Source organism: Xanthomonas fragariae, assembly GCF_900183975.1.
In the GTDB taxonomy this organism is placed as follows: Bacteria; Pseudomonadota; Gammaproteobacteria; order Xanthomonadales; family Xanthomonadaceae; genus Xanthomonas; species Xanthomonas fragariae.
Genome location: NZ_LT853882.1, coordinates 1 through 57,671 on the forward strand (window position 1 = coordinate 1; position 57,671 = coordinate 57,671).

Here is a 57,671-nt window from a genome sequence, read left to right on the forward strand (position 1 = left end):
ATGGATGCTTGGCCCCGCTGTCTGGAACGTCTCGAAGCTGAATTTCCGCCCGAAGATGTCCACACTTGGTTGAAACCCCTGCAAGCCGAAGACCGCGGCGACAGCATCGTGCTGTACGCCCCGAACGCCTTCATCGTCGACCAGGTCCGTGAACGCTACCTGGCGCGCATCCGCGAATTGCTGACGTACTTCGCCGGCAATGGCGACGTGGCGCTGGCGGTCGGCTCGCGCCCACGTGCGCCCGATCCGTTACCCGCACCGATGACCGCGCCCTGTGCGCCGGTTGCCGTGCCAATCGTGCCGTTCGCCGGCAATCTGGATTCGCACTACACCTTCGCCAACTTCGTGGAAGGGCGCAGTAACCAGCTCGGTCTGGCCGCCGCGATCCAGGCTGCGCAGAAACCCGGCGACCGCGCGCATAACCCGCTACTGCTGTACGGCAGCACTGGCCTGGGCAAGACCCACCTGATGTTTGCCGCCGGGAACGCGCTACGCCGGGCCAATCCGGCCTCCAAGGTGATGTATCTGCGCTCGGAACAGTTCTTCAGCGCCATGATCCGGGCGCTGCAGGACAAGGCGATGGACCAGTTCAAGCGCCAGTTCCAGCAGATCGATGCGTTGCTGATCGACGACATCCAGTTCTTCGCCGGCAAGGACCGCACGCAGGAAGAGTTCTTCCACACCTTCAACGCGCTGTTCGATGGCCGCCAGCAGATCATCCTGACCTGCGACCGCTATCCGCGCGAAGTCGAAGGCCTGGAGCCGCGACTGAAGTCGCGCCTGGCCTGGGGCCTGTCGGTGGCGATCGATCCGCCGGATTTCGAGACCCGTGCCGCTATCGTGCTGGCCAAGGCCCGCGAACGCGGCGCAGAGATTCCGGACGACGTGGCGTTTTTGATCGCCAAAAAAATGCGTTCCAATGTGCGCGACCTGGAAGGCGCGCTCAACACACTGGTGGCGCGCGCCAACTTCACCGGCCGCTCGATCACCGTGGAATTCGCCCAGGAGACGCTGCGCGACTTGCTGCGCGCCCAGCAACAGGCGATCGGCATCCCCAACATCCAGAAGACCGTGGCGGACTACTACGGGCTGCAGATGAAGGATTTGCTCTCCAAGCGGCGCACGCGCTCGCTGGCGCGCCCGCGCCAGGTGGCGATGGCGCTGACCAAGGAGCTGACCGAGCACAGCCTGCCGGAGATAGGCGATGCCTTTGCCGGCCGCGACCACACCACCGTGCTGCATGCCTGCAGGCAGATACGCACGTTGATGGAAGCCGACGGCAAGCTTCGGGAAGATTGGGAAAAGCTGATTCGCAAGCTCAGCGAGTAAGCAATTGACGCCCAACTGCGCCCGCTTGGAGAAAAGCGTGGAAACGTTGGGGTCAAATGCGGGAGAATCTGTGGATAACGTTGCGCAGTGGTCCGGCTTGAAAACTATCCACAGGTTTTCCCACCAGACCAGGCAGACTAGTCCAACGGCTTTCAAGCGTTGAAATACCTTTGGGAACAGATAGTTACGGTGGTTATCCGCAAAAAACGGCCCTACCATCACCACCAAGCTTTTTATTTATTCCATATCTTTTAAAGCATAGGGGCACGGAACCACATGCGTTTTACACTGCAGCGCGAAGCCTTCCTCAAACCATTGGCACAGGTGGTCAATGTGGTCGAACGCCGTCAAACTCTGCCTGTTTTGGCCAACTTGCTGGTACACGTCAAGGACGGAGAGGTCTCGTTGACCGGCACGGACCTGGAAGTAGAAATGATCTCGCGCACGATGGTGGAAGATGCGCAGGACGGCGAAACTACGATTCCGGCTCGCAAGTTGTTCGACATTGTGCGGGCCCTTCCCGACGGAAGCCGCGTCACCATCTTGCAGACCGGTGACAAGGTCACTGTGCAGGCTGGACGCAGCCGCTTCACCCTGGCGACGCTACCTGCGACAGATTTCCCTTCAGTGGACGAAGTCGAAGCGACCGAACGTGTGGTAGTGCCGGAAGCTGGTTTGAAGGAACTGATCGAGCGCACTGCGTTTGCGATGGCGCAGCAGGACGTACGCTACTACCTCAACGGCCTACTGTTCGACCTGCGCGACGGCTTGTTGCGCTGTGTTGCCACTGATGGCCACCGTCTGGCGTTGTGTGAGATGGATCTGGAGAAAGCCGGCGGCGCCAAGCGCCAGATCATCGTGCCGCGCAAGGGTGTGACAGAGTTGCAGCGGCTGTTGGAGGGTACAGACCGCGACGTCGAGCTGGAAGTCGGCCGCAGCCATATCCGCGTTAAGCGTGGCGATGTGACCTTCACCTCCAAACTGATCGATGGCCGCTTCCCCGATTACGAAACGGTAATTCCGATTGGCGCTGACCATGAGGTCAAGGTCGACCGCGAAGCGCTGCGTTCTTCACTGCAGCGTGCCGCGATTCTGTCAAACGAAAAGTACCGTGGTGTGCGCGTGGAAATTTCGCCCGGTCAGTTGAAGATCAGCGCCCATAATCCCGAGCAAGAAGAAGCGCAGGAAGAAATCGAGGCGGACACCAAAGTTGACGACCTGGCGATTGGCTTCAACGTCAATTACTTGCTCGACGCATTGTCTGCACTGCGCGATGAGCACGTAGTGATCCAGCTTCGCGATGCGAACTCCTCTGCGCTGGTGCGCGAAGCGAGTAGCGAAAAGTCGCGCCATGTGGTGATGCCGCTACGCCTGTGACATTCAGTTCCACGTGGAACACAAAAACACCGGCGAATGCCTCAATGCTGTTCACTTAAGCAATTGAGTCACCGAAAATCCGATACCAGACCTCTGGTATCGGATTTTTTTGTGTCCCTTCACCAGCAGCTGTTCGACCTTGGCGACCTGTTCAACTTCTGTGACCTGAGCACCTTTACGCATGATATTCCGGTGGAGTGGGTAGCCAGCGCGCTGGAACTGTCTTCTCAGGCCAGTATCCGACGTCGGCGCCTTCCCAGTGATCAGGTGTTGTGGCTTGTCCTGGGCATAGCGTTGTTCCGTGACGAACCGGTGCACGAGGTCGCACGTCGTTTGAACATCTGCGCACAATCGCTGGCCTCAGAAGATCTGTTGGCGCGCAGCGGCGTTCGACAAAGGGTTCTGGAGCGCTGATTTGTTGCTGTCGCTCGCCACTGCACGCCACTGGCTGACACCAGCACGCAAGGGCTTGGTGGCTGAGCAAATCATGCGTTATGGCACTGATGATCGATTACTGCGCATGCGTGTCTCGCCACAGGCCAGAAAACCCAATCCAGCGCTTCCCACGCACTGGGACGTGCGTGAAGTGAGCTATCTGCATCAGGGGAAGAGAAAGGCGGTACTGACCTTGTTGCCTGCCACCACTTACAGCGCCAAGTCTGTCGCAACGCTTTACCAGGAGCGATAGGAAATCGAACTGGGTTTGCGCGACATCAAAAGCTCGATGCAGCACAACGCGACAACGTTGCGTAGCAAAAAGATCGACTTGGTGTACCAGCAAGTCTGGGGGTTGCTGCTGGCTTAACAGCATTCGGCGTGAAGCCAGCCAGGCAGCTGTGGCGTTTGGCAGAACGCCTTCGGACATCCGATTCAAACCGGTCTGCCAGTACATCGCAGTGCAACTCATCGTGATGGCCGCAGCCAATCCGGCTTCCGCCACAGGAAGACGCCTATCCCAGCTTCGCTCAGGCATCGCGAGCCTGTTCCTCTATCACCGGCCGAGGCCTACGCGGCCAAGGACGGTGAAGATCTCGAAGACCCGCTATCCGGTAGATCCAAAGGCTGCTCCGCTTAAGTGAACAGCATTACCGAATTGCGGGGGTTTTTCATGTTGGCTATGAGATTTGCAGCCGCCTTGCGGTATGTGACTTGGGGAAAGCAGCGCTAAGTCGTGGGTCGAATGTGCAACGCTGTGAGCCCCGGGTTGGCAATGTTGTTAGTAGCACAAGAAACAAATTACCGCACATTTTGAGAAAAGGTCTGCCTGGTTCTTGCATTGAGTGGCTGTAGCCGCAGCTGCACTACAGGCGGATTCTCTTTCAGTCCTGAATTCATTTACTAAATGATGGCCAAAGGCAGTCTCAGCGGCACCGCGTGTCCCGAAGGTGTCGACGTCCTGGACTAACGCTTTGGGAAATCTTTTTTGACTTATGCACAGCTAATTGTGCTTTTAAATCTAGAAATAACTTAAGAGCTTGGTGATGGTGGTAGGGCCAGATTTCGCGGAAAACTATGTTAACTTGTTGTTTTTAAATGTTTTTTAGCCTTGAAACCCTGTGTTTATTACCCTGTTTTCGGCCCGACAACCTGTGGATAAGCGAAAACGCATCTGCGAGACTTGAAATTATCCACAAGTTACCCCCAACCTATCCTGGTGCGTCTTCCCGTACGCTTGCGCAGGATTCATGCCGATCGCGTATTCTCCGCTCCGGCCGATAAGCCGGATTACAGCTCAGAGCAGACCGATCGATGCACGTAGTGCGGTTGTCCATCCATCGACTTCGGCGTTTCGAGACCGTCGAGCTTTGCCCCGCCAGTTCCTTGAACCTGCTAACCGGAGACAATGGCGCAGGCAAGACCAGCGTGCTTGAAGCGCTGCATGTGATGGCGTACGGGCGTAGCTTCCGAGGGAGGGTGCGCGATGGGTTGATCCAGCAAGGCGCAAGCGATCTGGAAGTGTTCGTGGAGTGGCGCGAGCGGAGCGGGGAAGCTGGGCAACGGTCGCGTCGAGCCGGCCTGCGCCACAGCGGTCGTGAATGGACCGGTCGCCTCGATGGTGAGGATGTTACGCAACTAGGCGCACTCTGCGCGGCATTGGCGGTAGTGACTTTCGAACCCGGCAGTCATGTGCTGATCAGCGGTGGTGGTGAACCGCGTAGACGCTTCCTTGATTGGGGTTTGTTCCACGTGGAACCCGACTTTCTTGCGCTGTGGCGGCGTTACGCGCGGGCACTCAAGCAACGCAACGTCTTGCTGAAGCAGGGCGCGCAGCCGCGCATGCTGGACGCCTGGGATCATGAGCTTGCTGAATCCGGCGAAACACTGACCTCCCGACGCCTTCGTTACCTAGAGCGCCTGCAAGACCGGCTGATTCCGATGGCAAACGCCATCGCTCCCTCGCTCAATTTGTCGGTACTGAGCTTCGCACCAGGCTGGAAACACCACGAAGTCTCGCTCGCCGACGCACTGTTTTTGGCGCGGGAGCGCGATTGCCAAAATGGCTATACTTCGCAAGGCCCGCACCGCGCCGATTGGGTTCCCGTTTTTGATGTCTTGCCCGGCAAGGACGCACTATCGCGAGGCCAAGCCAAGCTAACCGCCCTAGCCTGCTTGCTCGCGCAAGCTGAAGACTTCGCATATGAACGCGGCGAATGGCCTGTGATCGCGCTGGATGATCTGGGCTCGGAGTTGGATAGGCACCACCAAGCGCGCGTGCTGCAGCGGCTCGCCTCTGCGCCAGCGCAAGTGTTGATTACTGCCACCGAAATTCCGCCAGGGCTTGCAGATGCAGGCGCATTGCTGCACCGGTTCCACGTGGAACACGGCCAAGTGATTATCCACACCTCTTCCGACTGAGCCGGCACGGCCACTGCTGGCCGACTGGTATAATTTGTCCGCTATCCCCCTTTTCCCACGGTGCAAAGCGGCTCCTGCCGTTTGCGCCCGTGTTGTGGAGCCAACGGCACGCGCATGACCGACGAACGAAACACCCCCGCAACACCCAACGGCACCTACGACTCCAGCAAGATCACCGTGCTGCGTGGCCTGGAAGCGGTCCGCAAGCGCCCCGGCATGTACATCGGCGACGTCCATGACGGTACCGGCCTGCATCACATGGTGTTCGAGGTGGTCGACAACTCAGTCGATGAAGCCCTGGCCGGCCACGCCGACGACATCGTTGTGAAAATCTTGGTCGATGGCTCAGTGGCGGTGTCCGACAACGGGCGCGGCGTACCGGTCGATATCCATAAGGAAGAGGGCGTCTCGGCGGCGGAGGTGATCCTTACCGTGCTGCACGCCGGCGGCAAGTTTGACGACAACAGCTACAAGGTGTCCGGCGGGCTGCACGGCGTGGGCGTGTCGGTGGTCAATGCGCTGTCCGAGCACCTGTGGCTGGACATCTGGCGCGACGGTTTCCATTACCAGCAGGAATACGCGCTGGGCGAGCCGCAGTACCCGCTCAAGCAGTTGGAAGCCTCGACCAAGCGCGGCACCACGCTACGCTTCAAGCCGGCCGTGGCCATCTTCAGCGATGTCGAGTTCCACTACGAGATCCTGGCGCGCCGCCTGCGCGAGCTGTCTTTCCTCAATTCGGGCGTCAAGATCGCGCTGATCGACGAGCGCGGCGAAGGCCGTCGCGATGATTTCCACTACGAAGGCGGCATCCGTAGTTTCGTCGAGCATCTGGCGCAACTGAAGTCGCCGCTGCATCCGAATGTGATCTCGGTGACCGGTGAGCACAATGGCATCGTGGTGGATGTCGCCCTGCAATGGACCGACGCCTACCAGGAAACTATGTACTGCTTCACCAACAACATCCCGCAGAAGGACGGCGGCACCCACTTGGCCGGCTTCCGCGCGGCGCTGACGCGCGTGCTCAGCAACTACATCGAACAGAACGGCATCGCCAAGCAGGCCAAGGTCGCCCTCACCGGCGACGACATGCGCGAGGGCATGATTGCGGTGCTTTCGGTGAAGGTGCCCGACCCCAGCTTTTCCTCTCAGACCAAGGAAAAGCTTGTCAGCTCGGACGTGCGTCCGGCGGTGGAAAACGCCTTCGGTGCGCGCCTGCAGGAGTTCCTGCAGGAGAACCCGAACGAAGCCAAAGCCATCACTGGCAAGATCGTCGATGCCGCGCGTGCGCGCGAAGCCGCCCGCAAGGCGCGCGATCTGACCCGCCGCAAGGGCGCGCTTGATATCGCCGGCCTGCCTGGCAAACTGGCCGACTGCCAAGAAAAAGACCCGGCGTTGTCGGAACTGTTTATCGTCGAGGGTGACTCGGCAGGTGGCTCGGCCAAGCAGGGCCGTAACCGCAAAAATCAGGCGGTGCTGCCACTGCGTGGCAAGATCCTTAACGTCGAACGCGCGCGTTTCGACCGCATGCTCGCCTCCGACCAGGTCGGTACGCTGATCACCGCGCTCGGCACAGGCATCGGCCGCGACGAGTACAACCCTGACAAGCTGCGCTACCACCGCATCATCCTGATGACCGACGCAGACGTCGACGGCTCGCACATCCGCACCCTGCTGCTGACGTTCTTCTATCGTCAGATGCCAGAGCTGATCGAGCGCGGCTACATCTACATCGGCCTGCCGCCGCTGTACAAGCTCAAGCAGGGCAAGAGCGAGCTGTATCTGAAGGATGACGCGGCACTCAATGCCTATCTGGCCAGCAACGCAGTCGAAGGTGCGGCGCTCATCCCCGCCACTGGCGAGCCGCCGATCACCGGCGAAGCACTGGAAAAGCTGCTAATGCTTTTCACCAGCGCCAACGAGGCGATCGCACGCAACGCGCACCGCTACGACCCCGCCCTGTTGACCGCCTTGATCGACCTGCCGCCGCTGGATGTGGAGAAGCTGCAGGCCGAAGGCGACCAGCATCCGACCCTGGATGCGCTGCAGGCGGTACTCAACCGCGGCACCCTTGGCACCGCGCGCTACCAGCTGCGCTTCGACCCGGCCACGGAGAATACCGCAGCGACGCTGATCGCCATCCGCAGGCACATGGGCGAAGAATTCACTCAAGTGTTGCCAATGGGCGTGTTCGAAAGCGGCGAGCTACGTCCGTTGCGCGACGTCTCGCTGGCCTTGCATGACCTGGTCCGTGAAGGTGCGCAGATCGTGCGTGGCAACAAGACCCACCCGATCACCAGTTTTGCGCAGGCACATGCCTGGCTGCTGGAAGAAGCCAAGAAGGGGCGCCAGGTGCAGCGCTTCAAGGGCCTGGGCGAAATGAACGCCGAGCAGCTGTGGGAAACTACGGTCAACCCGGACACGCGTCGCCTGTTGCAGGTGCGCATCGAGGACGCCGTAGCCGCCGACCAGATCTTCAGCACGTTGATGGGCGATGTGGTCGAACCACGCCGCGAATTCATCGAGGACAACGCGCTGAAGGTGTCCAACCTGGATATCTGAGCCGCTCTCGCCCGTCGGTGCGTCGCTAAGGCGATGCGCTGGCGGGCGAAGTGTACGCAGGACGATGATGAGCACAGATTTCCCACCGCTTCCGGCACCGCATACCGCTTCCGGCAAGCTCCCGCTGCTGCCCGTGCTTGTCGGCTTCAGCATCGACGTACTAATCGCCACCGGCCTGCTGCTGACGCTCAGCGTGGCCGGTTTTGCGCTGTGGGGCGGGGTGCGCGGCTTCAGCCACGTGCAAGCGGCCAAAGCGCAGGGTTTGACGCTCTCCTCGCCCGAGATCATGGCCGCCATCGGCCAGCCCGGCGTGGCGGTGCAATTGCTCAGCGCGTTGGTTAGCACGGCCACACCGGCGGTGCTGCTGTACTACTGGCGTCGCCGCGCGACACCCGTCGAACATGCCGCCTCGCGGGCCGCCATAAGGCGCGCATCCACCTGGGGCTGCACCGGCCTGATCGCTGCGGCTGTGTTTCTGCTCAGCAATCTGGTCGGCGCCACCGCTTCGGCGCTGGGCATCAAGCCGGCGCCGACCAATCTGCCATTGATGGAAGAAGCCATCAAACAATGGCCGGTGGCATTGGTGTTGTTTGCGGTGGTGATCGCCCCAGCTTACGAAGAACTGCTGTTCCGACGCGTGTTGTTCGGACGCCTACTCAGCGCCGGTCGCCCATGGCTGGGCATTGCGCTGAGCAGCGCGATCTTTGCCCTGGTGCACGAAGTACCTGGCATCAGCGGAAACGGCCCGGCCGCCATCGCGCAACTATGGTTGGTCTACGGCAGCATGGGCGCGGCGTTTGCGTGGCTGTATTGGCGCACCGGCACACTGTGGGCACCCATCGCCGCACACGGCATCAACAACGCCACCGCCTTGGCGGCGCTTTACTTTTTTGGGCTCGGCTGAGCCGCTTGACGAAAAGTTAAGCCGAGCCTGCCAGAATGCCCCTAGGGTTCTAGGGGGATCGAATGAAAGCTAGGCTGTTGATCGTTGTTGCTGTCCTTGCGTTGACGGCATGTGCCACCACCACTTCGCCAACCGGCCGCCGACAGGTGGCGGGAGGCGTGTCGCAACAACAGCTCGACCAGCTCGGCGCGCAGTCGTTTGCGCAGACCAAGGCCAAGGAAAAAGTCAGTACCGACGGCAGGCAAAATGCCTATGTGCAGTGCGTGGTCAACGCGCTGGTTGCTCAGTTGCAGCCGCAATGGCGCCAAACCCGCTGGGAAACGGCGCTGTTCGTGGATGACGAAGCCAATGCATTCGCTCTGCCCGGCGGCAAGATGGGCGTGAACACCGGCATTTTCACCGTTGCCAAGACCCAGGATCAGTTGGCCGCCGTGCTTGGGCACGAGATCGGGCATGTGATCTCGCGACACCATGAAGAACGCATCACCCGTCAGCTCGGCGCACAGACCGGCCTGGACATCATCGGCGCGCTTGCCGGTACGGCCTATGGAGATGGCGCCGCTAGCGCGGTCAATCAGGTCGGCGGTATGACCGCGCAGACAGTGTTTTTGCTACCCGGCTCGCGCACGCAAGAGAGCGAGGCCGATGTGGTCGGTCAGCGTCTGATCGCCCAGGCAGGCTTCGATCCTGCCCAGGCAGTGACGTTCTGGCAGAACATGATGTCTGCCAGCGGCAACCGTCAGCCGCAGTGGCTGTCCACCCACCCCGCCCCCGCTAACCGGATTCGCGAACTGCAGGCCGACGTCAATCAGCTCGAACCGGTCTACCAGCAGGCGCTACAAGACGGCCGTGAGCCGCGTTGTGGCTAGAGCGGCTAACAAAACGTTATGCCTGCCATCACCCAGGCGCTGGTGATGCCCTGAATCGACCCGTAGCCAAGTACACTTCGGTCCCGAGCGCATCAACCACCCCATCTGTTGTTAGCTGCTCTAAGACTTCCTCTCACGTACCAATCGTCGCAATACCGCATGGAAACCGTTTTCGGGAAGTGAGACTTTCTGCTAAGTTTGCCGGCTAAGATTTTCGTACAGCGTCTATTCCGCTTTTCGTACCGCCCGACGGCGGCTCGTCCGAGGTAAAACATGAAACTGCTCAACCGCAAGCAAGCCCTGTTGTCCCTGTTCATCGCTGCGTCCCTGGGCGGGGCTGTGGTTGCTGACGCGGTCGCGCAGTCGGACCATTCGTCCGAGCGTGCCAGCCGCAAGTCCAAGAGCAGCGGTAAGGCCGCAGACCTATACCCGCAGTCCACGCGCGCGGCACCGACCATCAAGCCCTCGTCCAAGCTGAGCAGTAAGCTGCAGAAGCTGATCGAAATCTTCAACAAGGGCGAAGACTATCCAGGCGTGCGCACCCAGGCCGATGAGATCCTGGCCAACAGTGCTGCCAACGAGGCCGACAAGGCGCTCGCCGCCCAGCTCGCTGCGCAAGCGGCCTACAATCTGGACGACGTCGCCGCTGCCAAGAAGTACTTGCAGCAGGCGATCGGCCTGAATGCGCTGGATAACAACGGCCAGTTCCAGTCGATGCTGATGCTGGCCCAGTTGCAGTTGCAGGATAACCAGCATGCTGAGGGTTTGGTCATGTTGGACAAATATCTGGATGAGAGCAAGTCGCAGCGTCCGGAAGATCTGATTCTCAAGGGCCAAGCGCTGTATCAGGCCGAGCGCTACAAGGAAGCGATTCCGGTGTTGAAGCAGGCCATCGCCGCTTCGCCCGAGCCGAAGGACACCTGGAACCAGTTGCTGATGTCGTCCTACGCCGAAGCCGGTCAGACCGGTGAAGCCGTCGCCGCTGCCGAGGCGCTCGCCGTCAAAAGCCCGGGCGACAAGAAGGCACAGCTCAACCTCGCCAGTATGTATATGCAGGCCGATCAGATGGACAAGGCCGCCGCGGTGATGGACAAGCTGCGTGCCGCCGGGCAGTTGACCGAAGAAAAGGAATACAAGCAGCTGTATTCCATCTACGCCAACACCGAGAAAAAAGAAAAGGACGTCATCGCTGTTATCAATGAAGGTATGCAAAAAGGCATCCTCAAGCCTGATTATCAGACATACCTCGCTTTGGCGCAGTCCTACTACTACAGCGAGGATGTGCCGAAGGCGATCGAGAACTGGCAAAAAGCCGCACCGCTTTCCAAGGACGGTGAGACCTATTTGAATCTGGCCAAGGTGCTGCATTCGGAAGGTCGCATCCCGGAGGCCAGGCAGGCCGCACAGCAGGCGATCGCCAAGGGAGTCAAAAAACCTGATGACGCAAAGAAGATCATTAACTTGAAGTAAAAAAGAAAATAAACCCCCGAAGTCCCTGTGTTTTTTAGTGGTGACAGGACTCGGGATTGGTATAAGCTTGGGAGTTCCTGCGGCGTCAAAGCCGTCCGAAAACCTGGGGATCATTACAGTGATCCGGGCCCCTACTGAAAGAGCCATTGGCGCATGACGGAACAACTCGTTATCCACAGGCATGACTATGATGCCGGGAACCAGGGTCTGAGCTGGGCCCGCATTATCGGCATTGCTTTCGTAATTGCCTTGCACCTCACTGCATTGATGATGTTGCTGATCCCTGCAGTGGCGCCAAAGGCTCCGGCAGAGAAGGAGCGCACCACCACAGTTACTTTGGTGGATGCACCGCCTCCTCCTCCTCCCCCCCCGCCGCCGCCGCCGCCGGAAGACAAGCCTCCGCCGCCGGTCAGGAATCTGTCGCCGCCGAAGCCCTCACCGGTTCCGCCGCCGCCAGAAGCTCCGGTGGTTGACGTTCCCGAACCGCGTCCTAGCGATATCGTCACGCCGCCGAGCCCGCCGTCTCAGCCGCAGCCGCCAAGTGACATCGGCGCCAGTGTCGATATCTCGTCCAAGAACATGAACCCGCCGAAGTACCCACCGGCTGCATTCCGTGCCGGTATACAAGGTGAGGTCGTCTTGATCGTGGATGTGGATGCCAGCGGCAACGTGACCAATGTGTCGGTCGAAAAGTCCAGCCGCAACCGCGACCTTGACCGTGCCGCGATGGATGCAGCACGCAAGTGGAAATTCAACGCCTCGACTGTTAACGGGCAGAAATCCGCCGGACGTGTTCGTGTCCCGGTCAACTTTGCCCTGAACTGATCCCACGGGCCGGCTACGGCCGGCCCAGGATCCTGTCTTCCTTTCGCTCCACCCTTCATCACCACACACAACTAAAGGTAAGCGTCATGCTGCAGGAATTCTTTATCGCCGCCGCTGCAGGGGGCTCCAATCCGTCGGCCGCTCTGTCGCAGATGGGCTTTGAGCACTTGATCACCGAGATGACCTCCAACCCAGGCGATTTCGCCGTGTCCTGGGTCGTTCTGATCACACTGATCGCCATGTCTGCTTCTTCCTGGTACTGGACGGTCATCAACATTTTCCGCGCCACCCGTCTGAAGAGTGCGGCTGACCGCGTCACCACCGCGTTCTGGGATGCCCCGAATGCACAGGACGCCATCCGCGCTATGGAAGCGCAGTCGGCTTCCGAGCCGTTCTCGAAGATCGCGCTGGACGCAGCCCAGGCTGCTGCTCACCACCAGCGCGCCGAAGGCAGCACCGGCGGTCTGGGCGAGAGCCTGAGCCGCTCGGAGTTTGTCGATCGCGCCCTGCGTCAGGCCGTGACCCGCGAAAGCACCAAGCTGCAGTCCGGCATGACCCTGCTCGCCACCGTCGGTGCGACCGCACCGTTCGTCGGTCTGCTGGGTACTGTCTGGGGCATCTATGGCGCGCTGATCAAGATCGGTGCAACTGGTTCGGCCTCCATCGACGCCGTTGCCGGCCCGGTGGGCGAAGCGCTGATCATGACCGCGATCGGCCTGTTCGTCGCTATCCCGGCGGTGTTCGCGTTCAACTTCTTCTCCAAGGTCAACAGCTCGGTGATCGCCAAGTTCGACACCTTTGCCCATGACCTACACGACTTCTTCGCCACCGGTTCGCGCGTCCGCTAATCCGGTCTTAAAGAACGCCTTCGCAACGATTTAGACGGAGCCCGTTATGGCCTTCAGTAGTGGAAACAGCGGCGGCCCGATGGCCGACATCAATGTGACGCCCCTCGTGGACGTTATGTTGGTGCTGCTGATCATATTCATCATTACGGCGCCGCTGATGTCCCATAAGGTCAAGGTGGAGCTGCCACAGGCCAACTTGATCCAGAAGGAAGATGCGGAAAAACGCGCCGCACCGATCACTCTGGCCGTCAAGGAAGACGGGTCGCTGTACTGGAACGACGAGCCGATTTCCAAGGAAGCCTTGGAATCGCGCCTGTCCACCGCAGCACAGCAGACTCCGCAACCGCCGCTCAATTTGCGCGGCGACCGCACGACCAAGATGCGTACGATCAACGAGATCACCAAGATCGCGCAGGGTCAGGGCATGCTGGACGTCGGCTTCGTTGCAACCAAAGAGAAGGGGCAGTAAGCCATGGCATTCAGTACCAGTGGAAACCGAGGCCCAATGGCCGACATTAACGTCACGCCCCTCGTGGACGTGATGTTGGTGCTGCTGATCATCTTCATCGTGACCGCGCCGATCATGACGTACCCGATTGCCGTGGATCTGCCGCAGCGGGTGCTCAATCCGCCACCGCAGACGACCGAACCGCCGCCGCCGATCGAGTTGCGTATAGACGCCAGCAACCAGGTGTTCTGGAACAATAGCCCCACTCCGGTTGCGCAGTTGCAACAGAAGATGGAAGAAGTGGTTCAGGCCGATCCGACCAATCAGCCGGAACTGCGCATCGACGCCAATGAAGATGCGGAGTATGAGGTGATGGCCAAGGTCCTCGCCGCGGCGAAAAACTCACAGATGAAAAAAATCGGCTTCATGCAGTAAGACATCGCAAGATCGTAGTACACAGTCATGAAACGACTGCAACGCCACCGGAAACGGTGGCGTTTTTTATGCTCGATCGAACATGGCCGTTGTCAGACACTGGTATTAGGTGGGCAGAATCAGCACTTGCTACATCGCCTGCGTTGAGTTTTTTTGGTGGCGATACGTCGAGATACCTGCGCGCCGATTCGCACGCAGGTTGTCAGCAGGTTTGGAGCGGTGTGACATTGGACGTCAAGCACAATGGTTTAGTTTGTCGTCCCTGAAACATTGCTCTCAAGTACAAATCGCCAGCAGTCACAGCCGCGCGATGCGCGATGGATGGAGCACGCCCATCTGGTTTCCTAGCCGCGAAGAAAACAAGGGCACCTCTAAAAACTTCGACTCCCATAAATCGCGCGCTATGCGCATCAAAGACTTGCGAGCGCCTTGGTCGAGTATTAAAGGTGCCTTAGAGCGAGAACCCGTACTCCTCTCGCCGCGTTTAAACAGACCCCTGTTCTTGAGATGTCGACACTCTTCTCCACCAAACAGTCTTAACGAAAAGCCAGCTGCGTACGGGCGTCTTGATCACTAGCAAAAGAAATCCGATCGAAAGCAAGCACCAAACGGCCGGGAATTCATTCGGATTGTTCGTGGTCAGTCTGGCCAGAATTGGCCCCAACAAAAGATGGAAAATCGTAAACCTCCACGAACCATAGGCTAGCGGAACGATGAAGGCGGCAAAGATATAGGGTGCCCAGACGACCTTGAAGCCAAAGATGGTGACGCTGAGAATGTCGTTGACGGGTAGCTCCCAGGCTATATGCCAGTTTCCACTGACCGAACAAAGGCGATCAGAGCAGAGAGCCGTTCCTTTGGGTACGTGACTTGCCCATTCGAAGGGGTAGATTTTGAGGATCATCAGGATGAGACAGATGAAGCAAGCGAAATACGCATAATTCTTCACCTTATTTTTCGCCGCTTCTGGGATGAAATAAAGTGATATCGCATTTATGAAGAAAGGCTGTATTGCGATATGAAGGAAACCGAGTAACGTGGCAACTTGGTTCATCGGGTTGCTGCAGGAGTTGATTACGGTGTAGGTGAAAGCCTGTAGGATTTCCATAAGCGAAAAGAATGCAAGGCATCCCCACAATTCGAACGGTTCTTTTTTGTAGGCCGAGTATGCGCATCCTAAGAAGCCGCAAGCAGCTACCGCCGTGGAAGCTTGTCCATTCCAGCACATAATGAATGTAGGTAGTTAGAAGGTAACCTTCAGAGTATGTGAAGTGGGAAGGATTTAAGTTTCATTTTCGGAAGCTATCACGCCAAAAGCGAGCCTTCTAAAGTTATCGTTGCTGATTCGCGGCAGTGGTCGAGCCGTACACATTGCTTAGAGCCGCTAACATAGCGTGGCGGGCAGTGGCGAGGTAAGTACGGCCGGCGCACATTAACCGAAATTTAAGGGTGGTTAATGCCGATTTCGAGAACTGGCCGCTCCCGCCTGGCGGCAACGCAGTAGCTTTGTTAGCCGCTCTAAGTCGGCCCTGAAAATCCCTCCTTGGGCAGCAGGCGCCTCGGCTGACAGCCGCAATTGGCTCAGGGATGGCCTTGTCATTGCCCGGATCCATTTGTGCAAAAATGCGATCCAGGTAATCTCAAACGCGTTTTCAGCCCGCCGCACAGCTGAGTATGTGCAGCACATTGCCGTGACGCCTTTCAGCCTGCAGTCTTCTTCAGATGTTCGATCACCGGTTCGACCTATTGTCGTCTTTTGATCCAGCTCCACTGCCGTCGCGTTAAAGTTTTGGCTTGCCGCGATGCAGGACCTGCACCATCGATCTCGCACCTACGATAGCCCAGGTCGTTGTTCAACGCTCACATCTTGTAGCCCATGCATTTACTCCAGTTGCATCGGGTACGGGTTGTCTGGAAAACTGCGCGCACCCACAATAAATAGTCGCACCTGAAAAACCCCAACCACCCAACGACCGCAAGGCCTTGATGTCTGCACCGGCGTGCCAGAACTACCGGTGTTCGCTACGCTGAAGGCTGGTTTCTGGCAATTTCCGCCCATGCGTACACGCCGTCCTGCTGCCGAAGACAGACCCGCCGACGAGTTGTTTCGTTCGCGGCTGGAGAACCAGATCGATCTGCGTCATCCGCTGGCGCGGCTGAGCCAACAGATGCCGTGGACGGCGTTGGAGCAAGCACTTTCATCGCGCTTGCCGGCCACCCAGGCCGGTGGCGGTCGGCCGGCATTGCCGGTGCGGCTGATTGCCGGTTTGCTCTACCTCAAACACGCCTACGACCTGTCCGATGAAGCGGTGTGCGAGCGCTGGCTGGAGAATCCGTACTGGCAGTTCTTCACCGGTGAGGTCGTGTTCCAGACGCGCTTGCCGAGCGATGCCAGCTCGCTGACGCGCTGGCGGCAGCGCCTGGGTGAGGCCGGGATGGAAGAGCTGCTGGCGCACACCATCAACGCCGCGCATGCGATGCAGGCGGTGGACGCACGCGAGTTGTCGCGGGTGATCGTGGACACCACGGTGCAGGAAAAGGCGATCGCCTATCCGACCGACAGCCGTTTGCTGGAGGTGGCACGCAAGAAGCTGGTGTTACTGGCCAAGCGGCACGGCATCGGATTGCGGCAGAGCTACGCGCGGCAAGGCCCGGCCCTGAGCCGCAAGGCAGGTCGGTATGCGCATGCGCGCCAGTTCAAGCGGATGCGGCGCATCTTGCGACGTCAACGCACAGTGCTGGAACGGCTCGTGCGCGACATCCAACGCAAACTCGATCAGGTAAACACCGGCGTGCGCGAGCGCATCGCTGTCTGGCTGGAACGTGCGCAACGGCTGTACACGCAGCGTCCGAAGGACAAACAAAAACTGTACGCATTGCATGCCCCGGAAGTGGAATGCATCGGCAAGGGCAAGGCGCGTCAAGCGTACGAATTCGGCGTCAAGGTCGGCATTGCGGTCACCGCCTGCAAGGGATTGGTCGTGGGTGCGCGCAGCTTCCCGGGCAACCCGTACGACGGCGATACCTTGGCCGAGCAGCTGGAGCAGACACGCGGGTTGCTGCAGGATGTGAGCGTAGAACCGACGGTGGCGATCGCGGGCGCGAAGTCGATGGCGTGCAGGTCCTGCATCGCGGCAAGGCCAAGACGCTGACGCGACGGCAATGGCGCTGGATCAAGCGACGGCAGGCGGTGGAGCCGGTGATCGGACATCTGAAAGACGACTGCCGGTTGCGTCGCTGCAGGCTGAAAGGTGCCCAAGGCGATGCGCTGCACGTGCTCGGCTGCGCGGCCGGCTACAACCTGCGCTGGCTGCTGCGCTGGATCGCGTTTTTGCGTGCCTGGATGCGGGCGATGGGATGGTCATCCTTGAGCGCCGTGCCGCTGTCACCGACGGCACCTGGCGCTTGAAGGGGATTTTTCAGGGACGACTAATAAGGCAGTAAATAGTGCATCGGGGCAGAAAAACTCTGACGGCCATGTCGACGGTGATACTCGAGGCATCTCCTTGCCTTATGCGACTAAATGTCTCAAACCTTAATTGACGCGCTTCGCAGTATCTGCAGATACGCACGCACCGTCGCATCAAGTCCTTGATACAACGCCTCGCTGGTCAACGCATGGCCGATCGACACTTCCAATACGCCTGGGACAGCGGCCAGAAAATCGCCCAGGTTGGTCTGCGACAAATCATGCCCTGCATTGATGCCCAGGCTTGCATCACTGGCGCCTCGGGCAGCATCGGCAAACAACCGGAATGCGGCATCCGGCTTTCCGCTCGCATGTGCCTGCGCATACGGGCCGGTGTATAACTCGACGCGGTCTGCACCAAGTGCAGCTGCCCGAGCGACGTCGGGATTGCCGGCGTCGACGAACAGGCTGACGCGGCTGCCAAGTGTCTTGAACGCACCGATCAACTCGCCGAGCGGCGCGGTGTTCTGCGCAAAATCGAAGCCGTGATCCGAGGTGAGTTGCCCATCCTCATCGGGCACCAGCGTGACCTGTTCCGGACGTGTGGCGCGACACAGTTCCAACAGTCCCGGATAGCCATCGCGCGGCGGGGCGAACGGGTTGCCCTCGATATTGAATTCGACTGAGTGCGCGCGCGTCAGCACACTCAGCGCCAGCACGTCGTCGGCGCGAATATGCCGCTGGTCCGGGCGTGGATGCACGGTGATGCCGTGCGCGCCAGCGGCGATGCAGGTGCGCGCGGCGTGCACCACATCCGGAACGTGTCCGCCGCGCGAATTACGCAGCGCAGCGATCTTGTTGACGTTGACGCTGAGCCGGGTCGTCACGATGTCGTTTCTCAGGCCTGCGGCTCGCCGCTGTGCGTGGGGGCAACGGTAGCAGACTTGCGTGCCTCCGCCAGTTCGCGCAGGTGGCGCAGTTCTGCCGGGTCGATCATGCTGCTGGCGTCGCGCTGGGTGTCGCCCATGCGCGAGGCGAACCAACCGCGCGTCCACAGCAGCAGGAGTAGCAATGCCACCAGCAGCGAGACCACCAGCAACCACACGTGCGGTGTGCTGAAGGCCAGCACCAGCGCACCAAGTGCCATAAGCAGAAACAGCCAGTGCATGACGAACTCCCCGTTGAGTGGCGGCAGTGTAGCGCCGTGCTAGGCACGGTTCCACGTGGTAAGAGAGGCCCGCGTCAGAGCAGCGGCGACAGCAGCCGTGCGAAGGCTTCGGGAAGCCGCGAGCGCCACAGTGGCCGATGGCGCGCAAAGCGCACTTCCTGCGCGCGCTGCAGGTCGGTGCCGATCAGCCCGGCCAGTTCGGCGGCCACCGCCTGGTTGCGGAACAGCATCGATAACTCGAAGTTGAGACGGAAGCTGCGGCTGTCGAAATTGGCGCTGCCGACGATGCAGACCTCGTCGTCGGCGAGCAGCGCCTTCGTGTGCAACATGCGCGGGCCGTACTCGTAGATGCGCACGCCGGCTTCGAGCAATTCGTCGAAATACGAGCGCGCCGCGTACGTCACCAGGCGCGAGTCGCTGACGCGCGGTACCAGCAGGCGCACGTCCAGGCCGCCCAGCGCGGCGGAGGTCAGCGCCATGCGGGCAGCCTCGCCGGGGACGAAGTACGGCGTGACCAGCCAGATGCGATGCTTGGCCTCGTGGATGGCGGCGACCATCAGGCGGTGGATCGCTTCCCAAGACGAATCCGGCCCGGATACCAGCACCTGCGCATCGACCGTGCCTTGCGCGCGCGTCGGTACGTCTTCCGGCCACAGCTTCTGGCCGTGGAACGCGTCGCGGCTCTGTCGGGTGGCGTAGAGCCAGTCTTCCAGAAACACCAGCTGCAGGCTGTGCACCACGTGACCTTGCAGACGCACGTGCAGATCGCGGTACGCATCGGCGCGCACGTGTTCGTTTTCGTCGTCGGTCACGTTGATGCCGCCGGTGAAGGCGATCCGGCCATCGATGACGATCACCTTGCGGTGGGTGCGCAGGTTCAACCAGGGCCGCTTGAACGGCTTGAGTAACTGGGACGGATGGAACCAGGCGGTTTCCACGCCGGCCTCGCCCAGCATGCGCAACGCGCGCCGGGTCATCGCCGACGAGCCCACCGCATCCATCAGCAAGCGCACCTTGACCCCGGCGCGGGCGCGCTCCATCAGCGCGTCGCAGATCGCAGTGCCGCTGCGGTCCGGCTGGAAAATGTAGTACTCCAGATGGATGTGGTCGCGTGCGCTGCGGATCGCTTCGATGATGGCGGCATAGGTCGTTGCGCCGTCGACCAGCCAGTGCACTTCGGTGGCGCTGCTCGGCGCCAGGCCGGTGGTGGACTGGGCGACCTTGGCCAACTCTGTGCAGTTGGCGTCCGGCGGGCAGACGCTGCTATAGCTCTCCATGCCCGAGCGCGAACGGCCGCGCCGCAAGCGCTGGCGTTTCACCTTCTGCGGGCCTAGCCAGTAATAGATCAGCAGCCCCAGATACGGCAGCGCAGCCAGCGACAGCACCCAGCTCAGCGTGGCCACCGGCTCGCGCTTTTGCAGCACTATCCAGCCGACGATCCACAGCAGGTACAGCACGTAGGCGGCCAGGAGAAGCGCTTCGAGGTGGGGAATGGTGGCCAGCCAGTCCCACGCGCTTTGTATACGTGCGAGCATGCGCCGATTCTACGGGCCGCGCTCGCTGCTACGATGACTGTGTGGCCAACGCGGCTGCGCCGCATCGGTCTGAAAGCTTCATCGTGTTGAACGTGCAGTCGCGGCGCATGAGACCTGCCAGTCGTACGATGACGAGATGGCAAATGCGATCAAGGGCCGTGGTGCGACCGGCCATCTGCCCGGACGGTTCGAGGTCACCACCCAAGAGGCGGTGGACGATGGCTAGTATGCCGACGACAGCGAGGCGTTCGCCTCGCCCGCATTGCGCACCCAGGTCACCGAGGAAACCGCGCGCAGCATTATCAGCCGCAATCAATCGCCGGACATCGGGTTCTCGCAGTCGGTCAATCCGTATCGCGGCTGCGAGCATGGCTGTAGCTACTGTTTTGCACGGCCCTCGCACGCGTATCTCAATCTGTCGCCGGGCTTGGATTTCGAAACCAGGTTGTTCGCCAAAACAAATGCGCCGGAACTGCTGCGGCGGGAGTTGTCGCGGCCGGGGTATGTGCCCAGCCCGATTGCGTTGGGCATCAATACTGATGCGTATCAGCCAATCGAGCGCAAACACGCGCTGACGCGGCAGTTGATCGAGGTGCTGTGAGAGACGCGGCATCCGTTCACGCTGATCACCAAGAACGCGCTGGTGACGCGCCATCTAGATCTGCTCACCCCGTTGGCACGCGAAGGACTGGTCAATGTGCATTTTTGGGTGACCACCTTGGACCCGCACGTATCGGCCAAACTCGAGCCGCGCGCGTCCGCACCGCATGCACGCCTGAGTGCGATGCGTGCGCTGCACGAGGCCGGCGTGCCGGTCGGGGTGATGGCCGCGCCGGTGATTCCGTGGATCAACGACCACGAACTGGAAGCGATCCTGCAGGCCGCCGCTGGTGCCGGTGCGCACAGTGCCGGCTACGTGCTGCTGCGGCTACCGCACGAGGTGGCGCCGTTGTTTCGCGATGGTTGCAAACCCATCACCCGCAGCGCGCCGAGCATGTGATGAGCACGATCCAGCAGCTCCGCGGCGGCAAGGATTACGACAGCGCCTTCGGCGCCCGCATGCGCGGACAAGGCGTGTATGCGGACCTAATGGCGAGACGCTTTGCTCTCGCCCACCGCCGCGCCGGCTTCGACGCGCGCGCGATGCCGGCGTTGGACACCGGGAAATTCAGGCGTCCAGCTCCGCCTGTCAAGCCGGTGCCGGAATCGCCGCAGGGGCAGTTGTTTTAGCGGACGAGAATCGGGAGTGCGCATTCGCAAGAGCGGGCTTGCTGTTGCTGTTACTAATCCCTGTCTTATTCGTCGTCCCTGAAAAATCCCCTTCAAGCGCCAAGTGCCGTCGGTGACAGCGGCACGGCGCTCAAGGATGACCATCCCATCGCCCGCCCAGGCACGCAAAAACGCGATCCAGCGCAGCAGCCAGCGCAGGTTGTAGCCGGCGGCGCAGCCGAGCACGTGCAGCGCATCGCCTTGGGCACCTTTCAGCCTGCAGCGACGCAACCTGCAGTCGTCTTTCAGATGTCCGATCACCGGCTCCACCGCCTGCCGTCGCTTGATCCAGCGCCATTGCCGTCGCGTCAGCGTCTTGGCCTTGCCGCGATGCAGGACCTGCACGCCATCGACCTCGCGCCCGCGATCGCCCAGGTCCACGATCGCCACCGTCGGTTCTACGCTCACATCCTGCAGCAACCCGCGTGTCTGCTCCAGCTGCTCGGCCAAGGTATCGCCGTCGTACGGGTTGCCCGGGAAGCTGCGCGCACCCACGACCAATCCCTTGCAGGCGGTGACCGCAATGCCGACCTTGACGCCGAATTCGTACGCTTGACGCGCCTTGCCCTTGCCGATGCATTCCACTTCCGGGGCATGCAATGCGTACAGTTTTTGTTTGTCCTTCGGACGCTGCGTGTACAGCCGTTGCGCACGTTCCAGCCAGACAACGATGCGCTCGCGCACGCCGGTGTTTACCTGATCGAGTTTGCGTTGGATGTCGCGCATGAGCCGTTCCAGCACTGTGCGTTGACGTCGCAGGACGCGCCGCATGCGCTTGAACTGGCGCGCATGCGCATACCGACCTGCCTTGCGGCTCAGGGCCGGGCCTTGCCGCGCGTAGCTCTGCCGCAATCCGATGCTGTGCCGCTTGGCCAGTAACACCAGCTTCTTGCGTGCCACCTCCAGCAAACGGCTGTCGGTCGGATAGGCGATCGCCTTTTCCTGCACCGTGGTGTCCACGATCACCCGCGACAACTCGCGTGCGTCCACCGCCTGCATCGCATGCGCGGCGTTGATGGTGTGCGCCAACAGCTCTTCCATCCCGGCCTCACCCAGGCGCTGCCGCCAGCGCGTCAGCGAGCTGGCATCTGAAGAACTGCCAGTACGGATTCTCCAGCCAGCGCTCGCACACCGCTTCATCGGACAGGTCGTAGGCGTGTTTGAGGTAGAGCAAACCGGCAATCAGCCGCACCGGCAATGCCGGCCGACCGCCACCGGCCTGGGTGGCCGGCAAGCGCGATGAAAGTGCTTGCTCCAACGCCGTCCACGGCATCCGTTGGCGCAGCCGCGCCAGCGGATGACGCAGATCGATCTGGTTCTCCAGCCGCGAACGAAACAACTCATCGGCGGGTCTGTCTCGGCAGCAGGACGGCGTGTACGCATGGGCGGAAATTGCAAGAAACCAGCCTTCAGCGTAGCGAACACTGGTAGTTTTGGCACGCCGGTGCAGACATCAAGGCCTTGCGGTCGTTGGGTGGTTGGGGTTTTTCAGGGGCGACTCATTACCAATCCCCGCCATAAAGTGCCTGGGCCGATTGGAACAAAATCCAGTTCGTGGCTGCGGCGCGTGACCATAGCAACCTGGGCTGGGGCCTGCACGATTGGTGTCGCACTGCATATGGACGTAGATCGCTACGCTGGCACATCGCGCTTGCAATTGCAGTGGTGATGCGCTGCAAGCCGATGGCCTTGCTTGTTTCGAGCATAGCAGGCCGAGTGGATGCCGGGGCCGAACGGAAAAACACCGCCTGGCGCGATGTCTGTCGATGACAATGATGTGCGCCGGCAAAGCGCCGTGTGTGGCTGTTGCGTGTGTACGAGTGCAAAGAAAAAACCCCGCCGAGGCGAGGTTTTTCATCACATAACGCGCGCTGTGACGTTCAGAACTTGTAGTTGATCGAAGCGGCCAGCACGTCGCCCTTCACCGTATAACTGCCAGCCAGACGGTCGCCGGTGGCGCTGCGGGTGTCGCTGGTCGGGTCGCTGGTGAACAGGTGGGTGTAACCGAAGTTGTATTCGGCCTGATGCGACGGGTGCCAGCTCAGACCCAGTGACACCCACTTGCGGCTGGCATCCGGCACGCGCACGTCGCGATGGTCTGCAGTGGTGGGGGTCTGGTCGTACGCCACACCGCCACGCAATGTCAGCGTATCGCTCATGCGGTAGTCGGCACCGATCGAGGCGAAGGTCGTGTCGCGGTAGGAAAAGTCCAGCACGCTGTCGGGCTGATTGGAGGCAAAGTCCACGGTCACCTGGTCGAACTTACTCCAGGCGGTGCGGGTGACGTCGGCCATGATCGACCATTGCTCGTTCACGTTGTGCGTGAAGCTGGCGGTGGCGGTGGCCGGCAGCTTGACGGTAGCGCGGCCCTTGGTATCGACAAAGGTACCCGGTGCGGCGATACCCAACACGGTGGCGGCGCTGCCCGGCACGGTGAAGTCGGCGTCGCCGTCGGTGATCTTTGCTCCACTTCCGAGCGGTAGCTGAAGCCGATATGGGTGTTCTCATCAATGCTGAACAATCCACCGAGGGTGAAGCCCACTTCGGTGCTGTCGCCCTTGATGCGCGAGTAACCGTCGGCGCTGCCTGGGGCGAAACCCGGCGCGCGACGCGCGGCCAGAATGCTGCCGAAATCCACCGCGCTGGCCAGATCGATATCCAGCCGCTCGGCAAACACCGAGGCACCGAACGACACATACGGGTTCACGTCGTAGGAGAACGCGACGTTGAAGTCGATCGCCTGCAGCTCAGTCTTGGTGCCGTGGTAGCGGCCGGCCCAATCACGGTCGTATTCGGTCTTGAAGCCGAACGGCACAGTCAGCGAGGTGCCAAGGTGCATGTTGTTGTTCTCACCGAACGGCACATGGAAGTACATCGCCGGGACCGGCGCGATCATGCCGGCGTCGCCGCCATTGCCGCCGGAGACCGGGGCACCGTTGGCGTAGGTGGCGTAGGTGGCGTTGTCAGGCTGGAACTTGGCCGAGAAGCTGATGACGCTGACGTCGGCCTGAAACAGGCGACCGTCCAGCTGGCGCATGCCGGCCGGGTTGTTGGCAATGATCGAGGCATCGTCCGGGGCGCTACCGGAACCTGAGAAGGCGCGGCCAAGACCCTTGGCGCTGTTTTCTTTCAGCTGGAATGCGGCGCCATGTGCCTGGCCAACGGCCATTACGCCAGCGATACCGACGGCCAACAGGGTGGCGCGGCTGAGAGTGGAAGCGGTAGACATAAGCGTGGTGCTCTCCGGATAAAAACTGCAGTGGTCGGTACAGCGTCCGCGCCCAGCGCCAAGTGGCTGCTGGAGCGCGCCGGAGCCCCTCCCCCGACCCACGACGCCGTACGCAGTATAACCAGGACGATTAACCGAACAATAACGAAGTGCGTTTTGGCCGGCTGGACAGGATAGGGATGGGTTCAGGACCGTTAACCCGCTAGAGTACCACTCCGATGTTCGTCTCGATCCCCTCCCGCAAGAAATCCGCGCCGCGCTGGGCGGTGCCGCTGCTGTTCGCAACTGTCTGGCTGGCCTATGTGTGGTCGATCAGCCGGCCGGGCGAAGCGCGCAGCACGCTGTGGCTTGACTGGGGGGCACTTTCCAGCGGCGTGTCCAACCTGGGCGACTGGTGGGCCACATTACGCGACGGCAGCGTGCTGCGGCTGTTCACCGCCTTGTTTCTGCACGCGGACTGGTCGCACTTGCTCGGCAACTTGGTGTTCCTGTTGATCTTCGGGTTGCCGGCCGAGCGCATCCTGGGTCCATGGCGGCTGCTGCTGCTGTTCCTGGTCGGTGGCGCGGCGTCCAACTTGGCGGCGATCTTCGCGATCGGCACGCCGGACCGGGTGATCATTGGCGCCTCGGGCGCGGTGTCGGCGTTGATCGGTACTTATTTGGCGCTGTTTCCCGGCGCCAAGCTGGGCGTGGTGTTGCCGCTGGGGGTGTTTCTGGAATTCATCCGCGTGCCTGCACCGTTGCTGATCGGTGTCTGGGCGCTGCTGCAGGTGGTGTTCGCCTACATCGGCCCGGCGTTCGGCATGGTGGCGTGGTCGGCGCATATCGCCGGTTTCGTATTCGGCATCGTCTATGGGCTGTACGTGCGCGCGGCGATCGCGCGGCGGCTGCGCAAGCGCCACGGATTTTAGCGCGGCGCGCAAACCGTCGCGAACGCTCGTTGACGGCAGCGCGATCGTGCGTTGGCCGCTCTCTTGCACTGCCTTGGGCGTGTCGGCGCGCCTATAATTGCGGCATGTCCAAGCCTCTGTACAAAGTCACCTTCCTCAATCACGGCAAGGTGTACGAGCTCTACGCGCGCCAGGTCACCGGCAGTCATCTGTGGGGCTTCAACCAGATTGGTGAGCTGGTATTCGACGTGCACGACGGTGTGGTGGTCGATCCCACCGAAGAGCGCCTACGCGAAGAGTTCGGCAACACCAAGACCTTGCACCTGCCGATGCAGAGCATCGTGCGTATCGAGGAAGTGGAGAAGAAAGGCCAGTCGGTGATTCGCGATGCCACCACCGGCGACAAGGTGGTCACGCCGTTTCCGTCGCCGACCAAGCCACGCTGATGCGCATCCTGGTGCCCGACGACTATCAGGGCGCGGTGCGTCAGCTGCCGTGTTTGCAGCGGCTGCAAGGGCACGATGTACAGGTGTTGGGCGCGTTGGCGACCGATCCCAACGAATGGGCGGAGCGCCTGGTGGAAGCCGATGCGCTGGTGCTGATCCGCGAGCGCACACGCGTGGACGCCACGCTGCTGCGGCGCTTGCCGCGGCTCAAGCTCATCAGTCAGACCGGACGGGTGGGCGCGCATGTGGATGTGGCCGCATGCACTGAGTTCGGAGTGGCGGTGGCCGAAGGCGTCGGCTCGTCGGTGGCGCCAGCCGAACTGACATGGGCCTTGATCTTGTCAGCCAGCCGCCGTTTGAGCGAGTACCAGCGCGCGTTGCATCAAGGCCGCTGGCAAGCACTCGGCGATCCGGGTGTGGGACGCGTGCTGCACGAGCGCACGCTGGGCATCTGGAGTTATGGGCGGATCGGCCAGCGCGTGGCCAACTTTGGATGCGCGTTCGGCATGCAGGTGCTGGTGTGGGGCGGCGAAGACTCCTGTGCCAAAGCCGCGCGCGATGGGTTCGAAATCGCTGAAAGCCGTGAGGACTTGTTCGAACGTAGCGACGTGCTGTCGCTGCATCGGCGCCTCACTGCGCAGACCCGCCATGACGTGAGCGCGCAGGATCTGGCGCGCATGCGTGGCGATGCCTTGCTGGTCAACACCAGCCGCGCCGAATTGATCGCACCCGGTGCGTTGTTGGCCGCACTCGACGCCGGTCGGCCAGCACAGGCAGCAGTGGATGTGTTCGAACGCGAACCGGTGCTGGATCCGCGCGATCCGCTGCTGCAGCATCCGCGGGTGTTGGCGACGCCGCATCTGGGCTACGTAGAACGTGACAGCTACGCTCTGTATTTCGAAGCCGCGTTCGACAATGTGCTGGCGTTTGCAGCGGGCACGCCGCGCAATTTGGTCAATCCCGAAGCGTTGGTGACTGCGCGATAGCGATCGGGTGCGCAGTAGATCGCGTGCCCCTTGAAGCAAGGCGGCCATCGTGCGACTGGCATCTCCAGCAAAGCGCTCCGCCATAACGGCGCGCTGCAACGAGGCCTTGCAGCGCGACCCGCGACGCCGCGCGTGCGGCTGCAGCAGTCACTGATCGGGCATCGCATCGCGTCTAGCGTTGGGTGCGCAGTGGAAACTCCGGGAAAGCTGCTCGCAACCAGTCACTACGGGAAGCATGTGATTCTCGGCGACCGATGGCATGGTTGCCAATCGCTCGGCCACGATCCCCGCACTTCTGCTTCGCCAAACACCGCAGGTGTGAAGCAGCTGCAGTACCTCTGTGTCTTGCGCCTTACTTGACCGGCTCGGCCGGCTTGGCTTTCTCGACGAGTTCGGCAGCCTTGGGCTTGTCTGCAGTTGCCGGACGTGCTGCCGCCGGCTTCGGCTCGGCTGCTGTCTTGGTCGCCCTCGCCTTCTGTGCCGCCTGTGCCTTGGCCTTGAGCGCGGCTTGCGCCTTGGCGGCCGAGCCGGGCTGCTTGAGTTCGGCCAATGCGGTGGCGATCGGGCCATCGCCCGGCAGCACGTCGCCTGTCCTGTAGCCCTCCTCGCCCTCTTCGTCGCCACGCAGATGACCGGGCAAGGTGGCCTCGCTATAGTCGGTCAGGCTGGCCGGCACGTCGGCATCGCCCGGTTGCGGTTCGGGGGTGAGCAGCACTTCCGGCAGGATGCCGCTGGCCTGGATCGACTTGCCGCTTGGCGTGTAATAGCGCGCGGTGGTGAGCTTGACAGAGTCGCCGTTGTCCAGCGGCAGCACCGTCTGCACGGAGCCCTTGCCGAAAGTGCGGCTGCCGATAACGCGCGCGCGCTGGTTGTCGCGCAGTGCGCCGGCCAGCACTTCCGAGGCGCTGGCTGAGCCGGCGTCCACGAGGACGACGACCGGTGCGCCGCCGAGCAGATCGCCCGGGCTGGCGTCGAACTTGGCATCGCTGATCGAGATGCGCCCGCGCGTGCTGACGATGTTGCCCTTGTCGAGTAGATCGTCGGCCACCTGCACTGCCGAGGTCAGCAGACCACCGGGGTTGCTGCGCAGATCCAGCACCAGGCCGCGTAGCTTGCCGCCGGCCTGCAGCTGCTTGAGGTTCTTCTGAAAGTTAGCGCCGGTGTCGGCCTGGAAGGTGCTGATGCGGATGTAGCCATAGCCGGGTTCGAGCAGCTTGCTGCGCACGCTGGCCACGCGAATGGTCTCGCGCTGCAAAGTTACGTCGAACGGTTTGGGCGCCTTGTCGCGCACGATCGTCAGCACGACCTTGCTGCCGGATTCGCCACGCAGCGGTTCCATCGCCTTGCTGGCATCGATCGGCTTGCCATCGATGGCCACGATCACATCGCCGGCGCGAATGCCGGCGCGCGCAGCCGGGGTGTCGTCAATCGGCGCAATCACCTTGAGCGTGTTGTCCTGTTGCTGCAGCAATTCCACGCCGATGCCGTCGTAGGCGCCAGTTGCCTGTTCGTCAAAGGCTTTGGCGTCTTCCTTGTCGAAATAGGTGCTGTGCGGGTCCAGATCCGAGAGCAGGCCGCGCACCGCTGCGTGCATCAGCTTTTTGTCTTCGACCGGATCGACGTAGGCCTGCTTGACTGCGTTGTACACCGCCACAAAGCGGCGGATCTCGTTCAGCGGCACCTTTGAGATGGCGGCTTCATTGGCTTCCGGATCGTCGGCAGTGGCCTGGGCGGCGGCGGGACGGGCGGTCTGCGTCCAACCAGGCGACGCGAACAAGGCCAACAACAGGGCAACGGACAGGACGGCTACGCGCATGAAGCACTCCGACAAAGAGACAAGACGCCCCGCACGACGGAGCTGGCTGGATTATGCGCGAAGCTGCGGTAAATCCGCGTTGAATTGCTGGCGGCGCGCCGCACTCAGCGACGCTGCAACCAGCTCGATGGATCCACCGGCTGACCATTGCGACGTAGCTCGAAGTACAAGGCCGGCACGCCCTGCCCGCCCGAGCTGCCGACCTTGGCCACTGCTTCGCCGCGTTTGATGGACGCGCCGGCATCGCGTAACAGCGTGTCGTTATGCGCGTACAGGCTCATGTAGCCGTTGCCGTGGTCCACGATCAGGATCATGCCGTAGCCGGTCATCCAGTCGGAGAACACCACGGTGCCGTCAGCCACTGCGGTGACGGTGCTGCCCTTGGGCGCGCCGATCAGCACGCCCTTGCTGGTGTGGCCGTCCGGCAAGGTGGCATCGAAGCGGGCCAGCAAGTTGCCCGACACCGGCCAGCTGAGCCCACCCACCTTGGGCGCCGGTGCGCTGGCGATCACCTTGGGCGGGGTCTTGCCGGGACGATCAGGGCGATCGGATTTGCTGCGCTTGGCCTGCGCTGCGGCCTCGGCAGCGGCACGTTTGGCGGCGGCACGTCGTTCGGCTTCGGCCTTGGCAGCAGCTGCGCGCAGATTGGCGAGCAGTTGTTCCAGCGACTGGGCGTCCTGGCCAAGGGCTTTTTCGCGTTCGGCGTGTTGTTTGTAGCGGTCGTCCAGTTGTGCAACGGTGGCCGCCTGCTGCGAGCGATCTTTCTGCAGCGAGGACGCCTGGGCCTTTTGGCGCGCACGCGCCGCATCCAGTGCCTGGCGACGGCTGGCGATGTCCTGTTCCACTTTCGCCAAGGCATCCAACTGCGTGGTCAGCGCCTGGATACGCTGCGCACGTGCGTTCTGCACATAGCGGTGATCTGCCAGCATGCGTGTGGCATCGCCAACGGTATCTTGCGACAGCAACACCTTCAACGGTGCATTGCGGCCGACCTGATCGGCGCCGCGCAACAACCCAGCCAGTTGCACGCGCTGCCTTTGCAGGCCGCGCTGCAATTGCGCGCGGTCCTGTTGCAGGTTGGACAGGTGTTGTTCCTGTTCGTACATGGCCGTTTCGGTCTCGCTCAACGCGCGTGCGGTCTTGGCCACCTTCTCGTCGGCCTGGCGCAGCTGCTGGGCAGCGGTACTGCGCTTGCCTTCCAGTTCGCGCCGATCGGCGCTGATGGTCTTCAACTCATCGCGCAGCTGCTGCAGTTTGCGCTCGGTTTCGCGCTGGCTCTGCGCATCCGCTCCCGCGCTGGCCAGCAGTGCGCAAGCCAGCACGGTCGCTGCCAGCCACACGCGTCCACGGCCGGTGGCGGGAGCAAACGGCAGGCGCGGCAGCTGTGCGGGCGAAGGGGGCAACGAAAGGTCCATTAACTTCATGCAGGTGCGCGATTGTAGCCAAGCATGGTGTGATCGCCGCCACGCACCAGACAACCGCCGCCGCACGAGGTTCAGCATGAAGCCCCAGCATCTTCTGTTGGTGTTGTCCGCAGTCTGCACAAGCGCCTGTGCCGACGAGGACATCAGCGAGGTCGACGGCCGCATCAGCGCCAAGATCGCCGTGGTCCGTGGCGCCACCCCGCGCAGCTTCAATAGCGACGTTGCTCCGAAGGAATGACGCGCTACCACGCGGAGTTCTTGTGTCGACGCACCGCAGAGCGCATCGCACTCACCGCAACGTCCAAAACACGCTCTAAGATCGGGATTCTGCAGCACGAGGAGTTCCGATGCCCCGCAAGATCCTGTTGTGCCTGGCCGCCATACTGGCCCTGGCCGGCTGCAAACGCGAACCCGCCGACGCGCCCACCGCGCCCACCGCGCAGGCGCCGGTCGATCGCGCGCCCAGCGCGCCGGTCAGCCGACACGCGTTTTCGCCCGAGCTGACCAGCGGCGATTTCGCCGAGTTGGTCAAAACGCTGGCATCGGATGACTTTGAAGGTCGCGGCCCGGGCACGCCCGGCGAAGAAATGACCGTCACCTACATTCGCGACCAGATGCAGCGCATCGGGTTGCAGCCGGGCAATGGCGACAGCTGGTTCCAGGAGGTGCCGATGGTGGAAACCACGGCCGCCCCATCCACCGCACCGAGCCTGCGCAGTGGCGATCGGACCCGTACCCTCGCCTTCGGCAGCGACATCTTGGTGGGCACGCGCACCGGTCAACCCGAGGTCAAGCTGGACAATAGCGAGCTGGTGTTTGTCGGCTACGGCGTGGATGCGCCCGAGCAGCAGTGGAACGATTACGCCGGCCAGGATTGGAAAGGCAAGACGGTGGTGATGTTCGTCAACGACCCCGGCTTCCAAACCGGCGATGCCAAGCTCTTCGATGGCAAGCGCATGAGCTACTACGGCCGCTGGACCTACAAGTTCGAAGAGGCCGCACGCAAGGGCGCGGCCGCCGCTTTGATCGTGCACGACACGCCTGGAGCCAGCTATGGTTGGGACGTGGTGAAGAATTCCTGGTCCGGCCCGCAATACGACTTGCCGGCCAAGGACGACCCCGACGCGCGCCTGCCGGTGCAGGGCTGGATCAGCGCCGAGACCGCCAAACAGCTGTTCGCCAACGCCGGGCTGGACCTGGCACAAGCCTACAGCGACGCCAGCAAGCGCGGTTTCAAGCCGGTGCCGTTGAAGGCCAGCTGGTCGGTCGACCTGAAAAGCACCATCGCCGAAAAGATCTCGCGCAACGTGGTCGGCGTGCTGCCGGGCAGCACGCACGCAGACGAAGCAGTGCTGTACGTGGCGCACTGGGATCACCTGGGCAAGCATCCGGGCGAGAGCGGCGACAACATCTACAACGGCGCGGTGGACAACGCGACCGGCGTGGCCGGCATTCTGGAAATCGCCGATGGCTTCGCGCATCAGGATCCCAAACCGGCGCGCTCGGTGGTGTTCGTGGCAGTGACGCTGGAAGAATCCGGCCTGCTCGGTTCCAAGTATTACGTGGCCAATCCCAGCTTCCCGCTGGACAAGATCGCCGCGGTGATCAACCTGGATGCGATGTCGGTGGCCGGGCGCGCGCGGGATGTCACCGTGGTCGGCATGGGCAGTTCGGAGCTGGAAGACATCCTCAAGCCGATCGCCGCGATGCAGGGCCGCACCCTGCATGCCGAAGCCACGCCGGAAAGCGGCTCGTATTTCCGTTCGGATCATTTCAACTTCGCCAAGGCCGGCGTGCCGGCGCTGTATGCCGATGGCGGCGAAGACCTGCGCGAAGGCGGCACTAGGGCCGGACGTGCAGCCGCCAAGGACTACGGGCGCAATCGCTATCACGCACCGGGCGATGAATACGATGCAGCGAGCTGGAAACTCGATGGCACCATCGAAGACTTGCAGGCGGTGTATGGCGTAGGCAAGGAGGTGGCCGCTGGCGAGCGCTGGCCCAACTGGTATGCAGGCAACCCGTTCAAGGCCGCGCGCGACCGTATGATGGCCGGCAGGCCGGGCATACTTGCGGCGGCGGATGCGCAGACGCCGCAGGCCGAAGACAGTGGCAATCAGGATGGCAAGAACGATGCAAGTACCAAGAAGGCGGCGCCCGCGCGTTGAGAAATGAGGACGTGTCGCCGGCTTGACGCCGGCGGCGCGTTAGCGCGGATCGCGGCTGCAGCGTCTTGACGACGACTCTCGCCTAAAACTAAAAAAGGGCCTCCTGTCGAAGGCCCTTTGCATTTGTGGCTTGTGCCAAGCGCATATCGGCAACGGAGCTAATGGATCACGGGTCGGGAGCGAGATGCGCTAACGCGCCGTTCTCACCCAGTCGTGGACGAGGTGCAGGCCCATCGGCACGTAGAGCCATCGTGGTCAGCAGTACCACCACCGATCTCTGGTACCGCCCTACCCGTTCTGACAACTGAGCAACCCCGTCAGTTATTGTCGACGCTGACCACGTGTCCATCTTCCGGATCGAGTTGCAGATCAACCTTTTGTCCACCGCGCTTTGCTTCGGCTTTCCATAACCCGTTTTCGAATGCGAGGTCGTGCACATTCAAGTAGCCGTTGGTCGACAGCGCTGCGCGAATATCGGCTTCGTTGAGCTTTGAAGTGGTGTGGTCGCCATAGACACGGCCGGTGACCGGGTCTATGCGCACATCCACATTCTTCCCATCGCCACTGCGCGCGTCGGCAGTCCACACGCCGTGCTTGAATTTGACGTCATGCACCTTGGTGTAACCCTTGGCGGTGAGCATGCTGGCGACTTCGGCGGATGTGAGCGCCTTGGCCGGCTTGTCTGCGGCCGCTTGCGCAAAAGCGCCGTGCGAGGCCAAGGCGAGTGCGCCGATCAGGGCGGTTTTCAACAATCGCTGTGTCATGGGATGCTCTTGCAGTGAGGTGCGCTCATGCTGGACGTGCTCCAATCGCCATCAGGTGAAAACCCAAAGACGTTTACAACAGACGTTCAGCTAAGGAACGTCTGAACAACCAGCCAGCATCTTCGAAGTTCAACCAGCAACGTCCAGATGAGGCGTGCGATTGGCTTGAGTGGCGGCATTCATGCGGCGTCTGGCGTCTTATCCCACGGTCCGGCAGCATGATCCTCTGGCCGGCAGCAACTGCCCGCGCACCATCCGCAGTTTGGACAGCGCAAACAACGTCAGCACCTGCGCCACGTTTTTGGCCAGGCCGCGATAGCGGACCTTGGTGTAGCCGACTGCCGTTCGATCGCCCGCAACCGCATCCACCCCGATACGCGTCTGCATGCGTTGTACGAAACCGGCATGTCGATGCGTGCCATTGCCAGTGCATTGGAGCGTTCGCCCAGCACGATCAGCCGCGAACTACGCCGCACCAGCACGCTCGGCAGTATCTGCAAGATCACGCGCAGCGCATCAGTGAGCGACGGCGCACGCAGGCCAGCCGACGTCCACGCATCGACGCTGAGCGCATCGCCCAGATCGAGGTCTTGCTGGTTGAGGACTTCAGGGCACCTCGAATAACCAAATCCTGACCGCGGCCCGGCGCGCATGATGCTTACCCGGCCTTCAGAAAGATCAGCGATCCGAGGTATTCGTCCTCGTTCGTAGTTTGCTTATGCAACGGATGCAGCACTTTGCCCGCTTGCGGTATTCATACCGGTCGCATTCCAGCCTGCTGTAATCGCGCCAGACACAGCAGGTGACGACCGGCTACCTTCAAGCTGATCATTTGTGTGGTTTCCCGCTGGCGTGACGTCATGCCAATGATGGCAGAATGCTGAGGTTTTTAGAGGTGCCCAATAGTGAGGTCGATAAGGGTGCACGACAGGCAGACGTAATATCTAAATCGTCACCATAAACAGGCTGCGATACTTGCTATCATTATGTGGGCGCTTACAGCAAAGCATTGATTGGGTGCTGGATGACCCGCGTGACTCACAATGGCGGCAGCACCTTACCCGGATTCAAAATCCCATCCGGATCCAGCGCCGCCTTGATCGCGCGCATCGCCGCCAGCGTCGGCGCGCTGAAGGCTTGCGTCATGAAGTCGCGCTTGGCCACGCCGATACCGTGTTCGCCCGATAACGTGCCTTCCAGCGAAAGCACCAGTGCGAATAGGCGCGGCAATGCGGCATGCGCGCGTGCATCTTCGTCGGCATCGGCGGGGTCGTACATGATGTTGATGTGCAAGTTGCCGTTGCCTGCGTGCCCGAACGCGACGATGGGCAACGCGAATTCGGCGGCTAGCGCTTCCACACCGGCCACCAACGCGGGGATGCGCGACACCGGCACCACCACATCTTCGTTGACCTTGCCCGGCTTGATCGTGCGCAATGCCGGCGACAGCGCACGGCGCGCGGCCCATAACCTGTCGCGAGCGCTGCCATCGGCGGCCACATCCAGGCTCAATACGCCCTCGCCATCGGCGGCGTCGTGCAGGGCCTGCAATGCGTACGGAAGTGTGTCGTGATCGCCATCGGCTTCGATCAGCAACATCGCACCTGCTTCGGGCACATCGCTGCCTTTGCGCCGCAATAGCGCGATCGCGCTGGCATCCATGAATTCCAGCATTGTCGGCGTGGTCGGTTGTGCCATCAAGCGCGATACCGCAGCTGCGGCGCTGGACGCATCGCGGTACAGCGCACGTAGGCCGGCGTGTGCGATTGCGCGTGGAGTCAACTTCAACGTCGCTTCGACGATGATCGCCAGCGTACCTTCGCTTCCGACCAGCAGGTGCGTGAGGTCGTAGCCGGTGGAATTCTTGGTGTACGCACCGCCGCAGCGGATCACCTCGCCGGTGCCGGTGACTGCGACCAGACCGAGCACGTTATCGCGGGTCGCGCCGTACTTCACCGCGCGCGGGCCGCCGGCATTGGTCGATAGATTCCCGCCGATGCTGCAGATCTCCGCGCTGGACGGATCCGGCGGCCAAAACAACGCGTGTGGCTGCAGCGCTTGCTGCAGCTCGCCATTGAGCAGACCGGGTTGCACGATGGCGCAGCGGTCTTCCGGGCGCAGCGCAAGGATGCGATTCATGCGCGCCATCGACACCACCACGCCACCGGAAAACGGCACCGCCGCGCCGGTGGTGCCGGTGCCCGCGCCACGTGCCACGATCGGCACGCCATGTGTGCGACACGCCTGCACGATCGCCACCACATCATCGGTATCGCGCGGCAGGGCGACTGCGGCTGGTAATGCCCAGCGACGCGAATCGTCTTCGCCATAACGGCGGCGCGCGTCGGCGCCGGTCAACCAGCCATCGGGTCCAAGCCGCGCGGCCAGCAGCTCGGCCAGCGCGGCGGGAAGTACATCTGTCATGACGCATGATCCTGTGGTGCCGCGCGCTGGATGCATTTCCACCCTAGCACTGCGACCGTAAGCTGCAGCCCAGACCCAACGCAGCTCGGAGAGCATTGAGCCGAGCCTCGGAGCGAGTTCTGTTCGTATGATCTGTCTGTCATCACGGCCTTCACCCTAACGGCAGGATGTTTGAGCAAAGCCTGCGTCGTCTGGAAGAAGTGGCGGTAACTTGTTTGAAAAGCGTCGACCGGCAAGATCTCTGTACTTAGAGTGGCTAACAAAACGTATCGAGCAGTCGCCACGTGGGTGCGGAGGGCGCGGAGGAACCGCAGTGTACGCGTGGTACATGCCGATTCCGAGCACCGGCCGTGCCCGCCTGGCGGTGAGCGCAGTAGTTGAGTGGTTGAACGCGATCATGCTGTATGGCGGCTATTGTTGAGTCCTGGGCTTTGCCTGACGATACTGTCTTTTGTCGCCTGCACGCTGCCCATTGGGATCGACATTGGCGCATACGCGATCGCCGCAGATGACAGCATCCGAGGCGTAGTAGGCTCGCAAAACCGGGGTTGCAGTGTCGTAGCGCTATAACTCCTCCTTGACGCTGGCGAGTTCGCGGCGGTAATAACCCAGCACCGCCCAGCCTACCAAGAGCACCAGCAACAATATCGCGCCGGCGGCGCCGTACCAGAGCCGCATAGCCTTGCTTGCCACCTGCACAGGTGCGTGGAAGTGGCTGAGACAGCGCGATCGTATTCGGCAGCGACGGGCAATACCGCATCCTTGGCCGGCGGCGTCAACTCAGGACGCACCACCAACGGTTGTGAAGTGGTCCAGGCGGCCTGACCTGATCGACTTCATCGCCGTCTAGCGGCTGGGCGGCTTACGCCAGGCAGTGCACACCCTCACCGCCGACAACGGTAAGGAGCTCGCCGATCATCGGCTCATTGTTGCTTGCTTGCAAAGCGATTTCTATTTTGCAGATCCGTACTGTGCACGGCAGCGTGGCAGCAACGAAACTGCCAACGGATTGACCCGCCAGTACCTGCCACGACAGACCGAGTTCAGCCCCATCACCGACGCGGACCTGCGATGGATCGAACAGCGACTCTACAATCGTCCCCGCAAGATACTCGGATTTAAAACGCCCCTCGACGTCTTCTCCGAGGAAATCCTCAACAGCGTTGCGCTGATTGGGTGTTGAGGGTTTTTCAGGAGCGACTATGCAGTGCAAAAAACCCGCGTGTGCCGCGCAGCCGTTCGATAGCCGCTAAAACCCGTAACGCAAAAATCCGCCATCCACCGCAATGCATTCGCCGGTGATGTAACTGGCCGCCGGCAGACACAGGAAACTGACAGCGGCAGCGACTTCTTCCGGTTCGCCGATGCGGCGCATCGGCGTGCGCTCGATCACCTGCTCGTAGTAATCCGGATCTGACAACGGTCCTGAGGTACGCCGCGTGCGGATATACCAAGGCGCCACCGCGTTGACGCGGATGCCGTCCTCGGCCCATTCCACCGCCAGATTACGCGTCATTTGCTGCAGCGCGGCCTTGGTCATGCCGTACGGCGCGCCGCTGCGCACATGCGTGATGCCCGAGACGCTGCCGACGTTGACGATCACCGAGGCGGCGTGTTTCGCCAGCAACGGGTGTGCATAGCGCGACAATTCGAACGCAGAAAACAGGTTGGTTTCGAAAATGCCGCGCCACTCGTCTTCGGTGTAATCGATCGCCGCGCGCGCGATGTTGCCGCCTGCATTGTTGATCAGTAGATGCAACCCATCTGTATGGTCTTCCACCCAATCCAGGATGGCGCGGCGTTCCTCATCGTCGGAGACATCGGCGGCCAAGCCGTGCAGTTCGCGCTCGGGAAACTCTTCGGCGAGCTCATCGCGCGCCTGCGCCAATGCATCGGCATCGCGCGCCACCATCAGCAGATCCGCACCGAAGCCGAGCAGCTCGCGCGCGATAGCCAGGCCAATGCCAACACTGGCGCCGGTGATGAGGGCGGTCTGTCCATCCAGCCGCCAGCGATGCGTTGTCACGTGGGTGATCCTCTTCAAGACGCAGGAAACGGCCGCTGCAGCGCAGTTGACGCGCGCATACGGCCCGAGCGTAGGATACCGCCACCCCGAGCGAGGTCACGACGATGAAACTGCATTGGATTCTTGCGGCCAGCCTGACGTTGCTGATTGGCGGCTGCCAGCAGCCGCAACCTGTGCCCACCGAGCAGAAGCCTGAGCCGCAGGCCACCGCCTTGCGCGACCACATCCACGAACCGCTCAACAGGGCGCACGCGGTGCAGGCGGTGACCGATCAGTCCGCAGACGATCAGCGCAAGGCAATCGATGCGGCGACACAGTAAGCGCACCGCATCACGCGCGCGTCGAGGTCCAAAAGGCTGCAAGCGCTCGCTCTGCCGCGCGCAATTCTGGAATTAGCGCTTGGTGCAATTTCTGCGAGAAATGTTGCGGACGCTGCACTAAGAATGCACAGCGACCGCAGAAACAACAACGCCGGCGCAAGGCCGGCGTTGTCGACAATTCTAGCGCACACGTGTCGCGTCAGAACCCACAGAAGCAGTAAGCCAGCGCCTTGACCGGTGTACCACCAGCCTTGCTGTCGTGCACGGCGTCTTCGACAAAGCGTAATTGCGTGTCCACTTCCGGCAGCGAGCGCGCCAACATGGCGCGCGCCATGCCGGAATTGCCCAGCATCCAGGCGCCCATGCGGCTGCCGGCGAATCCGCTCATGAACTGCGAGAACGGCGTGGCCGGCTTTTCCACATAGCTGACGCGGAACTTGCCCTTGCTCAGCTTTGCGCGGTTGGCTGCATCGGCCACCGCTTCCTGCATGCCACCGAACGCATCCACCAGGCCGTGCTGCCTGGCCTGCGCACCACTCCACACCCTGCCGCGCGCAACCTTGTCGATGGCCTCCACCGACTGGTGACGCGCCTGCGCCACCTTGCCGGTGAAGTCTGCGTAGCCCTTGTTGATGACAGCCTGGATGACCTGGCCGGCAGCAGGATCCAGCGGGCGGGTGATGTCGAAGGCACCGGCAAAGCGCGTGGTGCCAACGCCATCGGTATGCACGCCGATCTTGTTCAGCGCGCGGGTCAGATTCGGCACCATGCCGAAGATGCCGATCGAACCACTGATGGTCGACGGGTCGGCATAGATGCGATCGGCATTCATGCTGATCCAGTAACCGCCCGAGGCGGCCAGATCGCCCATCGACACCACCACCGGCTTGCCGGCCTGTTTGAGCGCGACCACTTGGCGACGGATCTGCTCGGAAGCGAACACTTCGCCGCCGGGCGAATCCACGCGCAGCACCACCGCTTTGACCTCGTCGTCGTCGCGCGCCTGACGCAGCAGCGCTGCAGTGGACTCGCCACCGATACGGCCGGCCGGCTGCTCGCCACCGCTGATCTCGCCAGCTGCCACCACCACGGCCACCTGCGGACGGCTGTCCATGGGCGAACCCTGCGCCTGCAGCTGGGTGAGATAGCTGGAAAAATCGATGTTGCGGAAGCCACTGTCGGCATCGCTGTCGGCCACGCCACGTTTGGTCAGCAGCGCATCGACCTCTTCGCGGGTCTTGAGCCCGTCGACCAGCTTCTGCTGCAGCGCGAACTTGGCCAGGTCGCCACCTGCCGCCGCGACGCCTTCGGGCAGCGTGTCGATACCGGCGGTCAGTTGTGCCGGGCTCAGCTTGCGCGCGGTGCCTACGTCGGCCAGATAGCGCTGCCATACGTCGTTCATCCAGAACAAATCCGCTTCCTTGGCGTCGGCCGAGGCCGCATCGAGGATGTATGGCTCGGCGGCGGATTTGTACTCGCCCACGCGGAACAGGTGTACGTCCACACCGAGCTTGTCCTGCAACCCCTCGCGAAAATACTGGCGGTAACGGCCGAGACCTTCCAGCAGCACACTGCCCATCGGGTCCAAATAGACCTCGTTGGCTTGCGCTGCGAGCAGGTACTGGCCCTGGCTCATACTCTCGCTGAAAGCCACCATCTGCTTGCCGGAGGCACGCAGCTTCTGCAATGCGGCTGCAACTTCGCGCTGCGAAGCGAAACCGGGCGGCTGCAGCTTGTCCAGGTTCAACAGCACCCGCTCGATCTTGCGGTCCTTGCCGGCCGCCTCGATCACCCGCACCAGGTCACGCAGCTGCACTTCTTCGGCACCCTTGTTGCCGACTGCCTTGGCCAGCGAACGGCTCACCGGGTCGGCGCTGAACTGCTCGACAAGCGTGCCTTCAGGATTGATCACCAGCGTGGTGCGCTCGGCCAGCGGTTTGGTGCCGTCGCCTCTGGCGATCGCCACCACGAACAGCAGCAGCATCAAAAACAGAAAGCCGAAAAACACCAGGTTGAAGATCAGGCGCCGGGTGAAATTCATCACATCCCATAGGCCGACGAAGAAACTGGCGATGGGAGTGCGACGCACGGGGTGGTTCATAGAAAACTCCGTCGAAAGACGCTGCATACAAGTCAATGGTGTCCAGCATACCGGCTGCGCAGCGTGAGCGGCATGCGCTGGAAGTCAGGGTGTCGCGGTGGCAGTCAGCCGCTGGCTGGTCTGCCGGAAGCGCAGCCCCATCAGGATCGACGCAACGGTCAGGCCCAAAATCAGGCCGATCCACATACCTTGCGGTCCCCAGCCCAGTCCCAGGCCAAGCCCGGCGCCGATCGGCATGCCCACACCCCAGTACGAGAACATCGCCAAAAACATCGGCACGCGGGTGTCCTTGAGCCCACGCAACGCACCGCTCGAGAGCACCTGGATGCCATCGGGAAACTGGAACGTGGCGGCGAACAACAGCAGCACCGAGGCCAACGCGGCCACCGTCACATCATTGGTATAGACACTCACGATGGCGTCGTGACCCAGCAACAGCACGCTGGCCGACAGCGCCTGCGTGCCAAGCACGATAGCGTAACCGGCCCAGGCCGCACGCCGCATGCCGAGCGGATCGCCGCGCCCTACCGCATGCCCGACGCGCACCGTGGTGGCTTCGGCCACGCCCATCGGGATCATGAAACACAGCTGCGCGACGTTGATCGCAATCTGATGCGCGGCCGCTTCGGCGGAGCCGAGCCGGCCGATCAACAAGGCGGTGACGATGAACAGGCCGCCTTCCATCAGCACAGTGATGCCGATCGGCAAGCCGGTGCGCAACAGATCGTCGATGGCGCGCCATCGCGGCCCTTCCAGGTGATTGAACAACTCCAGATGGGCAAAGCGCCGCGAGCGCCACAGGTACAGTGCAAACACGCTTGCCTGCACCCACATCGTGATGGCCGAGGCCATGCCCAGCCCTTGCGCACCATGCTCGGCAAACCCGAACGTGCCATAGGTAAGCGCATAGCCCAGCGGCGCCAGCACCAGCAACCCGGCAACGCCCAACACCATGGTGGGCAATGTCCAATGCATGCCTTCGCAGAGATAGCGCATGCAGAAGTAGAACGTCATCGCCGGCCCGCCCCAGCGCACTGCGTGCAGAAAATCGGTTGCACCCGGCACGATGTCCGGCGCAATTCCGAAGGTGGGCAACAGCGGCGGCACTGCGCCCAGAAAGGTGAACATCACCGCGCCCAACGCCAGCGACAGCCACAGCGCCTGGCGGAACAATGGCCCGATCTCGCGCTCGCGACCTGCGCCAACCAGTTGCGAGACAGAGGCGGTCAACGAGATCAACGTGCCGATCGGCACCAGCATCGGCAGCCACAACAGCGAGGTGCCGATGGTGACCGCAGCCAACGTGGCAGTGCCGTGGTGGCCAGCGATGACGTTGTCGACGAACCCGATCAGTCCGCTGGAGACGTGGCCGATCACCAGCGGCAACGCAAGCAGGCCGGTGGTGCGCACTTCCGAGGCGACGCTTGGCGTCGCGGCCGAGGGTGCAGAAGAAACAGACATGAAAAACCGATCGCTGCGCGGACTACGGCCGTGCCGGGAGGCGCTGGCACCGGGTCGCGTGGGCCCGCCATCTTACGCGTACTTTCCGACTGCGGCTTTGTCGTGCGCTTGGGTAGAGCCTGTTGCGCCTGCACGCGTGCGGGCAAACGCGCACTCCGACGCGGTGGCGCATGGACGCGCAATCCTGGCTGGCCACCGGCCTCACATACATTGGCTTGAGCGGGGGGGGGAGTTGTTTGTCGTGACGGTTGCCGCCGCATTCCTGATGGTGGCGCGTCTTCAAGCGTTGCGTGCGTCTGAGCATCGTGCCGAAGACAGCCACGTTGAAGATCAGCAGGTCACTGCGTGACGTCGATGCGTGGATCGATGTCGAACGCGATCCGCTGCGGTAGCACGTTCTTGCAGCGGCGGCGTCCTCCGCTGGCGACTATCGCGCCAGCTGGCGCTTCAACCAGATGCTGCGCGTGGCCGGCGCTTCTGCCAGGAAGGCATCGCGCAAGGCGTCGCGATCCTGTGGCGGTGTGCGTTGTGCCAGTACCGCCAGCTGCTCCAGCTGCCCGGCATCCAGACTGCGCAGCACCGCCAGCACGCTGTCGCGCTGCGCAGCGGGCACGTAGCCGATCAACGGCTGCAACTGCGGATAGAACGCGCCCAGCTGTGAGCCCAGGCGCCAGCCATCGCGATGTAATCTGTCCATCGCGGTGAACTGCGTGCGCAACGCGCGCTGCTGATCCTCGGGTAAGGCATGCAGACGCTCGCGCGCCTGGCGCAACACCACTCGATCGGTGGCGGTGAGCCCGTTCCAGGCCGCATAGCGGGCGCGCAGCTCGGCCTGCTGTGCAGGCGTCAATGCGTCCCAACGCGCGTGCTGCTGGGCGGCGCTCGGCGTTGCCGGAGTGGGCACATGAGAAGACGCAACGGCACCGCCTTCTTCCAATGGGGTCGGCAAGGTTTGTGCGGCAGCACTGCCGGCCAACGCGAACAGCAGCAGCCCGCACCAATTAATTAGTTTCGTCATCGACCGTCTCCAATGCGGCGGAAGGCTGCTCGGCCGCGGTGGCGTGCGCGCCAGATTCGTCGGCCGGCACCGGATGGCCGGCCGCGTACCAGGCGTAGAAGTCCGCCGCGCGCGCCAGCTCCAGATCCGGGTCGGCCAGCATCGCTTGGTCGCGCGAATCCATGCCGGGCGCTGCCAGCGCATCCGGCCGGTCTGCCGCGGGTAGCTCTTCCACCAGCACCGGCGCAGCGTCGGTCACATGCAAGACGCCTGCAGGCGCCTGCGAGACCGGCTCAGGCGGCAGTGCCGGCCGGCGATGGATCCACCACCAGCCGATTGCCGCAAGCAGCAGCGTCAGCGCCAACACGCCTAGCACGTTGCCTGCGTGGCGGCGGTTGACGCGTGACCAATGCTCTCGGCGCGCAGCTCGCACGCGTGGGGCGGCCGGCTGCCTCGGCTCGGTGGGCGCAACCACAACCGCGGCTGGCTGCAACGGCAGGCCGGCCAGCGCTGAGTCGCGCAGTTGCCTCAGCCGGGTCAGCTGGACCGGGGTAAGGTCGCGCAATTCCAACTGCACCGCTTCGGCCAACACCCGCCAGGCATGCGCATCCGGATTGCCGGCTGCATCGCGCGGGCAGGCACGGGCGAGCGATTGGCGATAAACCGCCACGTCAATGCCATGCACCTCGCTTGCCGCGTTCTCTTCCAACCCGGCCACGATCCGCAACAGCAGTGCCAGCCGGTCGGCGGTCTGCATCCGGCCCAACGCGGTGAACGGAGGCAGCCAAGTGCCCGGCATCGGCTCGCGGCGCAGCGGCGGTGCGGTAGCCAGCAGGCTCCAGAAGCGCATCGGCCAGAAGGCCATCGGCCGACCAGCGGCTTGGCTGTTGAAGGCGCGCAGGGCAGCCGCCAGGGCCTGCTCGGCGGCTGCCCCATCGCCGCATTGCAATCGTGCGAGCACCAGACCCCGGCGTTCGACACCGCGCAGGAAGGCCGACAGCGCGGCAGGGGTCACAGGGGCATCGGGGACTACGGTCATGAGAACTCCAGCATCGGCCGGCATGATACCGACGCGATTGCCCCCCGCCGATGGCTTGACAGATCGACCTCGCCCGGCTCCGCCCTCAAGCCAGCGGCGCCTGCCACCGGCGCAGGTTGTGCACAGCGGCAGACATACCGATAAGTAGGCGTCTGTCAACTGCTGATTTTTCTTTGTTGCAATCGTGTTTCACGCCTAAGCTATTGATATTTATATACTTATGCGTGCTGGCTAAAAAATGTCCAAGAGGTTGCAGAGGCTGGGGAATCCATCGTCACAGCGTGGAGCACCAGACTAATTCACAGGTTTATCCACAGGCAATGTGGATAAACCGGTTTCCTTAGCCCTCACATAGGTTTAGGTCGTATTTATCCCACCGGTCACAAAAACGCGCCGTAGGCCCGCGCGCGGATTTGGGGCGATCTGAGGTCCGCTGCCTGGCGCTGGACCGGGTCGGTAGACTGGTTGGATGACTTCGACCGTCGCCACTCTGCGCGTCGCCTTGCCGGTGCCGTTGCCCCAATTGTTTGACTACCTGCCGCCGGCCGATGCCCCGCTTGCCAATCTGGCGCGGGTCGGCTGCCGGGTGCGAGTGCCGCTCGGGCCGCGCGAGCTGGTCGGGGTGGTGGTGGAGATTGGGCAACTGGCCTCAGCCGAGGGCCTGCGGCCGGCGCTGGCGTGGTGCGATGCCGCGCCGCTGCTGGTCGACGAGCTGGCCCGCTCGCTGCAGTGGCTTGCCCGTTACACCCACGCCCCGCTCGGCGAAGCCCAGGCTAGCGCACTGCCCGGCCCGCTGCGTCGTGGTGAGCCGTTGGCCGACACTCACGCCTGGGCCTGGCAGCTCACCGAGGCTGGCCGCACCGGTGCGGCCAGCCTACGTGCGGGGAGCCGGCCCGCCTTGCTGGCGGCGCTGCTACTGACCGCTGCGGTGGGCGAAGACCAGCTGGACCCGCTGCTGCCGCAGTGGCGCGAGGCAGCGCGCAGCCTGGTCAAGCGCGGCTATGCCGAACGCGTGGCAGTGGCCGCCGATACGATTGCCCCGCGACCCCGCAGCGGCCCTCAGCTCAACGACGAACAACAGGCCGCCGCCGACACCATCCGCGCGCGCAGCGGTTTTGCCACTTATCTGCTCGATGGCGTCACCGGCAGCGGCAAGACCGAAGTCTATCTGCAAGCAATCGCCGACTGCCTGGCCGCCGGACGCCAGGCGTTGGTGCTGGTGCCGGAAATCGGCCTGACCCCGCAGACGCTGGGTCGCTTCCGCGCCCGGCTTGGGGTGCCGGTGCACGCGCTGCACTCGGGCCTGTCCGATGGCGAACGCGCCCGTGTCTGGGCCGCAGCCTGGCGCGGCGAGGCCAAGCTGATCGTCGGCACGCGCTCGGCGGTGTTCACCCCACTTCCCAACGCCGGGCTGATCGTTATCGACGAGGAGCACGACGGCAGCTACAAGCAACAGGACGGCATCCGTTATCACGCGCGCGACTTCGCGCTGGTGCGCGGCAAGGCGCTGGACGTGCCGGTCATCCTGGGCAGCGCCACGCCATCGCTGGAAAGCCTGCACAATGCGTATTCCGGCCGCTTCCAGCATCTGCGCCTGTCGCGCCGCGCCGGCGAAGCGCGTCCGCCGCGCGTGCGCGTGCTCGACGTGCGCAAGCGCCCGCTCAAGGACGGCCTGTCGCCAGAGGTACTGGCCGGCATCGGCGCCACCCTGGCGCGCGGCGAGCAGGTGCTGGTGTTCAAGAATCGCCGTGGCTATGCGCCGGTGCTGCTCTGCCACGACTGCGGCTGGACCGCCGCCTGCCAGCGCTGCAGCACGCCGCTGCACCAGACTCCGATGACGGTGCATGCCGGTGGTCGGCGCCTGCAATGCCACCACTGCGGCGCACGCCAATCCGCACCACTGGCCTGTCCGGCTTGCGCCAGCCTGGCGCTGCAGCCGCAGGGCATCGGCACCGAGCGGCTGGAAGAACGCCTGACCGAGCAATTCCCGGATTTTCCGGTAGTGCGCATCGACCGCAGCACCACCCGGCGCCGCGATGCGCTGGAAACCCAACTGGCGCGCCTCGGCACCGAAGCCGGCATCCTGGTCGGCACGCAGATCCTGGCCAAGGGCCACGACCTTCCGCGGCTGACCATGGTGGTGGTGGTCGGCATCGACGAAGGTCTGTTCTCGGCAGACTTCCGTGCCGCGGAGAAGCTTTCCCAACAATTGATCCAGGTGGCAGGACGCGCCGGACGTGCCGATCGTCCGGGCGAGGTCTGGCTGCAGACCCATCACCCCGAGCACCCCTTGCTGCAGACCCTGGTCAACGGCGGCTATCACGCCTTTGCCGATGCCGAACTGCAACAGCGCGAGGCGGCCGGCTTTCCGCCGTCCGCGCATCTGGCGCTGTTCCGCGCCGAAGCCAAGGATGTGGCGGCGGCCAATCAGTTCCTGATGGCGGTGCGTGTCTTGACCAACGCGGACACCAGCGCGGAATCGCCCGCGTCTGCAGCAGTGGAATGCTATGGCCCGATGCCGGCACCAATGCCGCGTCGCGCCGGTTTTCAACGAACGCAATTGTTGTTGTCCGCGCAACAACGCTCTGCCTTGCACCGATTGCTCGATGCGCAGCTGCCGGCAATCTATGCGCTGCCGCAAGCGCGGCGGGTGCGCTGGTCGCTGGATGTGGATCCGATCGATTTGTATTGAGAGCGGCTAACAAAACTACTGCGCAGCCGCCGGGTGGGCGCGACCCGTCCGCTCGACGATCCCGGCATCCGCATCACCCTGATCGACCGCCAGAAACGCCATTGTTCTGGCCACTGCCATATCAAGTCGCCGCCGCCGGTCTCCGCCGGTCTGTCCGCGCCGGATATTGCCGCGCCGCTGCGGCACATCCTGCGCGAGCAGCGCTGCTCTGCTCGGCGACGTCGCCGAAATCGCACCAACGCGCCGCGAGGTCGTCCTGGCCGATGGCAACACGCTCGGCGACGACATGCTGCTGGCCACCGGCGCCACTCATGCCTATTTCGGCAACGACAGAACACATGCCGGGCCTGAATACGCCGTATAACGCGCTGGTACTGCGGCGCAAACTGTTGCTCGCCTTCGAACGTGCCGAGGCCGAATCCGACCCCGCAGCATGTGCCGCAACCGGTGTCACAGGTTTCTACTGGCATGCAGCGGTGGTACGGCTGCGCGCAGTCGCGATCGGACATGTGCTCGACGTGCCCCAGCATGGTCGTTGGCGACTGGCGCAAGCGTATGTTCCGGCCTGCGCCTTACGGCGATCAGCTACGGCCGGCATCTGCCGTTAGCGCGCTTGCCGCCGAAGTAGTGAAGCTGCAGCGTTGCCTAGTCGGGTAAGTGCCCGATGCCATGCCTGCTGCGCGATGCGCGGGGTTTGGTAGTGCACTTCAACCAGTGAAATGCCCGCGTATGGCGCAAATGCATATGCTCATTCGCAGCAAAAAGATCGGCAGGGGAGCAGACGTTTATAGACTCCGCGCCCACCGGCACAAACGCAAACGGCCCGGATATCCGGGCCGTTTGTACACCATCTGGTGCATGGTCGAAGGGATCAGGCAACAAACAATGCCTTCATCTTCTTCAGCGCGTTCGCCTCGATCTGGCGGATGCGCTCGGCCGATACACCGTATTCATCAGCCAGCTCCTGCAGCGTCACCTTGGAATCGGAATCCAACCAGCGACGCTTGACGATGTCGCGCGAGCGCGTATCCAGACCGGCCATGCCTTCGCGCAGCAGCTGCAACTGGTTGTCTTCGCTGTCGTGACGCTCGTAAGCCTGCGACGGATCTTCATCGTTGGCTACCAGATAGCTGACCGGTGACGGCGGACCGTGATCATCATCTTCGTCGGACGAAGCATCGAAACCGATATCGCGACCGGACAGGCGCGATTCCATCTCCATCACTTCACGTTCGGAGACGTTCAGATCCTTGGCGACCGCGGTCACTTCCGACGCATTGAGCCAGCCCAGACGCGTCTTGGACTTGCGTAGGTTGAAGAACAGCTTGCGCTGCGCCTTGGTCGTGGCGACTTTGACGATGCGCCAGTTCTTCAGGATGAACTCATGCATTTCGGCACGAATCCAATGCACTGCGAAGCTGACCAGACGCACGCCCATTTCCGGATCGAAGCGCTTGACCGCCTTCATCAGGCCGATATTACCTTCCTGGATCAAATCGCCCAGCGGCAGGCCGTAGCCGTTGTAGCCGCGGGCCACGTGCACCACGAAGCGCAGGTGGGAATGGACCAGTTCGCGCGCGGCGTCCAGATCCAGCTCATCGCGGAAGCGACGGGCAAGATTCTGTTCCTCATCGACCGACAGCACCGGGATCTGGTGCACGGCACCGATGTAGGCGTCTAGCGAACCGAGCGCACTGGGAATCGGGAGATTGTTCGCCACAAGGGCAGTCGAGGTAGTCTGGTTCATAGGCACCATCTTAGCAGTCGAACTATTGGACTGCCGGGTACAGAAAGAGTTCCCAGCGTTCCACTTATAGGACGTTCGGACTTCTTGCATTGCCGACATTCTACGGCATCGCTCCCGAATTCAACACCTGAACTACCACCGCAGCCCTGCGCAGACCGTGACAACTCGTTGCGAAACAGGCTAGCGCCTGTTCCGTTCAGCCACCGGCCGACGTGGTGTCCAGGGCGTTGCGCGGCGGCAGCGACCAGTCGATCGGGCTGACCCCACGTCGCTGTAGATGTTCATTGGTCTTGGAGAAATGCTGGCAGCCCAAAAAGCCGCGATGCGCCGACAACGGCGACGGGTGCGGCGCCTTTAACACACGGTGGCGCGCCTGGTCGATGACCTTACCCTTGGACTGCGCGTAACTGCCCCAGAGCAGGAACACCACTCCTTCGCGCTCACGGTTGAGGGTTTCCACGACATGATCAGTGAAACCTTCCCAGCCCTTGTTCTGGTGGGCTCCGGCACGCCCCCGCTCCACCGTCAGCACGGCATTGAGCAGCAGTACGCCCTGGCGCGCCCACGGCATCAGATAGCCGTGATCCGGCCGCGCGATGCCCAGGTCGTCCTGAATCTCTTTATAGATGTTGAGCAGCGACGGCGGAACTGGCACGCCGGGCAACACCGAGAAGCACAGCCCATGCGCCTGGCCTTCGCCGTGATACGGGTCCTGGCCCAGGATCACCACTTTGACCTGCTCGAACGGGGTGGCATCGAAGGCGGCAAAGATCTGCGGACCGGGCGGAAACACCCGCGCGCCAGCCGCCTTGCGCTGGCGCAAAAATCCCGATAACTCCTGCATCTCCGGGCGCAGCAACCAATCGCCCACGCGCGCCTTCCACGACGGTTCCAACTGGATACGCCCCTCCGCTTCGGTCATAACGTGACAGCCTGATCCTCAAGACGCGCCAAGCGCAGCTGGAACAACACCTTGGTCACCAATAGACGCTCTTCGATCGGTTTCTGCACCAGGTCGTTGGCGCCAGCGCGCAGCAGTTCGGACTGGTTGCGTGGATTGGTGTCGCCGGTCATTACCAATACGGGCAGGCGGCGCTTGCCGTAGGCGAAATCGATACGGATACGCTCGACCACGTCGCGGCCGTTGAGCTCGCCTTTCAGGGTCACGTCGGTCAGTACCACGTCGATGCGGCGCTCGGTGCGGCCCAGTGATTCGGCGGTGAGCAGCGCGAAGGCGTCTTCGGCGGTGAGTACGTGCACCACTTTCAGGCGTTGACGCTCGAGCATGCGCTTGGTCGCTTCGGCCACCACGCGGCTGTCTTCGATGTAGAGCACGGTCGCGCCGACGACCGGCTCAGGCTGCACGTAGCCGCGGATAAAAGTCGCCAGGGCCTCATGACCCAGCGCCTTGTCGAAATAATCGGTGACGTACTCGGTGAAGCGGCGCTCCATCAGGTGCTGTTGCGCATCGCCGGAAACAACGATCACCGGAACATACGCCTGGCTCGCCGCTTCGCGCACGCTGCGCGCCAGCGTCAAACCATCGCCATCGGGTAGCGACAGCGAGGTCGTCACCAGATCCACCGCACCGGCTTCCAGCGCCTGGCGTGCTTCGGCGATGCTGGAGCACCCTATCACCTGCACGTTCGGCAGATCACGCTTCAACACATCGGCAATCAGCTTGCGCACCAGCTTGGAGCCATCTACCACCATCACGCGCGGCGCGGCGCTGATCAGGTGCTTGAGATCTGATGGGTGCATGGCAGGCATCAGGTCTCGGTGGGACGGGTCTGACGAAGGAAATGGCCGGTCACCAGCCAAGCACCCAGCCAACCCAGGACCAGGGTGCCGACCAGCACCATCGCAGAATGCAGCAGATCCAGACCGTGGAGGGTAAAGGAGCTGCCGTAGCTATCGGCCAATATCGCCAACGGCGCGCGCAGCGCCAGCCCGGAGGCAGCAATCAGAGCGAGCGCAACAGCGCCGGCACCGAGCCCGTACCACGCACCCAGATACAGAAACGGGCGACGAATGAAGCCATCGCTGGCCCCCAGCAATTGCAGCACGCCGATTTCTTCGCGCCGCGATTGAATATCCAGCCGCACCGTATTGCCGACCACCAGCACCGCGCCGATGCCCAGTAGTGCAGACAGCACCTGCACCAGCCGCTCGCCAAAACGCAGCCAGCCGTCCAGGCGCTTGCGCCACAACACGTCATGCTGCACTTGGTCGGTCTGCGGCAAGGCCTGCAGCGCGCCGGCCAGTTGCGCATCGTCGGCGGCATCGGTCGGAGTGACGATCAACAACGTCGGCAACGGATTGTCGCCGAGCGCATCGATCGCTTCGTCGAGCTTGGCGCTTTCACGCAATTCGGCCAGCCTCTGCGTGGGCGTGCGCAACGTAACCTGGGCAACGTCCGGGCGCGCACGCAGCTCAACGGCCAGCGCCTGCGCCGCATCGGCGCCGACATCGACCTTCAAGAACAGATTGATCTCTCGCGACTGCTGCACACTGCCTGCCAGCAACTTGACGTTGTCCAGCGCGATCGACAGCCCCAGCGGCAGGGCTAGCGCCAGGGCCATCACCACGATGGTCAGCAAGGTTGCCCATGGCTTGCGCATCGCGCGGCCCAGGCTGAAGGCGATGCTATGCAGGTGGTGGTCGATCCACACGCCGAACCGCGACGGTGCAACGGCTTCGGTGTTGGCGGGCTTGTTCATTCGGCCAGATCCTGCGGCGAGATGTCGTCGACCAGCCGGCCGTGATCCAGAATCAGCACGCGCTTGCGCATTTGCTTGAGCAGCGCCAGATCGTGGCTGACCACCAGCACGCTGGTGCCGCGTGCCGGCAGTTCGGCAAATAACTGCATGATTTCCGCTGCCAGTGCCGGGTCCAGGTTACCGGTGGGCTCATCGGCCACCAGCAAGCGCGGTTCGCCGACGATGGCGCGGGCGATGCCCACGCGCTGCTGCTCGCCAGCCGACAACTGCGATGGCAAGGCTTTCTCGCGATGGGCCAGCCCGATCCGCTCCAATGCCGAACGCACACGCTTACCGATCTCGGCGCGGCGGGTGCCGCGCAGGATCAACGGCAAGGCCACGTTCTCGGCGATGCTGCGGTCGTTGAGCAAACGGTGGTCCTGATAGACCGCACCCACCTGACGACGATGCAGCGAAATCTGCCGGCCACGCACCTTTAGCAGGTTGCGTTCGCCCAGCAGCACCGCGCCCTGGCTGGGCCGCTCGCTGAGGTGGATCAATTTGAGCAAGGTACTTTTACCGGCGCCTGAGTGGCCGGTCACGAACAGCATCTCACCGTCGGCCACTTCGAAGCTGACATCGGTCAGCGCCTGGTGGCCACCGGCGTAGTGCTTGCTGACGTTGTCAAAACGCAGAACGGTCATCCAGTGATTATGCCGGAGCGCCAACGCTTGTGTCGCATCGCCGAAGACCGGTGATGCGATTGATGTCACGCGCAGTCAGTTACCGGAAACCAGCGACCGCAGGCGCCGGCCGATGCGACTCAGCAGCGATGGGCTGCCGGACGGCTTGGCGGCGGCGCGCACCGGCTTGGCGACCACCTGGGTCGGCTTGCGCGGTGCGGCAGGTTCTGCAACCGGCGTGGCGGCAACCGGCTCGACACCTTCGATCGGGCGGCCGTTGCGGCGACGCCGACGCTTGCGCGGTGTGCGTTCGACATCGGCCACGATGCTGGTGGAAGGTGCCTCTGCCGACGCTGCAGCAACCATCGGTGTTTCGGTCGGCGCGGCAGTTGCCGGAGCTTGGCCTTCGACACGCGGCTTGCGACGCGGACGCGGCTTGCCATCGGCGCCATCACGGCGACCGCCGCCACTGCCACTGAGCGAGGCGCTTCCCGGACCACCGCGACCACCGCCACGACGCTGCTCTTCGGCGGCTCGCTGCTCGCGCGCTTCGCGGAAGATCGTGCCCACGCTCTCGCCTTCATTTTCGTCGACCTCTTCGCCTTCCACCGGCACGCGTGCCGCACGCGGCAACGGCGTCAGCAACTCGGAAGTCACCGGCTCGACCGGAATCTTCTGTTCGATATAAGCCTCGATGTCCGGCAGACTCATCGCGTAACGCTCGCAGGCGAAGCTGATCGCGTCGCCCTCTTCGCCCAGGCGTGCGGTACGGCCGATGCGGTGCACGTAGTCTTCTGCGTCGAACGGCAGATCGTAGTTGTAGACGTACTTGACCCCGTCGATGTGCAGACCGCGCGCCGCCACGTCGGTGGCGACCAGGATCTCCAACTGGCCCTTCTGGAAGCGGTTGAGCAACGATTCGCGCTTCTTCTGCGGCACATCGCCCGACAGCACGCCGACTCGGTATCCATGACGCTCCAGGGTGCGCGCCACGCGCTCGACGAACGCCTTGGTGTTGACGAACACCATGGTGCGCGCGCCTTCACTACGCGACAGCAGGCCTAGCAGCAGCGTCTGCTTTTCTTCGTCGGATGGAAAATAGATGCGCTGGCGCACGCGGGCAGCGGTGATGGTCTCGGTTTCGACTACGAGCTTTTCCGGCTCGTTCATGTACTCGTAGGCCAGCTCCAGCACGCGATGGCTGAGCGTGGCCGAGAACAGCAGCGTCTGCCGGGTGCCGCGCTCGGGCATGCGCCGCAGCAGAAAGCGGATGTCCTTGATGAAGCCCAGATCGAACATACGATCGGCTTCGTCCAGCACGCAGATCTCGCAGGCGTGCAGCGAGACTACTTTGTGCTGCTTGACGTAGTCGATCAGCCGGCCCGGGGTGGCGATGATCACGTCCACGCCTTGCTGCAGCAGTTCGCGCTGCTTGTCGTAGTCCACACCGCCGTAGACCAGCGCAAAGCGCAGGCCCAGATCGGCGCCAAACTTGACGGCATCCTTGTGGATCTGGATCGCCAGTTCGCGGGTCGGTGCCAGGATCAGCGCGCGCGGGTCTTCCGGCTTGCGATCGGCCAGCGCCGAGCGAATCAGCAGGCGGTTCATCACCGCCACCAGGAACGCCAGGGTCTTGCCGGTACCCGTCTGGGCCTGGCCGGCCACATCGCCGCCCGGCAGCGCGACCGGCAAGGTCAGCGCCTGGATCGGGGTACACCGGGTAAACCCGGCGCTCTCCAGCCCGGCGATCAGCGAGGGATGCAGGTCGAACGTGGAGAAGGTCAAATCGGTCAGCGGTTTGTCGCTCATTATTCCGTCTTCGTAAGGCGCCCTGAGCAGCCCGGGCGCGGCTTGCATCGATGCCGACAGCGCCGCAAACTGCGGCTGTTGTGGCGGACAGCGCGGCTTCAGGACTGACACTTGATTCAGTCGCGCAATGCGCCAGTTTAACGCAATGTGGCGGCCTGCCTGTTCGGGTGGGCCGTTTTGGTTTCCAGGAGACCCAACGTGAGCGACAAGGTTCAACATGTCGGCGATGCCGACTTCGATACAGCTGTACTGCAATCCGGCGAACCGGTTCTGGTGGATTTCTGGGCCGAGTGGTGTGGCCCGTGCAAGATGATCGCCCCGGTGCTGGACAGCTTGGCTGATACATATCAGGGCCGACTCAAGGTTGCCAAGGTCAATGTGGACCAGAACCGTGCTTTGGCTATCAAGTACCACGTGCGCTCGATCCCGATGCTGCTGCTGTTCAAGAATGGGCAGGTGCAGGCAACCCAGATCGGAGCGGTTGGCAAGGGCCAGCTGACCCAGATGATCGACAAGACCCTCGGCGGCGCAGCTGCCTGAGTGAGTGGGCGTCCAGCAATGGACGCCCTGTGATTCGCCGGCAGTTACATCTTGCTCTGACAGAGGCTTGCGCGGTTGCGCACAGCAGTGATAGTGTCAATGAATCCGGCACACGTTCGTGCGCCGCCGTACCCCTCTAGAAAGCTCTTCTAGACTCCCATCACCATAGTTCGCCCCCCAGCCGGGCGCTCGCACTCTTAGCGAGGGATCACACACTTGTCCGATCATCCTTCTTCTGATATCGGGAGCGTCGACGCTCCCGTCGAGAAACGCGTGCGCAAGCCGCGCGTGAGCAAGACCGCAGTCACCAATGAAGATGGTGGCGCACAGCAGCCCAACCTGCCCTTGCCCGCCAGCCCCGCACCCGATGCCCCGCAGCTACCGTCGCGCGCACCGGCGCAGACGTCCAGCGATGGCGTACACGTCGGCAGCGCGCACAGCGCCAGTCAGGGCGGCGACAACTACGGCGAGTCCCGCGAGGGTGGCCAGTCGCAGCAGCAGCGCTTCAACCAGGCGCAACAACAGCAGCACCAAAATCAGGCGCAAAGTCAGGGGCAAGGCTACAACCAGGGGCAAGCCCCGTCGCAGGGTCAGAGCGCCGTCCAAAATCAACAGGGCCAGGGGCAGGGGCAGAACCAGCAGGGCAATCGCCGCGACCGGTTCCGTAACCGCCGCGACCGTGGGCCGCGCGATCGCTTCGGCAACGAAATAGGTGGCAGCGGCATGCCATCGACCGATGGCAGCAACGAGCCGTTCATCGCACGTCCGCACCCGGCCGTGCCGGAAGGCTTCCCGGTCTATTCGCTGAGCGATCTCAAGCGCATGCCGGCACAGAAACTGCTGGATATCGCCGATCAGCTCAATATCCAGGAAGGCGTGGCGCGCGCCCGCAAGCAGGACGTGATCTTCGCCCTGCTCAAGGTGCTGACCCGTCACGGCGAAGGCGTTGCTGCCGACGGCGTGCTGGAAATCCTGCCCGACGGCTTCGGTTTCCTGCGTGCCGCAGAAGCCAGCTACCTGGCCGGCCCGGACGATACCTACATCTCGCCGAGCCAGATCCGCCGCTTAGTTCTGCGCACCGGCGATCACCTGTCGGGCCGTATCCGCTTCCCGAAAGACGGCGAACGTTATTTCGCGCTGTCGATCATCGACACCATCAACGGCGAGCCGCTGGAAGCGAGCAAGAACAAGGTTCTGTTCGAGAACCTGACCCCGCTGTTCCCGCGTCGCCGCTTCCGTCTGGAGCGTGGCGATGGATCGACCGAGGACATCACCGGGCGCATCCTGGATCTGATGGCCCCGCAGGGTAAGGGTCAGCGCGCGCTGATCGTCTCCCCGCCCAAGGCCGGTAAGACGATGATGATGCAGCAGGTGGCCACGGCCATCACCAACAATCATCCTGAAGTTCACATGATCGTGTTGCTGATCGATGAGCGCCCGGAAGAAGTAACCGAAATGCAGCGCACCGTGCGCGGCGAGGTCATCTCCTCCACGTTCGATGAGCCTGCTGCACGCCACGTGCAGGTCGCCGAGATGGTGATCGAACGGGCCAAGCGCCTGGTCGAACACAAGAGGGACGTGGTGATCCTGCTCGACTCGATCACCCGCCTGGCGCGTGCCTACAACAACGTGGTACCTAGTTCCGGCAAGGTGCTGACCGGTGGTGTGGACGCCAATGCGTTGCACCGTCCGAAGCGTTTCTTCGGTGCGGCCCGTAACGTCGAAGAAGGCGGCTCGCTGACCATCATTGCCACTGCGCTGGTGGAAACCGGCAGCAAGATGGACGAGGTGATCTACGAAGAATTCAAGGGCACCGGCAACAGCGAAGTGCATTTGAATCGCCGCATCACCGAAAAGCGCGTTTACCCGGCGATCGATATCAACCGCTCGGGCACGCGTCGCGAAGATCTGCTGATCGAGCCGGAGTTGCTGCAGAAGATCTGGATCCTGCGCAAGTTACTGCATCCGATGGACGAGATCGCGGCAATGGAATTCCTGTTGGACAAGATGAAGACCACCAAGTCCAACGACGAGTTCTTCAGTTCGATGAAGCGCTGATTTCGATCAGTGTTATCGATAAAAAACCCCCGCATTGTGGTAGTGCTGCTCACTTAAGCAATTGAGTCACCGAAAATCCGATACCAGACCTCTGGTATCGGATTTTTTTGTGTCCCTTCAACAGCAGCTGTTCAACCTTGGCGACCTGTTCAACTTCTGTGACCTGAGCACCTTTACGCAGAATATTCCGGTGGAGTGGGTAGCCAGCGCGCTGGAACTGTCTTCTCAGGCCAGTATCCGACGTCGGCGCCTTCCCAGTGATCAGGTGTTGCGGCTTGTCCTGGGCATGGCGTTGTTCCGTGACGAACCGGTGCACGAGGTTCCGGTGCACGAGGTCGCACGTCGTTTGAACATCTGCGCACAATCGCTGGCCTCAGAAGATCTGTTGGCGCGCAGCGGCGTCAGTCAGGCGCGCGCACGACTGGGAGCCGATCCGGTCCAACATCTATTCGCAACGACTGGGGCGCAATGGGGCTGCGAACGCTACCAAGGCGATGGATGGCAGGGATTGCAGGTCTTTGCCGTGGATGGCGCGCTGCTGCCTACGCCAGACACCGAAGAACTGCGCGAACATTTTGGTTCCGGCAATACCAGCACGGACCGTCAGACGCCATTTCCCATGCTGCGATTGGTTGCACTGATGAACGTACGCTCGCATGTCTTGCTCAATGCTCAGCTCAGTCCCTACCGTCGCAGCGAAATTCGCTTGAGCGAGCCGTTTTTACAATCCATTCCCGACCATTCCGTCACCTTGTTCGACAAAGGGTTCTGGAGCGCTGATCTGTTGCTGTCGCTCGCCAACACTGGCACTGCACGCCACTGGCTGACGCCAGCACCAAGGGCTTGGTGGCTGAGCAAATCATGCGTTATGGCACTGATGATCGATTACTGCGCATGCGTGTCTCGCCACAGGCCAGAAAACCCAATCCAGCGGATTTTGAGCAGCAGATAGGCAAAGCCTGTCGCATCTTCTCGAAACGTATTATTCGGATAGGCGGGCAGCGGCCTCGATCTGCGTCTGTGCTGGGACGTGCTTGCATCGCGCCAATATCGGTCAACGCCAGCAAAATGCCACCGCCTCTGAACGAGGCGGGCCTTGGATGTCGCACTGGCTGGATGCAGCGACAGGTGGTGCGGTGGATCAGGCTTTCAGCGTAGCCAGCACGTCGTTGAAGGTTTTGCTCGGGCGCATTGCCTCGCTGACCTTGGCCAGATCCGGGTGGTAGTAGCCGCCGATCTCCACCGGCTTGCCCTGCGCGCCGTTGAACTCAGCGACAATCGTGGCTTCGTTCTCGGTCAGGGCCTTGGCCAGCGGTGCGAACTTGGCCTGCAGCGCGGTGTCTTCGGTCTGCGCGGCCAAGGCCTGCGCCCAGTACATTGCCAAATAGAAGTGGCTACCGCGATTGTCGAGCTCGCCGACCTTGCGCGCCGGCGACTTGTTGTTCTCCAGGAACTGGCCGTTGGCCACGTCCAGCGCCTTGGCCAGCACCGTGGCCGCGGGATTGTCGTAGCGGTTGCCCAGATGCTCCAACGAAGCCGCCAAGGCCAGGAATTCGCCGAGCGAATCCCAGCGCAGACAGTTCTCTTCGACAAACTGCTGCACGTGCTTGGGCGCCGAGCCGCCGGCACCGGTTTCGAACAGGCCGCCACCGGCCATCAGCGGCACGATCGAGAGCATCTTGGCGCTGGTGCCAAGTTCCATGATCGGGAACAGGTCGGTGAGGTAATCGCGCAGCACGTTGCCGGTGACCGAGATGGTGTCCTGGCCCTTGCGGATGCGTTCAAGCGACAAGGTAGTTGCTTCCACCGGCGGCAAGATGCGGATATCCAGGCCGTTGGTGTCGTGATCCTTCAGGTATTGCTCGACCTTGGCGATTACCTGCGCATCGTGTGCGCGGGCGGTGTCCAGCCAGAATACGGCTGGCGTGTCGCTCAGACGTGCACGCTCGACCGCCAGCTTCACCCAATCCTGGATCGGCGCGTCCTTGACCTGGCACATGCGCCACACATCGCCGGCTTCCACCGCATGCTCGAACACCACTGAGCCGCTG

At 62.5% G+C, this 57,671-nt stretch carries 40 protein-coding genes, 1 other RNA gene and 13 pseudogenes (1 of these 54 running past the window's edge); 28 read left to right on the plus strand and 26 right to left on the minus strand.

The features are described from left to right. The 12 genes and pseudogenes from dnaA to PD885_RS00060 all read left to right on the plus strand — a co-directional run bounded on the left by dnaA (position 1) and on the right by PD885_RS00060 (position 13,920). On the plus strand, positions 1-1,329 hold the full coding sequence (gene dnaA / locus PD885_RS00005; RefSeq protein WP_002805910.1) for a chromosomal replication initiator protein DnaA: 1,329 nt from the start codon (positions 1-3) through the stop codon (positions 1,327-1,329). Positions 1,330-1,605: 276 nt separating this feature from the next. Next, a complete protein-coding gene (gene dnaN / locus PD885_RS00010; protein WP_002805913.1) occupies positions 1,606-2,706 on the plus strand; it encodes a DNA polymerase III subunit beta in 1,101 nt (366 codons plus the stop codon). 93 nt (positions 2,707-2,799) lie between these two features. Further along, positions 2,800-3,785, plus strand: a pseudogene (locus tag PD885_RS00015) (transposase domain-containing protein). A 670-nt stretch (positions 3,786-4,455) separates the two neighbouring features. Next, positions 4,456-5,562 carry a DNA replication/repair protein RecF gene (recF, locus tag PD885_RS00020; RefSeq protein WP_002805917.1) on the plus strand — a complete coding sequence of 369 codons (1,107 nt, stop codon included), beginning with the start codon at positions 4,456-4,458 and terminating at the stop codon, positions 5,560-5,562. Positions 5,563-5,676: 114 nt separating this feature from the next. Then, positions 5,677-8,121: a DNA topoisomerase (ATP-hydrolyzing) subunit B gene (gyrB, locus tag PD885_RS00025; protein WP_002805919.1), complete on the plus strand. Its 2,445-nt coding sequence runs from the start codon at positions 5,677-5,679 to the stop codon at positions 8,119-8,121. A 67-nt stretch (positions 8,122-8,188) separates the two neighbouring features. Further along, positions 8,189-9,025: a CPBP family intramembrane glutamic endopeptidase gene (locus tag PD885_RS00030; RefSeq protein ID WP_002805921.1), complete on the plus strand. Its 837-nt coding sequence runs from the start codon at positions 8,189-8,191 to the stop codon at positions 9,023-9,025. 62 nt (positions 9,026-9,087) lie between these two features. Continuing rightward, a complete protein-coding gene (locus tag PD885_RS00035) occupies positions 9,088-9,894 on the plus strand; it encodes a M48 family metallopeptidase (RefSeq protein ID WP_002805923.1) in 807 nt (268 codons plus the stop codon). Between the two features lie 273 nt (positions 9,895-10,167). Then, a complete protein-coding gene (locus tag PD885_RS00040) occupies positions 10,168-11,364 on the plus strand; it encodes a tetratricopeptide repeat protein (protein ID WP_002805925.1) in 1,197 nt (398 codons plus the stop codon). A 153-nt stretch (positions 11,365-11,517) separates the two neighbouring features. Beyond that, complete coding sequence (locus PD885_RS00045; RefSeq protein ID WP_002805926.1) at positions 11,518-12,189, plus strand: energy transducer TonB; 672 nt, start codon at positions 11,518-11,520, stop codon at positions 12,187-12,189. Positions 12,190-12,275: 86 nt separating this feature from the next. Then, positions 12,276-13,037 carry a TonB-system energizer ExbB gene (gene exbB / locus PD885_RS00050; protein WP_002805928.1) on the plus strand — a complete coding sequence of 254 codons (762 nt, stop codon included), beginning with the start codon at positions 12,276-12,278 and terminating at the stop codon, positions 13,035-13,037. Between the two features lie 46 nt (positions 13,038-13,083). After that, complete coding sequence (locus PD885_RS00055; RefSeq protein ID WP_002805930.1) at positions 13,084-13,506, plus strand: ExbD/TolR family protein; 423 nt, start codon at positions 13,084-13,086, stop codon at positions 13,504-13,506. Between the two features lie 3 nt (positions 13,507-13,509). Next, positions 13,510-13,920: an ExbD/TolR family protein gene (locus PD885_RS00060; protein ID WP_002805932.1), complete on the plus strand. Its 411-nt coding sequence runs from the start codon at positions 13,510-13,512 to the stop codon at positions 13,918-13,920. 484 nt (positions 13,921-14,404) lie between these two features. On the opposite strand, the gene PD885_RS00065 is transcribed toward PD885_RS00060, so the two are convergent. Together PD885_RS00065 and PD885_RS22590 are read right to left on the minus strand one after the other, a co-directional pair. After that, positions 14,405-15,028, minus strand: coding sequence for a DUF5765 domain-containing protein (locus PD885_RS00065; protein ID WP_002805934.1), 624 nt, complete (start codon positions 15,026-15,028; stop codon positions 14,405-14,407). A gap of 489 nt (positions 15,029-15,517) precedes the next feature. Then, positions 15,518-15,856, minus strand: a pseudogene (locus tag PD885_RS22590) (hypothetical protein); the annotation flags it as partial. A gap of 121 nt (positions 15,857-15,977) precedes the next feature. Here PD885_RS22590 and PD885_RS00070 point away from each other — a divergent pair. Further along, positions 15,978-17,329 (plus strand): annotated as a pseudogene (locus tag PD885_RS00070) (IS5 family transposase). 119 nt (positions 17,330-17,448) lie between these two features. Here PD885_RS00070 and PD885_RS00075 read toward each other — a convergent pair. From PD885_RS00075 to cls, 3 genes are all read right to left on the minus strand, one after another. After that, a complete protein-coding gene (locus PD885_RS00075) occupies positions 17,449-18,216 on the minus strand; it encodes a pyridoxine 5'-phosphate synthase (protein WP_002802292.1) in 768 nt (255 codons plus the stop codon). 11 nt (positions 18,217-18,227) lie between these two features. Further along, the gene (locus PD885_RS00080) at positions 18,228-18,497 is read right to left on the minus strand and encodes a hypothetical protein (RefSeq protein ID WP_002802288.1); all 270 of its coding nucleotides are present in this window, start codon (positions 18,495-18,497) and stop codon (positions 18,228-18,230) included. 74 nt (positions 18,498-18,571) lie between these two features. Further along, positions 18,572-20,032 (minus strand): cardiolipin synthase, encoded by a 1,461-nt coding sequence (cls, locus tag PD885_RS00085; protein ID WP_002802287.1) that lies wholly within the window; start codon positions 20,030-20,032, stop codon positions 18,572-18,574. Between the two features lie 136 nt (positions 20,033-20,168). On the opposite strand from cls, the pseudogene PD885_RS00090 reads away from it, so the two are divergent. Further along, positions 20,169-21,262, plus strand: a pseudogene (locus tag PD885_RS00090) (PA0069 family radical SAM protein). A gap of 156 nt (positions 21,263-21,418) precedes the next feature. Here PD885_RS00090 and PD885_RS00095 read toward each other — a convergent pair. Both PD885_RS00095 and PD885_RS00100 read right to left on the minus strand, forming a co-directional pair. Next, positions 21,419-22,684, minus strand: a pseudogene (locus PD885_RS00095) (IS5 family transposase); the annotation flags it as partial. 497 nt (positions 22,685-23,181) lie between these two features. Beyond that, positions 23,182-24,530: pseudogene (locus PD885_RS00100) on the minus strand (outer membrane protein transport protein). A gap of 218 nt (positions 24,531-24,748) precedes the next feature. Between PD885_RS00100 and PD885_RS00105 the strand changes: the two are divergent. The 3 genes from PD885_RS00105 (at position 24,749) to PD885_RS00115 (ending at position 26,852) form a co-directional block, all read left to right on the plus strand. Then, positions 24,749-25,441, plus strand: coding sequence for a rhomboid family intramembrane serine protease (locus PD885_RS00105; RefSeq protein WP_002803684.1), 693 nt, complete (start codon positions 24,749-24,751; stop codon positions 25,439-25,441). 104 nt (positions 25,442-25,545) lie between these two features. Then, a complete protein-coding gene (locus tag PD885_RS00110) occupies positions 25,546-25,866 on the plus strand; it encodes a DUF1820 family protein (protein WP_002803682.1) in 321 nt (106 codons plus the stop codon). After that, a complete protein-coding gene (locus PD885_RS00115; protein ID WP_002803681.1) occupies positions 25,866-26,852 on the plus strand; it encodes a D-2-hydroxyacid dehydrogenase family protein in 987 nt (328 codons plus the stop codon). The genes PD885_RS00110 and PD885_RS00115 overlap by 1 nt, the downstream gene beginning before the upstream one ends. Before the next feature lie 352 nt (positions 26,853-27,204). Here PD885_RS00115 and PD885_RS00120 read toward each other — a convergent pair whose 3' ends face one another. After that, positions 27,205-28,668, minus strand: a complete 1,464-nt coding sequence (locus PD885_RS00120; RefSeq protein WP_002803679.1) for a S41 family peptidase — start codon at positions 28,666-28,668, stop codon at positions 27,205-27,207. Positions 28,669-28,772: 104 nt separating this feature from the next. Then, on the minus strand, positions 28,773-30,071 hold the full coding sequence (locus PD885_RS00125; RefSeq protein ID WP_172402137.1) for a murein hydrolase activator EnvC family protein: 1,299 nt from the start codon (positions 30,069-30,071) through the stop codon (positions 28,773-28,775). Between the two features lie 97 nt (positions 30,072-30,168). Between PD885_RS00125 and PD885_RS21225 the strand changes: the two genes are divergently transcribed. Then, on the plus strand, positions 30,169-30,330 hold the full coding sequence (locus PD885_RS21225; protein WP_002803677.1) for a hypothetical protein: 162 nt from the start codon (positions 30,169-30,171) through the stop codon (positions 30,328-30,330). A 109-nt stretch (positions 30,331-30,439) separates the two neighbouring features. Continuing rightward, complete coding sequence (locus PD885_RS00135; RefSeq protein ID WP_002803675.1) at positions 30,440-32,260, plus strand: M28 family metallopeptidase; 1,821 nt, start codon at positions 30,440-30,442, stop codon at positions 32,258-32,260. Positions 32,261-32,577: 317 nt separating this feature from the next. Here PD885_RS00135 and PD885_RS00140 read toward each other — a convergent pair whose 3' ends face one another. Together PD885_RS00140 and PD885_RS00145 are read right to left on the minus strand one after the other, a co-directional pair. Beyond that, positions 32,578-33,024, minus strand: coding sequence for a PepSY domain-containing protein (locus tag PD885_RS00140; protein ID WP_002803672.1), 447 nt, complete (start codon positions 33,022-33,024; stop codon positions 32,578-32,580). 198 nt (positions 33,025-33,222) lie between these two features. Continuing rightward, positions 33,223-33,360, minus strand: a pseudogene (locus PD885_RS00145) (IS5/IS1182 family transposase); the annotation flags it as partial. 12 nt (positions 33,361-33,372) lie between these two features. On the opposite strand from PD885_RS00145, the pseudogene PD885_RS00150 reads away from it, so the two are divergent. Next, a pseudogene (locus PD885_RS00150) lies at positions 33,373-33,647 on the plus strand (helix-turn-helix domain-containing protein); the annotation flags it as partial. A gap of 415 nt (positions 33,648-34,062) precedes the next feature. Here PD885_RS00150 and PD885_RS00155 read toward each other — a convergent pair. From PD885_RS00155 to PD885_RS00165, 3 genes and pseudogenes are all read right to left on the minus strand, one after another. Next, positions 34,063-35,448: an FAD-binding oxidoreductase gene (locus PD885_RS00155; RefSeq protein WP_002803666.1), complete on the minus strand. Its 1,386-nt coding sequence runs from the start codon at positions 35,446-35,448 to the stop codon at positions 34,063-34,065. Next, positions 35,445-35,553: pseudogene (locus PD885_RS00160) on the minus strand (metal-dependent hydrolase); the annotation flags it as partial. The pseudogene PD885_RS00160 and the gene PD885_RS00155, both read right to left, overlap by 4 nt. Before the next feature lie 149 nt (positions 35,554-35,702). Next, a non-coding RNA gene (locus PD885_RS00165) (sX9 sRNA) lies at positions 35,703-35,778 on the minus strand. A gap of 520 nt (positions 35,779-36,298) precedes the next feature. On the opposite strand from PD885_RS00165, the pseudogene PD885_RS00175 reads away from it, so the two are divergent. Beyond that, positions 36,299-36,631: pseudogene (locus PD885_RS00175) on the plus strand (IS30 family transposase); the annotation flags it as partial. A gap of 66 nt (positions 36,632-36,697) precedes the next feature. Here the strand turns inward: PD885_RS00175 and PD885_RS00180 are convergent. Further along, complete coding sequence (locus PD885_RS00180; RefSeq protein WP_002803662.1) at positions 36,698-37,474, minus strand: SDR family oxidoreductase; 777 nt, start codon at positions 37,472-37,474, stop codon at positions 36,698-36,700. Positions 37,475-37,578: 104 nt separating this feature from the next. On the opposite strand from PD885_RS00180, the gene PD885_RS00185 reads away from it, so the two are divergent. Next, entirely contained in the window at positions 37,579-37,794 is a 216-nt protein-coding gene (locus PD885_RS00185) for a hypothetical protein (protein WP_002803660.1), read from the plus strand. Positions 37,795-37,993: 199 nt separating this feature from the next. On the opposite strand, the gene sppA is transcribed toward PD885_RS00185, so the two are convergent. The 4 genes from sppA to PD885_RS00205 form a co-directional block, all read right to left on the minus strand. Then, positions 37,994-39,895 carry a signal peptide peptidase SppA gene (gene sppA, locus PD885_RS00190; protein ID WP_002803659.1) on the minus strand — a complete coding sequence of 634 codons (1,902 nt, stop codon included), beginning with the start codon at positions 39,893-39,895 and terminating at the stop codon, positions 37,994-37,996. Positions 39,896-39,979: 84 nt separating this feature from the next. Next, a complete protein-coding gene (locus tag PD885_RS00195) occupies positions 39,980-41,356 on the minus strand; it encodes an MATE family efflux transporter (protein ID WP_002803657.1) in 1,377 nt (458 codons plus the stop codon). 427 nt (positions 41,357-41,783) lie between these two features. Further along, positions 41,784-42,374 carry a DUF3106 domain-containing protein gene (locus PD885_RS00200; RefSeq protein WP_002803656.1) on the minus strand — a complete coding sequence of 197 codons (591 nt, stop codon included), beginning with the start codon at positions 42,372-42,374 and terminating at the stop codon, positions 41,784-41,786. Then, positions 42,358-43,392, minus strand: a complete 1,035-nt coding sequence (locus PD885_RS00205; protein WP_002803655.1) for a hypothetical protein — start codon at positions 43,390-43,392, stop codon at positions 42,358-42,360. The genes PD885_RS00200 and PD885_RS00205 overlap by 17 nt, the downstream gene beginning before the upstream one ends. Before the next feature lie 469 nt (positions 43,393-43,861). On the opposite strand from PD885_RS00205, the gene PD885_RS00210 reads away from it, so the two are divergent. The 3 genes and pseudogenes from PD885_RS00210 to PD885_RS00220 all read left to right on the plus strand — a co-directional run. After that, on the plus strand, positions 43,862-46,084 hold the full coding sequence (locus PD885_RS00210) for a primosomal protein N' (RefSeq protein ID WP_002803653.1): 2,223 nt from the start codon (positions 43,862-43,864) through the stop codon (positions 46,082-46,084). Between the two features lie 18 nt (positions 46,085-46,102). After that, a pseudogene (locus tag PD885_RS00215) lies at positions 46,103-46,527 on the plus strand (NAD(P)/FAD-dependent oxidoreductase); the annotation flags it as partial. Positions 46,528-46,575: 48 nt separating this feature from the next. Then, positions 46,576-46,712, plus strand: a pseudogene (locus PD885_RS00220) (trimeric intracellular cation channel family protein); the annotation flags it as partial. Positions 46,713-46,955: 243 nt separating this feature from the next. On the opposite strand, the gene rpoH reads toward PD885_RS00220, so the two are convergent. From rpoH to rhlB, 6 genes are all read right to left on the minus strand, one after another. After that, positions 46,956-47,831, minus strand: coding sequence for an RNA polymerase sigma factor RpoH (gene rpoH, locus PD885_RS00225; protein WP_002803651.1), 876 nt, complete (start codon positions 47,829-47,831; stop codon positions 46,956-46,958). A gap of 196 nt (positions 47,832-48,027) precedes the next feature. Then, positions 48,028-48,753, minus strand: coding sequence for a uracil-DNA glycosylase (gene ung, locus PD885_RS00230; RefSeq protein WP_002803647.1), 726 nt, complete (start codon positions 48,751-48,753; stop codon positions 48,028-48,030). Further along, positions 48,750-49,592 carry a response regulator gene (locus tag PD885_RS00235; RefSeq protein ID WP_002803646.1) on the minus strand — a complete coding sequence of 281 codons (843 nt, stop codon included), beginning with the start codon at positions 49,590-49,592 and terminating at the stop codon, positions 48,750-48,752. Before PD885_RS00235 ends, ung begins: the two co-directional genes overlap by 4 nt. Positions 49,593-49,600: 8 nt before the next feature. Then, complete coding sequence (gene ftsX / locus PD885_RS00240; RefSeq protein WP_002803644.1) at positions 49,601-50,551, minus strand: permease-like cell division protein FtsX; 951 nt, start codon at positions 50,549-50,551, stop codon at positions 49,601-49,603. Continuing rightward, a complete protein-coding gene (ftsE, locus tag PD885_RS00245) occupies positions 50,548-51,234 on the minus strand; it encodes a cell division ATP-binding protein FtsE (RefSeq protein WP_002803642.1) in 687 nt (228 codons plus the stop codon). The genes ftsX and ftsE overlap by 4 nt, the downstream gene beginning before the upstream one ends. 75 nt (positions 51,235-51,309) lie before the next feature. Continuing rightward, entirely contained in the window at positions 51,310-53,022 is a 1,713-nt protein-coding gene (gene rhlB, locus PD885_RS00250; RefSeq protein WP_002803641.1) for an ATP-dependent RNA helicase RhlB, read from the minus strand. A gap of 198 nt (positions 53,023-53,220) precedes the next feature. Between rhlB and trxA the strand changes: the two genes are divergently transcribed. The 3 genes and pseudogenes from trxA to PD885_RS00265 form a co-directional block, all read left to right on the plus strand. Further along, positions 53,221-53,562 (plus strand): thioredoxin TrxA, encoded by a 342-nt coding sequence (gene trxA, locus PD885_RS00255; protein WP_002803639.1) that lies wholly within the window; start codon positions 53,221-53,223, stop codon positions 53,560-53,562. Between the two features lie 216 nt (positions 53,563-53,778). Beyond that, a complete protein-coding gene (rho, locus tag PD885_RS00260; RefSeq protein ID WP_040762174.1) occupies positions 53,779-55,620 on the plus strand; it encodes a transcription termination factor Rho in 1,842 nt (613 codons plus the stop codon). 109 nt (positions 55,621-55,729) lie between these two features. Then, positions 55,730-56,550, plus strand: a pseudogene (locus PD885_RS00265) (IS4 family transposase); the annotation flags it as partial. 211 nt (positions 56,551-56,761) lie between these two features. Here PD885_RS00265 and PD885_RS00270 read toward each other — a convergent pair. Further along, positions 56,762-57,671 carry the end of an NADP-dependent isocitrate dehydrogenase gene (locus PD885_RS00270; RefSeq protein WP_002803633.1) on the minus strand. Its footprint extends 1,322 nt past the window's final position, so the window shows 910 of its 2,232 coding nt (coding positions 1,323-2,232); its start codon lies beyond the right edge, outside the window; the stop codon is at positions 56,762-56,764.

Bases quoted from the DNA above. Each gene is read 5' to 3' on its own strand.
- dnaA (WP_002805910.1), top strand. From the start codon at position 1: ATGGATGCTTGGCCCCGCTGTCTGGAACGTCTCGAAGCTGAATTTCCG.
- dnaN (WP_002805913.1), top strand. From the start codon at position 1,606: ATGCGTTTTACACTGCAGCGCGAAGCCTTCCTCAAACCATTGGCACAG.
- recF (WP_002805917.1), top strand. From the start codon at position 4,456: ATGCACGTAGTGCGGTTGTCCATCCATCGACTTCGGCGTTTCGAGACC.
- gyrB (WP_002805919.1), top strand. From the start codon at position 5,677: ATGACCGACGAACGAAACACCCCCGCAACACCCAACGGCACCTACGAC.
- PD885_RS00030 (WP_002805921.1), top strand. From the start codon at position 8,189: ATGAGCACAGATTTCCCACCGCTTCCGGCACCGCATACCGCTTCCGGC.
- PD885_RS00035 (WP_002805923.1), top strand. From the start codon at position 9,088: ATGAAAGCTAGGCTGTTGATCGTTGTTGCTGTCCTTGCGTTGACGGCA.
- PD885_RS00040 (WP_002805925.1), top strand. From the start codon at position 10,168: ATGAAACTGCTCAACCGCAAGCAAGCCCTGTTGTCCCTGTTCATCGCT.
- PD885_RS00045 (WP_002805926.1), top strand. From the start codon at position 11,518: ATGACGGAACAACTCGTTATCCACAGGCATGACTATGATGCCGGGAAC.
- exbB (WP_002805928.1), top strand. From the start codon at position 12,276: ATGCTGCAGGAATTCTTTATCGCCGCCGCTGCAGGGGGCTCCAATCCG.
- PD885_RS00055 (WP_002805930.1), top strand. From the start codon at position 13,084: ATGGCCTTCAGTAGTGGAAACAGCGGCGGCCCGATGGCCGACATCAAT.
- PD885_RS00060 (WP_002805932.1), top strand. From the start codon at position 13,510: ATGGCATTCAGTACCAGTGGAAACCGAGGCCCAATGGCCGACATTAAC.
- PD885_RS00065 (WP_002805934.1), bottom strand. From the start codon at position 15,028: ATGGAAATCCTACAGGCTTTCACCTACACCGTAATCAACTCCTGCAGC.
- PD885_RS00080 (WP_002802288.1), bottom strand. From the start codon at position 18,497: ATGCACTGGCTGTTTCTGCTTATGGCACTTGGTGCGCTGGTGCTGGCC.
- cls (WP_002802287.1), bottom strand. From the start codon at position 20,032: ATGCTCGCACGTATACAAAGCGCGTGGGACTGGCTGGCCACCATTCCC.
- PD885_RS00105 (WP_002803684.1), top strand. From the start codon at position 24,749: ATGTTCGTCTCGATCCCCTCCCGCAAGAAATCCGCGCCGCGCTGGGCG.
- PD885_RS00110 (WP_002803682.1), top strand. From the start codon at position 25,546: ATGTCCAAGCCTCTGTACAAAGTCACCTTCCTCAATCACGGCAAGGTG.
- PD885_RS00115 (WP_002803681.1), top strand. From the start codon at position 25,866: ATGCGCATCCTGGTGCCCGACGACTATCAGGGCGCGGTGCGTCAGCTG.
- PD885_RS00120 (WP_002803679.1), bottom strand. From the start codon at position 28,668: ATGCGCGTAGCCGTCCTGTCCGTTGCCCTGTTGTTGGCCTTGTTCGCG.
- PD885_RS21225 (WP_002803677.1), top strand. From the start codon at position 30,169: ATGAAGCCCCAGCATCTTCTGTTGGTGTTGTCCGCAGTCTGCACAAGC.
- PD885_RS00135 (WP_002803675.1), top strand. From the start codon at position 30,440: ATGCCCCGCAAGATCCTGTTGTGCCTGGCCGCCATACTGGCCCTGGCC.
- PD885_RS00140 (WP_002803672.1), bottom strand. From the start codon at position 33,024: ATGACACAGCGATTGTTGAAAACCGCCCTGATCGGCGCACTCGCCTTG.
- PD885_RS00155 (WP_002803666.1), bottom strand. From the start codon at position 35,448: ATGACAGATGTACTTCCCGCCGCGCTGGCCGAGCTGCTGGCCGCGCGG.
- PD885_RS00185 (WP_002803660.1), top strand. From the start codon at position 37,579: ATGAAACTGCATTGGATTCTTGCGGCCAGCCTGACGTTGCTGATTGGC.
- sppA (WP_002803659.1), bottom strand. From the start codon at position 39,895: ATGAACCACCCCGTGCGTCGCACTCCCATCGCCAGTTTCTTCGTCGGC.
- PD885_RS00195 (WP_002803657.1), bottom strand. From the start codon at position 41,356: ATGTCTGTTTCTTCTGCACCCTCGGCCGCGACGCCAAGCGTCGCCTCG.
- PD885_RS00200 (WP_002803656.1), bottom strand. From the start codon at position 42,374: ATGACGAAACTAATTAATTGGTGCGGGCTGCTGCTGTTCGCGTTGGCC.
- PD885_RS00205 (WP_002803655.1), bottom strand. From the start codon at position 43,392: ATGACCGTAGTCCCCGATGCCCCTGTGACCCCTGCCGCGCTGTCGGCC.
- PD885_RS00210 (WP_002803653.1), top strand. From the start codon at position 43,862: ATGACTTCGACCGTCGCCACTCTGCGCGTCGCCTTGCCGGTGCCGTTG.
- rpoH (WP_002803651.1), bottom strand. From the start codon at position 47,831: ATGAACCAGACTACCTCGACTGCCCTTGTGGCGAACAATCTCCCGATT.
- ung (WP_002803647.1), bottom strand. From the start codon at position 48,753: ATGACCGAAGCGGAGGGGCGTATCCAGTTGGAACCGTCGTGGAAGGCG.
- PD885_RS00235 (WP_002803646.1), bottom strand. From the start codon at position 49,592: ATGCACCCATCAGATCTCAAGCACCTGATCAGCGCCGCGCCGCGCGTG.
- ftsX (WP_002803644.1), bottom strand. From the start codon at position 50,551: ATGAACAAGCCCGCCAACACCGAAGCCGTTGCACCGTCGCGGTTCGGC.
- ftsE (WP_002803642.1), bottom strand. From the start codon at position 51,234: ATGACCGTTCTGCGTTTTGACAACGTCAGCAAGCACTACGCCGGTGGC.
- rhlB (WP_002803641.1), bottom strand. From the start codon at position 53,022: ATGAGCGACAAACCGCTGACCGATTTGACCTTCTCCACGTTCGACCTG.